The organism is uncultured Nostoc sp. (genome assembly GCF_937863485.1).
GTDB lineage: Bacteria > Cyanobacteriota > Cyanobacteriia > Cyanobacteriales > Nostocaceae > Nostoc.
Genome location: NZ_CALMFY010000005.1, coordinates 1 through 57,671 on the forward strand (window position 1 = coordinate 1; position 57,671 = coordinate 57,671).

General features: G+C 42.4%; 49 protein-coding genes (1 of these 49 running past the window's edge). 22 read left to right on the top strand and 27 right to left on the bottom strand.

The window, feature by feature from the left end:
* The 5 genes from Q0541_RS00570 to Q0541_RS00590 all read left to right on the top strand — a co-directional run.
* On the top strand, window positions 1–532 hold a 532-nt coding region (locus Q0541_RS00570; protein ID WP_298904161.1), incomplete at its 5' end, for a SpoIIE family protein phosphatase.
* Window positions 529–2,679 (top strand): ATP-binding protein, encoded by a 2,151-nt coding sequence (locus tag Q0541_RS00575; protein ID WP_298904163.1) that lies wholly within the window; start codon window positions 529–531, stop codon window positions 2,677–2,679. The genes Q0541_RS00570 and Q0541_RS00575, both read left to right, overlap by 4 nt.
* Window positions 2,672–4,678: a response regulator gene (locus Q0541_RS00580; RefSeq protein WP_298904165.1), complete on the top strand. Its 2,007-nt coding sequence runs from the start codon at window positions 2,672–2,674 to the stop codon at window positions 4,676–4,678. Before Q0541_RS00575 ends, Q0541_RS00580 begins: the two co-directional genes overlap by 8 nt.
* Before the next feature lie 1,000 nt (window positions 4,679–5,678).
* Window positions 5,679–6,266, top strand: a complete 588-nt coding sequence (locus Q0541_RS00585) for a thylakoid membrane photosystem I accumulation factor (protein WP_298904166.1) — start codon at window positions 5,679–5,681, stop codon at window positions 6,264–6,266.
* Window positions 6,267–6,406: 140 nt separating this feature from the next.
* On the top strand, window positions 6,407–7,015 hold the full coding sequence (locus Q0541_RS00590) for a hypothetical protein (RefSeq protein ID WP_298904168.1): 609 nt from the start codon (window positions 6,407–6,409) through the stop codon (window positions 7,013–7,015).
* 23 nt (window positions 7,016–7,038) lie between these two features.
* Here Q0541_RS00590 and Q0541_RS00595 read toward each other — a convergent pair whose 3' ends face one another.
* From Q0541_RS00595 to Q0541_RS00610, 4 genes are all read right to left on the bottom strand, one after another.
* Window positions 7,039–12,096, bottom strand: coding sequence for a PAS domain S-box protein (locus Q0541_RS00595; protein WP_298904170.1), 5,058 nt, complete (start codon window positions 12,094–12,096; stop codon window positions 7,039–7,041).
* A 368-nt stretch (window positions 12,097–12,464) separates the two neighbouring features.
* A complete protein-coding gene (gene bioF, locus Q0541_RS00600) occupies window positions 12,465–13,643 on the bottom strand; it encodes an 8-amino-7-oxononanoate synthase (protein WP_298904172.1) in 1,179 nt (392 codons plus the stop codon).
* Window positions 13,644–13,697: 54 nt separating this feature from the next.
* Complete coding sequence (ruvA, locus tag Q0541_RS00605; protein WP_100899594.1) at window positions 13,698–14,330, bottom strand: Holliday junction branch migration protein RuvA; 633 nt, start codon at window positions 14,328–14,330, stop codon at window positions 13,698–13,700.
* Window positions 14,330–15,088 carry a sucrose-phosphate phosphatase gene (locus Q0541_RS00610; protein WP_298904175.1) on the bottom strand — a complete coding sequence of 253 codons (759 nt, stop codon included), beginning with the start codon at window positions 15,086–15,088 and terminating at the stop codon, window positions 14,330–14,332. Before Q0541_RS00610 ends, ruvA begins: the two co-directional genes overlap by 1 nt.
* 962 nt (window positions 15,089–16,050) lie before the next feature.
* Between Q0541_RS00610 and Q0541_RS00615 the strand changes: the two genes are divergently transcribed.
* Window positions 16,051–17,076 (top strand): chemotaxis protein CheB, encoded by a 1,026-nt coding sequence (locus Q0541_RS00615; RefSeq protein WP_298904277.1) that lies wholly within the window; start codon window positions 16,051–16,053, stop codon window positions 17,074–17,076.
* 79 nt (window positions 17,077–17,155) lie between these two features.
* Here Q0541_RS00615 and Q0541_RS00620 read toward each other — a convergent pair whose 3' ends face one another.
* From Q0541_RS00620 to Q0541_RS00655, 8 genes are all read right to left on the bottom strand, one after another.
* Window positions 17,156–17,281, bottom strand: coding sequence for a hypothetical protein (locus tag Q0541_RS00620; protein WP_298904177.1), 126 nt, complete (start codon window positions 17,279–17,281; stop codon window positions 17,156–17,158).
* Between the two features lie 61 nt (window positions 17,282–17,342).
* Window positions 17,343–17,570, bottom strand: a complete 228-nt coding sequence (xseB, locus tag Q0541_RS00625; RefSeq protein ID WP_298904180.1) for an exodeoxyribonuclease VII small subunit — start codon at window positions 17,568–17,570, stop codon at window positions 17,343–17,345.
* Window positions 17,571–18,830 (bottom strand): exodeoxyribonuclease VII large subunit, encoded by a 1,260-nt coding sequence (gene xseA, locus Q0541_RS00630; RefSeq protein WP_298904182.1) that lies wholly within the window; start codon window positions 18,828–18,830, stop codon window positions 17,571–17,573.
* 60 nt (window positions 18,831–18,890) lie between these two features.
* A complete protein-coding gene (locus Q0541_RS00635; RefSeq protein ID WP_298904184.1) occupies window positions 18,891–19,169 on the bottom strand; it encodes a type II toxin-antitoxin system RelE/ParE family toxin in 279 nt (92 codons plus the stop codon).
* On the bottom strand, window positions 19,156–19,449 hold the full coding sequence (locus Q0541_RS00640) for a type II toxin-antitoxin system Phd/YefM family antitoxin (RefSeq protein ID WP_298904186.1): 294 nt from the start codon (window positions 19,447–19,449) through the stop codon (window positions 19,156–19,158). Before Q0541_RS00640 ends, Q0541_RS00635 begins: the two co-directional genes overlap by 14 nt.
* A 110-nt stretch (window positions 19,450–19,559) precedes the next feature.
* Window positions 19,560–20,012, bottom strand: coding sequence for an HNH endonuclease signature motif containing protein (locus tag Q0541_RS00645; RefSeq protein ID WP_298904188.1), 453 nt, complete (start codon window positions 20,010–20,012; stop codon window positions 19,560–19,562).
* Window positions 20,013–20,017: 5 nt separating this feature from the next.
* Window positions 20,018–20,461 carry a hypothetical protein gene (locus tag Q0541_RS00650; RefSeq protein ID WP_298904190.1) on the bottom strand — a complete coding sequence of 148 codons (444 nt, stop codon included), beginning with the start codon at window positions 20,459–20,461 and terminating at the stop codon, window positions 20,018–20,020.
* A gap of 12 nt (window positions 20,462–20,473) precedes the next feature.
* Entirely contained in the window at window positions 20,474–21,007 is a 534-nt protein-coding gene (locus Q0541_RS00655) for a hypothetical protein (protein ID WP_298904192.1), read from the bottom strand.
* Between the two features lie 496 nt (window positions 21,008–21,503).
* Here Q0541_RS00655 and recA point away from each other — a divergent pair, with 496 nt between their 5' ends.
* The gene (gene recA / locus Q0541_RS00660; protein ID WP_298904194.1) at window positions 21,504–22,583 is read left to right on the top strand and encodes a recombinase RecA; all 1,080 of its coding nucleotides are present in this window, start codon (window positions 21,504–21,506) and stop codon (window positions 22,581–22,583) included.
* A gap of 388 nt (window positions 22,584–22,971) precedes the next feature.
* On the opposite strand, the gene Q0541_RS00665 is transcribed toward recA, so the two are convergent.
* From Q0541_RS00665 to Q0541_RS00685, 5 genes are all read right to left on the bottom strand, one after another.
* Window positions 22,972–24,189, bottom strand: coding sequence for an HhoA/HhoB/HtrA family serine endopeptidase (locus Q0541_RS00665; protein ID WP_298904196.1), 1,218 nt, complete (start codon window positions 24,187–24,189; stop codon window positions 22,972–22,974).
* 330 nt (window positions 24,190–24,519) lie between these two features.
* Window positions 24,520–25,842 (bottom strand): D-alanyl-D-alanine carboxypeptidase, encoded by a 1,323-nt coding sequence (locus tag Q0541_RS00670; protein WP_298904198.1) that lies wholly within the window; start codon window positions 25,840–25,842, stop codon window positions 24,520–24,522.
* Between the two features lie 538 nt (window positions 25,843–26,380).
* A complete protein-coding gene (locus Q0541_RS00675) occupies window positions 26,381–27,451 on the bottom strand; it encodes an LOG family protein (protein WP_298904201.1) in 1,071 nt (356 codons plus the stop codon).
* A 471-nt stretch (window positions 27,452–27,922) separates the two neighbouring features.
* Window positions 27,923–30,061, bottom strand: a complete 2,139-nt coding sequence (locus Q0541_RS00680) for an NACHT domain-containing protein (RefSeq protein ID WP_298904203.1) — start codon at window positions 30,059–30,061, stop codon at window positions 27,923–27,925.
* Between the two features lie 36 nt (window positions 30,062–30,097).
* Window positions 30,098–30,532, bottom strand: a complete 435-nt coding sequence (locus Q0541_RS00685; RefSeq protein ID WP_298904205.1) for a hypothetical protein — start codon at window positions 30,530–30,532, stop codon at window positions 30,098–30,100.
* Here Q0541_RS00685 and Q0541_RS00690 point away from each other — a divergent pair.
* Window positions 30,518–31,009: an OsmC family protein gene (locus tag Q0541_RS00690; protein WP_298904207.1), complete on the top strand. Its 492-nt coding sequence runs from the start codon at window positions 30,518–30,520 to the stop codon at window positions 31,007–31,009. The two genes, Q0541_RS00685 and Q0541_RS00690, sit on opposite strands and share 15 nt — an antisense overlap.
* Before the next feature lie 316 nt (window positions 31,010–31,325).
* Window positions 31,326–31,745: a GNAT family N-acetyltransferase gene (locus Q0541_RS00695; protein WP_298904209.1), complete on the top strand. Its 420-nt coding sequence runs from the start codon at window positions 31,326–31,328 to the stop codon at window positions 31,743–31,745.
* On the opposite strand, the gene Q0541_RS00700 is transcribed toward Q0541_RS00695, so the two are convergent.
* Complete coding sequence (locus tag Q0541_RS00700) at window positions 31,737–32,039, bottom strand: hypothetical protein (protein WP_298904211.1); 303 nt, start codon at window positions 32,037–32,039, stop codon at window positions 31,737–31,739. The two genes, Q0541_RS00695 and Q0541_RS00700, sit on opposite strands and share 9 nt — an antisense overlap.
* Before the next feature lie 27 nt (window positions 32,040–32,066).
* Complete coding sequence (locus Q0541_RS00705) at window positions 32,067–33,833, bottom strand: pentapeptide repeat-containing protein (protein WP_298904213.1); 1,767 nt, start codon at window positions 33,831–33,833, stop codon at window positions 32,067–32,069.
* A 532-nt stretch (window positions 33,834–34,365) separates the two neighbouring features.
* Between Q0541_RS00705 and Q0541_RS00710 the strand changes: the two genes are divergently transcribed.
* From Q0541_RS00710 to Q0541_RS00720, 3 genes are all read left to right on the top strand, one after another.
* Window positions 34,366–37,386 (top strand): zinc-dependent metalloprotease, encoded by a 3,021-nt coding sequence (locus Q0541_RS00710; RefSeq protein ID WP_298904215.1) that lies wholly within the window; start codon window positions 34,366–34,368, stop codon window positions 37,384–37,386.
* Between the two features lie 103 nt (window positions 37,387–37,489).
* Window positions 37,490–37,663, top strand: a complete 174-nt coding sequence (locus Q0541_RS00715) for an element excision factor XisH family protein (protein WP_298904217.1) — start codon at window positions 37,490–37,492, stop codon at window positions 37,661–37,663.
* Window positions 37,629–37,775 (top strand): element excision factor XisI family protein, encoded by a 147-nt coding sequence (locus Q0541_RS00720; RefSeq protein WP_298904219.1) that lies wholly within the window; start codon window positions 37,629–37,631, stop codon window positions 37,773–37,775. Before Q0541_RS00715 ends, Q0541_RS00720 begins: the two co-directional genes overlap by 35 nt.
* A 362-nt stretch (window positions 37,776–38,137) precedes the next feature.
* Here the strand turns inward: Q0541_RS00720 and Q0541_RS00725 are convergent, their stop codons facing one another.
* Window positions 38,138–38,872 (bottom strand): DUF1995 family protein, encoded by a 735-nt coding sequence (locus tag Q0541_RS00725; protein ID WP_298904221.1) that lies wholly within the window; start codon window positions 38,870–38,872, stop codon window positions 38,138–38,140.
* A gap of 135 nt (window positions 38,873–39,007) precedes the next feature.
* Between Q0541_RS00725 and Q0541_RS00730 the strand changes: the two genes are divergently transcribed.
* Window positions 39,008–39,682: a cold shock and DUF1294 domain-containing protein gene (locus tag Q0541_RS00730; RefSeq protein ID WP_298904223.1), complete on the top strand. Its 675-nt coding sequence runs from the start codon at window positions 39,008–39,010 to the stop codon at window positions 39,680–39,682.
* Between the two features lie 611 nt (window positions 39,683–40,293).
* Here Q0541_RS00730 and Q0541_RS00735 read toward each other — a convergent pair.
* Window positions 40,294–40,695 carry a type II toxin-antitoxin system VapC family toxin gene (locus Q0541_RS00735; protein ID WP_298904225.1) on the bottom strand — a complete coding sequence of 134 codons (402 nt, stop codon included), beginning with the start codon at window positions 40,693–40,695 and terminating at the stop codon, window positions 40,294–40,296.
* The gene (gene vapB, locus Q0541_RS00740; protein WP_298904227.1) at window positions 40,696–40,923 is read right to left on the bottom strand and encodes an antitoxin; all 228 of its coding nucleotides are present in this window, start codon (window positions 40,921–40,923) and stop codon (window positions 40,696–40,698) included.
* 90 nt (window positions 40,924–41,013) lie between these two features.
* Between vapB and Q0541_RS00745 the strand changes: the two genes are divergently transcribed.
* A complete protein-coding gene (locus Q0541_RS00745; RefSeq protein WP_298904229.1) occupies window positions 41,014–41,208 on the top strand; it encodes a hypothetical protein in 195 nt (64 codons plus the stop codon).
* Between the two features lie 41 nt (window positions 41,209–41,249).
* Here Q0541_RS00745 and Q0541_RS00750 read toward each other — a convergent pair whose 3' ends face one another.
* A complete protein-coding gene (locus Q0541_RS00750) occupies window positions 41,250–41,648 on the bottom strand; it encodes a hypothetical protein (RefSeq protein WP_298904230.1) in 399 nt (132 codons plus the stop codon).
* A gap of 371 nt (window positions 41,649–42,019) precedes the next feature.
* Here Q0541_RS00750 and Q0541_RS00755 point away from each other — a divergent pair, with 371 nt between their 5' ends.
* On the top strand, window positions 42,020–42,547 hold the full coding sequence (locus tag Q0541_RS00755) for a hypothetical protein (RefSeq protein ID WP_298904231.1): 528 nt from the start codon (window positions 42,020–42,022) through the stop codon (window positions 42,545–42,547).
* A gap of 63 nt (window positions 42,548–42,610) precedes the next feature.
* On the opposite strand, the gene Q0541_RS00760 is transcribed toward Q0541_RS00755, so the two are convergent.
* The gene (locus tag Q0541_RS00760; RefSeq protein WP_298904233.1) at window positions 42,611–42,838 is read right to left on the bottom strand and encodes a hypothetical protein; all 228 of its coding nucleotides are present in this window, start codon (window positions 42,836–42,838) and stop codon (window positions 42,611–42,613) included.
* A gap of 46 nt (window positions 42,839–42,884) precedes the next feature.
* Window positions 42,885–44,054 (bottom strand): cysteine desulfurase family protein, encoded by a 1,170-nt coding sequence (locus tag Q0541_RS00765; protein ID WP_298904235.1) that lies wholly within the window; start codon window positions 44,052–44,054, stop codon window positions 42,885–42,887.
* Window positions 44,055–44,238: 184 nt separating this feature from the next.
* On the opposite strand from Q0541_RS00765, the gene Q0541_RS00770 reads away from it, so the two are divergent.
* Entirely contained in the window at window positions 44,239–45,900 is a 1,662-nt protein-coding gene (locus Q0541_RS00770; RefSeq protein WP_298904237.1) for a phospholipase D-like domain-containing protein, read from the top strand.
* A 278-nt stretch (window positions 45,901–46,178) separates the two neighbouring features.
* On the opposite strand, the gene Q0541_RS00775 is transcribed toward Q0541_RS00770, so the two are convergent.
* Window positions 46,179–47,264, bottom strand: coding sequence for a glycosyltransferase family 4 protein (locus Q0541_RS00775; protein ID WP_298904239.1), 1,086 nt, complete (start codon window positions 47,262–47,264; stop codon window positions 46,179–46,181).
* Between the two features lie 783 nt (window positions 47,265–48,047).
* Here Q0541_RS00775 and Q0541_RS00780 point away from each other — a divergent pair.
* The 6 genes from Q0541_RS00780 (at window position 48,048) to Q0541_RS00805 (ending at window position 57,121) form a co-directional block, all read left to right on the top strand.
* Entirely contained in the window at window positions 48,048–48,857 is an 810-nt protein-coding gene (locus Q0541_RS00780) for an ABC transporter permease (RefSeq protein WP_366941794.1), read from the top strand.
* Window positions 48,858–49,937: 1,080 nt separating this feature from the next.
* Window positions 49,938–52,337 carry a hypothetical protein gene (locus Q0541_RS00785; protein WP_298904241.1) on the top strand — a complete coding sequence of 800 codons (2,400 nt, stop codon included), beginning with the start codon at window positions 49,938–49,940 and terminating at the stop codon, window positions 52,335–52,337.
* A gap of 675 nt (window positions 52,338–53,012) precedes the next feature.
* Window positions 53,013–54,851 (top strand): bifunctional serine/threonine-protein kinase/formylglycine-generating enzyme family protein, encoded by a 1,839-nt coding sequence (locus Q0541_RS00790; protein WP_298904243.1) that lies wholly within the window; start codon window positions 53,013–53,015, stop codon window positions 54,849–54,851.
* A gap of 24 nt (window positions 54,852–54,875) precedes the next feature.
* Window positions 54,876–55,340, top strand: coding sequence for a hypothetical protein (locus Q0541_RS00795; RefSeq protein WP_298904245.1), 465 nt, complete (start codon window positions 54,876–54,878; stop codon window positions 55,338–55,340).
* Between the two features lie 440 nt (window positions 55,341–55,780).
* Window positions 55,781–55,948 carry a hypothetical protein gene (locus Q0541_RS00800; RefSeq protein WP_298904247.1) on the top strand — a complete coding sequence of 56 codons (168 nt, stop codon included), beginning with the start codon at window positions 55,781–55,783 and terminating at the stop codon, window positions 55,946–55,948.
* Between the two features lie 498 nt (window positions 55,949–56,446).
* Window positions 56,447–57,121 carry a hypothetical protein gene (locus tag Q0541_RS00805; protein ID WP_298904249.1) on the top strand — a complete coding sequence of 225 codons (675 nt, stop codon included), beginning with the start codon at window positions 56,447–56,449 and terminating at the stop codon, window positions 57,119–57,121.
* Here the strand turns inward: Q0541_RS00805 and Q0541_RS00810 are convergent.
* Window positions 57,108–57,671: the final stretch of an NAD(P)/FAD-dependent oxidoreductase gene (locus Q0541_RS00810; RefSeq protein ID WP_298904251.1), read on the bottom strand. The gene runs 978 nt beyond the window's last position; 564 of the gene's 1,542 nt are visible here — the last part of the coding sequence; its start codon lies off the right edge, out of view; the stop codon is at window positions 57,108–57,110. The genes Q0541_RS00805 and Q0541_RS00810 overlap by 14 nt on opposite strands.

The window sequence follows — 57,671 nt, forward strand, 5'->3', positions numbered from 1 at the left end:
TGATGCCTGGGCTTGTGTTGTCGATGGTCGCCGTAGCCTATTGCTAGTAGCCGATGGTTTAGGACATGGACCTGCGGCTGCCACTGCTGCTTCACAAGCCGTGAGAATCTTTCAAGACGATCATCATCGTTCTCCTGGTGCAATCCTGGAAGCTGCCCACACAGCCTTGCGAAGTACACGAGGAGCAGTACTCGCCATTGCCGAAATAGACTTTGAACAACAGTCTGTCTGCTTTGCCGGAATTGGCAATATCGCTGCCAGCATTTTCTCGTTTACTGAGCACCACAATCTGCTGTCTCATAACGGCACGGTCGGGCATGAAATCCGCAAAATTCAAGAGTTTAGCTACCCTTGGTATTCCAACGGACTTTTAATTATGCATTCTGACGGATTAGGCACTAAGTGGCAGCTTGATCGCTATCCAGGCTTGAGTCAAAAACATCCTAGTTTGATTGCAGGTGTGCTATACCGGGACTTTAACCGAGAACGGGACGATGTGACGGTGTTAGTGGTCAAAGGAATGGGCAGATGACAATCGTTTTCACGATCGAAATCCACTATGAACAGGATGTTGTGCAAGCTCGGCAACGAACTCGCGAGATCGCCGAGCAGTTGGGCTTGGATACTCAAGATCAGGCACGATTGGCAACGGCAGTTTCAGAAATTGCCCGCAACGCGTTTCAGTATGCCAAAGGCGGAAGGGTTGAATTTTGTGTGGAAAGAGAGCCTCAGGCGTTTCTGATTCGGATTCAAGATTGGGGTGGGGGCATTCCTGATCTGGCAGACGTTTTGGCAGGACGCTACACCTCTGGCACAGGAATGGGTCTCGGCATCGTGGGCACCCGCAGACTGATGGATTTCTTTGAGATTGAATCGCTGCCGGGACAGGGAACAACGGTGGTGATGAGCAAAAGGTTGTCGAAGCGCACACCTACTTTCACCGATTCGCAATTGCAGCAGATTCGAGAAACCGTGATCGGGCGATCGCCCCAGAATCCCTATGAAGAAATCCAGCGACAAAACCAGGAGTTACTGCGGGCAATGGCAGAGCTACGGAAGCGCGAGGAAGAACTGACCCATCTAAACCGGGAACTGGAAGATACCAATCGCGGTGTGATTGCCCTCTATGCAGAACTGGATGAGAAGGCAAGTTCTTTGCAACAGGCAAACGAGCTAAAAACCCGTTTTCTCTCGAACATGAGCCACGAGTTTCGCACGCCCCTGAACTCGATTTTGTCGCTCTCTCGGATCTTGCTGGCCCGGATGGATGGCGATTTGACTACCGAGCAAGAAAAGCAGGTGATATTTATCCAAAAGGCGGCGAGCGGATTATCAGAATTAGTCAATGATTTGCTGGATTTGGCAAAGGTGGAAGCTGGAAAAATTGAAGTGCGTCCCAGTTCCTTTGAAGTCAGCGACTTGTTTGCCACGCTGCGAGGAATGCTGCGCCCATTATTGGTTCAAGGCTCCTCTGTCGCCCTGATTGTGGAGGAACCCGATACCATACCTCCGCTCTATACCGATGAGGGCAAAGTCGCTCAAATTCTGAGAAACTTTGTCTCGAATGCGCTCAAATTTACCGAGCAGGGAGAGGTGCGCGTCAGTGCGATGCAAATAGGTTATACTGTAATCTTCTCCGTATTAGATACGGGCATCGGCATTGCTCCAGCCGATCAAGAGCGCATTTTTGAGGATTTTGTGCAAATTGAGTCCCCTTTGCAAAAGCAGGTGAAGGGAACCGGGTTAGGACTGCCGTTATCGCGCAAGCTGGCACAGCTACTGGGCGGCAGCGTTTCGCTTACAAGTGATCTGGGTCAAGGCTCCACCTTTACGGTATCAATTCCGATCGCCTACCCACATGCGACTGAATTTCCCACTCTACTGCAACCCATCACATCACTTGAGCCAACTCGCCTGCCGATTCTGGTGGTTGAAGATCATCCAGAAACACTATTTATTTACGAAAAGCACCTTCAGGAGTCAACCTATCAATTAATTGCGACCCGCACCTTAGCCCAGGCAAGGCTTGCCTTACAACAACTTCGACCGGCGGCGATTATGCTAGATATTATGCTAGAAGGAGAAAACGGCTGGACGTTCTTGCGAGAAATCAAAGGAGATGAAAGAACTCGCACCATCCCTGTACTGATTATTACCATCATTGATAACGAGAAGCAAGCATTGGCGCTAGGAGCTAACGGCTTTCTAATTAAGCCTGTGGACAAATTGCCGCTGTTGAATAAACTCAATGTGCTAATTAATCAGAATAGACCTCAAAAAATTTTATTAATTGACGATGACCCCGCTTATCGCTATCTTATAAAAAAACTGTTGGCAAATACACCGTTGAGTATTTTAGAAGCCGCGAACGGGCAAGAAGGATTAAATTTGGCACAATGCCAGCAGCCAAGTGTGATCGTGCTTGACTTGGAGATGCCAGAGATCAGCGGGTTTGATGTACTCAAGCAGCTTAAAAACAATTCCGTCACTCAGTCGATTCCTGTGATCATCCACTCATCTGTCCAACTGGATGCAGAAGTGCAGAAGCGTTTAGCTGAACAAAGCATCGCCATTCTTTCTAAAGAAACAGGCTCTCAAACGGCGGCGATTGCCCAACTCCAAGATGCGCTCGTCAAAGCCGGACTAGTTCTGGGTGCTTGGGAGGAAAGCAATGTCTGAGTCACAGGTGACGATTCTGCATGTTGATGATAATGAAGCCAACCGTTACATTGTGTCCCGTATTTTGCAAAATGCAGGCTTTACGGTCGTGGAGGCAGCAACTGGAGCAACAGGATTAGAGGCAGTTGGTGAGCATCAGCCTGCTCTGGTGATTTTGGATGTCCAACTACCAGATATCAGCGGCTTTGAAGTCTGTCGTCAAATTAAGGCAAACCCCAAAACGGCTTTTATTCCCGTACTACACCTTTCTGCAAGTTTTGTCCAAAGCCAGGATAAAGCAGAAGGTTTAGACAGTGGTGCCGATGCCTATCTAGCACAACCAGTTGAACCCATTGAACTGCTTGCCACGGTGCGATCGCTGCTGCGAATTCGGCAGGCGGAGGAAGCTGCTCTCTCCTCAGCACGAGAGTGGCAAACGACCTTTGACTCGATCAACAACGGCGTATGTCTGGTAGACCGAGAAGGTATAATTCTGCGCTGTAATCGAGCGATAATGCAGATTTTTTGCAAGCCCTCCCACGAAATTTTAGGTTGTGCTCACCATGAGTTGATGGACGCAGAATTGGGAATGGGCGACGGCACGTGTTTTCACCGTGCTAAAGAAACTCATCAACGGCAAATTCTAGAATTTCAGTTCAAAGGACAGTGGTTTGCCAAAACCATCGACCCGGTATTTGATCAGCAGGGGACTCTCACAGGCGCCGTTTTCATCCTGTCAAATATTACGGAGCGCAAACAAGCAGAAACCTTACTGCAAGATCAGAATGATCGCCTCAATCATCTGATGATTTCCTTGCAAGAACAAACTGAACAAGCACAGCAAGCCAACCGAATCAAAGATGAGTTTCTAGCAGTGCTGTCTCATGAATTGCGATCGCCCCTGAATCCAATCCTGGGTTGGGCAAGAATTCTGCAAACGAGCCAGCAGGACGCAGCCAAAACTCAGTACGCGCTCGAAACGATCGAACGCAATGCCAAACTACAAGCACAACTAATCGAGGATCTGCTCGATGTATCGCGTATTCTCCAAGGCAAATTGAGTTTGAATACACTGCCAATTGGTTTAACGTTCACCATCAAAGCTGCCCTTGAAACCGTGCGGCTTGCGGCTGAAGCTAAATCTATTCAAATTGAATCAATATTTGAATCGAACATTGCCCAAGTGTTGGGTGATTCCGGTCGCCTGCAACAGGTTGTTTGGAATTTACTTTCTAACGCGATTAAATTTACCCCACACGGTGGTCGAGTAAAGGTGCAGTTAAAAAGGATCAACGATGAAGGTGAAGAAATGAATGAAGTAGATACTCATCCTTTGGAATATGCTCAAATCATTGTCAGCGACACTGGCAAGGGTATCTCTGGTGACTTTCTGCCCTACGTCTTTGACTACTTCCGCCAAGCCGATGGGACAACGACCCGAAGATTTGGGGGGTTGGGGTTGGGGTTAGCGATCGTGCGTCATTTGGTTGAACTGCACGGAGGAACCGTTCAGGCGGCGAGTCCTGGAGAAGGACAAGGAGCAACATTTACAGTTAAGCTTCCATTCATCGCTGCGGTAAAACTGAATCCAGATAATACTGAGTTTGATAATCGCTCAGACTTCAATCTAAATAAATTGCAAGCGCTGCTTGTAGATGATGACAGAGATTCGCGGGAGTTTATCGCCTTCGTGCTAGAACAGTATGGGGCGCAAGTGACTGAAGCGGACTCAGCACATGATGCTCTGAGCAGTTTAAGGCAAGCAAAATTTGATTTGCTAATTAGTGATATTGGTATGCCTGATATGGATGGCTACACACTAATTCGTCAAATTAGAAAGCAGTCGCCTGACCAAGGCGGGGAAATTCCGGCGATCGCCCTTACTGCTTATGCTGGAGAAATTGATCAACAACTTGCACTAGCTGCCGGATTTCAACGCCATATTTCCAAACCAATTGAACCAGAGCTACTAATAGAGGCTATTTTGGCTATATTAGGCATTAAACCAAGATTTGTCTAATTTACTGCAAGATGGTCTAAAAAGTCATAATATATCTAAACTCCAGTAATTTTTAAATAAAATTGACATCAGAGGGCAAATATTGAGGATGTATCGCTATAAAAACCTGAGTATTTATTAAATTTATTTACAGTTTTTACGGCTTTTAACTCAATACGGTTCACTTAAGAAAATTGTAGGTTGGGTAGAAGGAAGTGAAACCCAACAAAGTCACGGAAGTGTTGGGTTACCCTGCGGGAAGCCCCTTTGGGTCTACGTTCCTCAAACGCCACTTGCTTCTCCTGTCGGAGACGCTGCGCGTAGCTTGCTTCCCCGTAGGGGTACAAGTCGGGAAACCGCAGACGCTCTCTACGAGACGCTGCGCGAACGCAGGCTCGCTACCGCTGCGCTATGCGCGGCATCGTCTCCCCTTCTCCCAAAGGGAGAGGCTAGCGCCAAGGGAGAAGGGCGCAGTGGCTCCCCAACCTACGCAGAAGTTGAGTTTTAGGCTTAACTGAACTGTATTGGCTTTTAACTCCCAGTTGCCTGAAGTCACTAGCTCCAGCCGAATAGTATGACCGCTATTAGCAAACGCTTTGGAGATTCCCAACTGCCTAGAACGCTTCAGAATGTCACAGTCTTAAACCCTTTAATTGACGAGAAATGTAAAATTGGAAACACCCTAAGCCAAGGTTTAAGTAAATTAAAGAATTGATATCACTTCTAGAAATAGCCTTTTGTAGCATTCATACTAATCGTCAACAAATTTTATAGTTTCGGCAGGCTCTTTTGCCTAAAACCTATATCAGCAAGGGGTTTGCGACATTTAACTCTATTATTATCTCATGAGACTGATGAAAAAGCGTTAACTCTCCTTTCATCCGCCACTTCCCACTTCCGAGAGATAATCTCAGTAGGCGTTATCTTAAAAAATAGTGCGTGGGCGTAATTACATATCCAGCCCAGTTTGCCGAATTCAGCACAAACTCACGACAAGTAGTAGCTTGCAAGGTTGCTTTTGATGTATAGCACAAAATTTCTTTTTTTACATAAACAAATTACTGGCTGGCGAAGGTTGCTGTCCAAATGCTTGTTGTTGTTTGCAAGTCTTTTCATTATAAGTATGCAACCTGCATATGCTAGTCTCAATAATGATTTATATGATGGCAACATCTTTGTCGTTTATGCTGGCAATGGTTCATTGGTTCCTCCCAGACAGACACTTGCACAGACTTTAGCGGAACATAAACCCATATTTTTGGCCTTTTATGTGGATGACAGCAGCGATTCCAAAAGATATGCTATTTCCATTTCACGGGTACAGGAATTCTATGGTCGGGTAGCAGAGATTATGCCTATTAATGTAGATAGTATCCCACCTAAACAGACCTACGACCCTACAGAACCTGGATATTACTATTCTGGGACTGTTCCTCAAGTCTTGGTGTTTAATAAATCAGGTCAAGTAGTTTTGAATAAAAAGGGTCAAGTACCTTTTGAAGACATAGACGATGAATTTCGCAAAATATTTGATTTGTTACCACGCATGGAAACAGCACAGCTAAAGCGGCGAGCTTTCAATGAGTTCAGTAGTGAGTTAGCTAGGTAACTTATGGGGTAGACCAAATAGGTCTGCCTTAACTTTTGGTGCTTATTACTACATTTATGCTGATGTAAAAGCATAATATTAGAATATCTGTGTTAACCATTTAGGAAGTTAATCTATAGTCCCGTATAAAGTGTATTCTGATGTCAAAGGTTTACACCACCCAGGAGCTAATTCAAATTTTGGCAGCCGAACGCCAAGCTTGCCTCAACGGAAAACGCCTAAAATTAGAAATCACAGTCTCTGGCAATCCTGTAATTGACCAGTTTATCAGAACTGATGGGCTGCAACAATTCACAGCCTATCAAGATTTCAAAGCTGCAATTCACGAGTATCAAAAAGAAAATCAAGTTTCAGGTATTATCTGGCGGGAGGTAACAGTCAAAGGTAAAAATTTGAACTATCCCCAAGTAAATACTGAGCTAATAGCCCTCACCAGTGACTTAGAGATATTAAAAGCTGCTAAAAATTCTATCGTAGAATTTTGGCATGAAGTCTCTATGGGGATGGATTTATACTTGAGTTTCAATAATAGTAAACAATACCAACAAATTCTCACATTTGATGTAGAGAGAATTGTTCAAAGAACAGAATGGGCAAGTTTGTGCAAGTGGGAAAACTCTAACTTTTTGGAAATGATTTTGCAGCTAGGATGGGGTAAACCAGAAGAAGCTTATTATAAACGAGGAAGACCGCGATCGGGTAGTGAATATATTCATGCAGTCAATCCTGGTAATCGCCCCATTGGTTGATCAAACCTTTCCCCTTGTCTCCTTCAAGGTTGATTTTGCCCGATGAGACTGACGATCGCTGTAGCTAAATCCCCTACTTCGACAGGTTTAGGTAGGTGTTTTTGAAACCCTGCTGCCATTGCTTGGTTGTAGTTAATTTCTCCAGCATAAGCAGTCAAAGCGATCGCAGGAATTTGCCCCCCTAGCTCTGGCGGTAATTTTCTCACCTCGCGCAGTAACATATAACCATCCATCAAGGGCATTCCAATATCACTTAACAGGATATCTGGCTTTGATTGGGCTAATGTTTCCAGCGCTTGGGCGGCTGATTCAACTGCTGTTACAGTTGCTCCATATTGTTCTAGCGCAAAGCTAAAAAACTCTCGCACATCAGCTTGATCGTCCACCAGCAGGATTTGCACTCCAGCAAGTAATGTGTCCTCAGTACTGAGTTCTGGTTGAGAAGCCTCAGTACTGCTGACTCGCAACTCAGAATTTTTGAGTAAAGGCAGCCTGATTGTAAAGGTAGCCCCTTGTCCTTCTCCCAGACTCTCTGCCTGAACTGTACCACCGTGAAGTTCTACTATGTGACGCACAATTGCCAGTCCCAATCCTAGTCCGCCAAATATCCTGGTTGTCTTGGCATCTGCTTGTCGGAAGTAGTCAAATACGTAAGGCAAAAATTCTACGATGATTCCCTTACCTGTATCAATCACCTGAATTTGAGCATCTGACCCAACTTGCTCTAAACGCACTTCTACTCGTCCTTCTGTGGGTGTGAATTTAACGGCATTGGAGAGGAGATTCCACATCACTTGTTGCAAGCGATCGCTATCGCCCAGAACTTTGCCGATATCATTACTCAGCACTGTTTGAATTTCAATTGACTTAGCTTCTGCTGCTAAACGCACCGTTTCTAGTGCAGCTGCGATCGGCACTCTCAAATCCACTGCATAGAGATTTAGATTGACTTTACCTTGTAAAATCCGCGAAACATCAAGTAAATCTCCAATTAATTGGGTTTGTAACTGGGCATTGCGCTCGATTGTTTCCAATGCCCGGATTGTACTGGCTTCGTCAAACTTGCGGGTTCTGAGTAACTTTGCCCACCCTAAAATAGGATTCAGAGGAGTTCGGAGTTCATGGGAAAGGACAGCGAGGAATTCATCCTTAATTCGGTTGGCTGTCTCGGCTTGTGCCCTTGCAGTCTTTTCAGCTTCGTAAAGTTGAGCGCGAGCGATCGCTTGGGCACACTGCTGTCCCAATGTCAACATAAATCCCCGGTCTTCTTGATTAAATATTTGGTCATTGGTAAAGCTTAATCCTAGTCCCCCAATTACTTTGCCTTCTGCTATCAAAGGAATGGAAGCGCAGGCATTATTCCCTGTCAGAGCCACAGCATCTGCTAAGTTGGGATATTTAGCAATCATGGCTGCTAAATTTTCTAAAAAAATCGGCTGCCTAGTTCTGACTGTTTCCGCTATTTGGTTAGGTGTAGTGATCGGAAAATTTGTCCAGGCATCTATGAGTGATTGTGGATAGCCAATTGCTTGGACAACTTTTAGGGTAGTACCTCCCTGAGTAAGTAAGACAACAGAACCAGCAGTGGCTTCCAAGGCAGCAATCCCTTGGTTTACGATCACATCAGCCACCTGTTGGGGAGTTAGCGCTTCCGAGAGGGCAGCAGTTATTCTTTGTAAAAGTAGCGTGCGATTGACAGACCGTTCAGCTGCCTGTTTTGCCTGTTGAGTTTCCTGGTAGAGTCTGGCGTTGTCGATGGCTGTCGCCGCCCGACGAGCTATATCCTCTGCTAAAGCCAAGTCTGTCTGTTTGTAGTGCCGACCTGACTCGGCTGTAAAAAAAGAGATTGCTCCAAATAATTGCCCACGGGAACGAACTGGAATCACCATTAGAGAATGAATACCCAGACTTCGCAGCAATTGCAGATGTTCATCGTCTTCAGCCATCTGCACAAGATGAGACTGAGATAATTCCGGATAAAAAACAGATATTCCCAACTGTAGGCGCTGCACAAGCTGTTTTGCTCTGGTTTGGGGTGGATAACGCCGTTGGATTTCGTTTAAAGTATTTTGTTTTGTGGGATCGGCAATTGCGATCGCAATTTGTTTACTTGACCAATCTTCCTGGAAAACATCTACAATACACCAGTCAGCTAGGGTAGGAACTGCTAGATTAGCCACACTTTCCAAAGTGATTTCATAATCCAATGAGGCAGCTAGTAAGGTGCTGGCTTCAACTAAAAAGTTTTGTGTAATTTCAACTCGTTTGCGTTTACTAATATCTTCAATAATGCCTAATGCATACTTTGGAAGTCCATTAGCATCCCAAACTGCTGATGAAGTTAGGTTTACCCAAACAATGGAACCATCTTTGCGGATGTAGCGCTTCTCTAAGGAATAATCACTAATTTCTTGTGCCAAAACTCGCCGAGCATTCTCCGAATCAACTTCTAAGTCGTCAGGGTGGGTAATTTCCTGAAAGTTCATTTGAATTAACTCTTCATGACTATACCCAGTAATTTCGCACACAGCAGAATTAATTTGCAGAAATCGTCCATCCAATCCTATTAGAGTAATGCCCACAGCTGCCTGGTTAAACATTGCCCGGAACCTTTCTTCGCTTTCCCGCAAAGCAACTTCTGTTTGCTTTGCTGCTGTCACTTCTGCCAGAATAATTCCAATTCCTACCGTTTGGCCGATTGTGTTGTTGACCGGGTAATAGTTGCCCAGCCAGTAGCCGTAACGTTTGGGTTGCCCCCTTGTCTCACCACTAATTTCTACATTCAGCAGAGGTTCTCCACTATCCAACACCCGCTGTAAGAGTGGCTCCAACTCAGCCGCCATCTTTGGCAACACTTCCCCAAATTTGCGTCCTAGATGTTCTTCTATGGTCAAACCGTTAATCTCAGCAAAAACTTGATTGATTCGGATATATCGCAGTTCCCGATCCAAAAAGCATACTGCAACAGGAGCAGCTCCTAAGAGCGCATCTAGAAGAGATAGAGATTCGGCATAATGGACTAAAGCCTGGTGGATATCTCGATAAAGTCGCGCATTTTCTATTGCTAAGGCAGCACGATGGGTAATATCTGTTGCTAAAGTTAAATCAGAGCGATCGTAGCGACGGTCTGATTGAGCGATGATAAAGCTGATGCAGCCCAGGACTCGCCCTTGTGCGATTAACGGCACAATCATCACAGACTTCATCCCCAATTGCCGAACAAGTTCTAAGTGTTCCTGATTCTGAGTAGTTGCGACTAATAGCGAGTCAGATACCTCTGAGATTAATTCGCTTTGCCCGGTTTGCAGTACTCTAGTAATTGCACTTGCAACCTGATAATTTGTCACATACTCTTGAAGTTTACGCGCCAACTCCGCTTTAGATGGGTCTGCATGAGCAATAGGTAGGCGGCGAATCGAACCATCTTCATTTAAAATGTCGACGCTACACCAATCAGCTAGCTGGGGAACTGAAATTTTGGCGATCTGTTGTAATGTTTGTTCATAATCTAGCGAAGTAGAGAGTACACTACTAATTTGGGCGATATAGCGGAGTGTTTCCTCAGCCTGCTTGCGCTCTGTAGTATCGAGAATAAAAAAAGCTCCTCGATCTACAGTCCCTTCAAAATGGCTACCACCCGCCAAAATCGGGAAGCGTGAGCCGTCTTTACGGATATATTCTTTTTCATAGGGTGTGCAAAAGGGGCTGTCTTGAAATTGAGTCAGTGCTTCCTTATCAAGTGGCACGTACTCTGTAGGAGTCAAGTCTTGCCAGCGAAGTGTTCCGGCAAGTAATTCTTCACGAGTATAACCCACCATATTCAGCAAGGCATCGTTCGCGTCTGTAATCCTACCGTCTCTATTCCAGAAGCCAATACCAATCATGTTTGACTCAACCACACTGCGAAACTTCGCTTCGCTTTCCCGCAGTGCTTGCTCAGTTTGTTTGAGTTGAGTAATATCAATTGAACTAATGCCTACTCCTAATAACTGCCCATCCGGCAAACAGACTGGATAGTAGCTGATAAGAGCATAACGATACACCCCAGGCGGATAAGTTTCACCGCTCATTTCCTGGTTAAGCAAGGATTGCCTAGTTCTCATCACTTGCTCAAAAACAGGCTCAATTTGCGCTGCCCATTCCGGTAGTACTTCCCTAAAGGTACGACCAATATGTTGACTTTGCGGTACACCGTTAATCGCGGCTAGCGCTTCATTAGCATGAACATAGCGAAGTTCAGTATCCAGAAAAGCCAGCGCCACTGGTGAACTAGTAACCCAAGCATTAAGCAACGCCAGAGATTCATCTTTTTGCTGAATAGCTTGCTGAAGTTCCTGATGCAACCTGGCGGTTTCTAGTTCTGCCTGCTTACGCCCAGTAATATTCACACCTACACAGGTAATACCCTGAATCCTATTGTCTGTATCCCTTAGCGGTTCAACCAGCAAATCATAGTAGCAGTCTTCTCCACCAATCGTCAGATAAACCTCTTTACGGGTTGCAACACCAGTCTCTAGTACCTTCAGCTTAATAGCCCTCAATTTCTCTGCTACTAAAGCTGGAAATAATTCATCATCAGACTTTCCTAAGATTTCTTCAGCAGTGTTTAAACCTTGAGGATTATGAATCCACTGATATCGCAAATCGCGATCCTGCTGAAAGACCACGATATCTGAACTGCTTAACGCTAATCGAAATCGCTCCTCACTAACTTTCAGCTTTTGGAGATTTCCATCAGCCCATTTTTTAGCAGTCTTTAATACCTCACATAAGATGCTAAAGAGTAATCCTTGTAATCCAAACAACCCAATTCGCACAAAATTGGATAAGTCCAAACTCAATTCATAAACTGGAGGGAGAAAGAAGTAATCGCTCAGTAACACAGACAAGGAAGTTGCTAACAGCCCTGACTTTAAACCACCATACCAAGCACTCACCATTACAGCGCTAAAAAACAGCAAGAAAGGAGTTCCACTCATGCTGAACCAGAGGTCTAGTATCAACATTGGCACTAATGTAAATGCAACAATTAATACAACAATGCCATAACGCAGTAACTGAGAATAATGAATATGGGGCATGAAAATGTCTTGGATAAACCAATACTTATTGCAGCGGCTGTACATACCCTAAGCTAGTTTGTATATTTTAGTAACTTATCCACAGATAGATTTTTATTTAGTTTTAATAACCTCTTTTGTTAGAAGCTAATTCCTCAAGAATATAGTATTAAAAGTAAAAATTTATCGTTAATTATATATAGCAATCCTGTTTGATTTGTAAAAATTCAAAGCCATAGAATCCCTGACTTCTCAAATAAGTCAGAGATGCTGTTTAGGATTGCTATAAGTAAGTGGGCGTGAATAATTAAATTGGAGTCGCTGACTACGCTCCAATTTAATTAATTTTACATTGCGTAATATAGTTTGATTTATTTTTGCCCACTTACTTAGAACCTCACAAGTGAAGAGATATCCTTCAGCACTGCTACCAATTTGTCAATATGTGCTGCTTCATGAGTTGCCATTAAAGATATTCTGATCCGACTTGTGGGCACTGTGGGAGGACGAATTGCTGGAGCAAAAATGCCAGCATCTCTTAGCTGTTTTCCAGCTTTGAGAGCATCTGTCGCACTGGGCAATTGAAAACATAATATAGGTGATTCTGAAGGCAGTAATTTTAAATTAGGTAATTGTTGCAGCAAATTTTTCAAGTAATGTACATTTTGCCACAATTGGGCACGGCGTTGCGGTTCTTGTTGCACTATCTTGATTGCTGCTAAGGCCGCAGCTGTATCAGCAGGTGAAAGCCCAGTGGTATAAATCCAAGTGGGTGCGCGGTTTTGCAAGAAGTCAATTAGGGCGCTACTTCCTGCCACATACCCGCCTAAACTACCCAAAGCTTTACTCAAAGTTCCAACTTGAATTAATTGCTTTCCTGTACACCCAAAATGTTCCACACACCCTGCACCAGTTTTTCCTAGTACCCCAGTGGCATGAGCTTCATCAACTAGCAGCATACAGCTAAACTCATCAGCGAGATCCAACAATGCTGGCAACGGGCATAAATCGCCATCCATGCTGAAGACAGTATCAGTAAGAATCAAACAACGTCGGTAGTTTTGTCGCTGTTGACTCAACTGAGTTTTTAATACTGCGATATCACAGTGCGGATATTCCAAAACTACTGCACCGCTGAGAATCGCCCCATTTTTCAGACTGGAATGATTGTACTGGTCAGATAAAATTAAATCACGCTTGCCAACAAGGGCAGTAATTGTACCCAAATTGGCTAGATACCCGGAACTAAATACCAAGGCATCTTCTGTTTGTTTGGTAAATGCGATCGCCTCCTCTAAATCCCTGTGCAATTCTCGATGTCCACTGAGTAATCTAGAACCAGTACTACCAGTGCCAAATTCTGCGATCGCAGCAGTTGCGGCTGCCATCAACCGCTGATCTCCCGCCAGCCCCAAATAGTCATTACTGGCAAAATTAATTACCTCTTGCCCAGCTAAAACCACCGTTGCACCCGGACGACCGTGGATTGTTTGTACTGAACGATACCAGTCTGCCCGATGAATTGTTGCTAAGGAATGTTCTAGCCAGGCATAAGGGTCAGTGGGCATAGGGGGAGTAAAGAGGCAGGGGAAGAATAACAAAAGACAAAGGACAAATGACTATTAAACTTGTTCGCTACTGAGATGAGCGATGGCTTGTTTAATCCAATCTTCGACATAGGCGTCTTTGGGTAAGCCGATATCTTCACTCACCACATGCAGGGCGTGACTGACCTCATGGGCAGTATATCCCAAGGCGAAGAGGGTCATTTGCACCTCTTCAAGAATTCCGGGTGCTGGCCCACCTGTGGCGACGAAGAACCCGGCTGACTTGCGCCATTCGACTAATTTGCTTTTCAGTTCCAAACAGATGCGTTCGGCGATTTTCTTACCGACACCTGGGGCCTGAATTAAGATTTGTGTATTGCCAGCGATAATTGCTTGGACTAAATCTGGTAGTTCTAGAGTGTCCAAGAGTGCGATCGCTAAGGCTGCACCAATACCGGTGACAGTCAGCAAGTGGCGAAATAAATCGCGTTCGGATGGCGAAGCAAAGCCATATAGGAAGGGCACTTCTTCACGAATTTGGAAATGGGTAAAAATTTGCGTCACCCCTCCCGACTCAGGTAACTGGTTTGCTAGCCGTTGAGGAACTTGCAAATCATACCCCAAGCCATTCACTTCCAGAGTCAGGATTACGCGATTAGCGCCAATTGTTTGGATACCAGCAACTATACCTTTTAGATAACTAATCATTACAAGAGACCAAAATATTTTAATCCTTCGATAATTCCACCTGCACAGAAACATGAAGCCAGGTAGCGGTAGTCAGCGGGATACTCATTGTGCCATTGGAGTAACTCTTTTCGGGCATTCCCCACAATGATTCCCCGTTCGTTGCCTACAGCAAATAAAGCAATATCATTACCTGAATCACCACAGACAACTGTTTGTTCTGCTGCAAATTTCCACTTTTGGCGTAAAAACTGCATTGCCTGACCTTTATCGCTGCTATGGGGTACAATGTCAAGGTCTATTCCGCTACTGTAGATTAACTTTACATTTAATTTATTTTTCTGCAACTCTGCCTCAAGTTGTGGTATCACACTTGCAGATGCCTCTTGTTGTAAGAAAAAACTCACTTTGAAGGGACGCTGTTCTGAATCTGGTTGGATAACTAACTCAGGATATTTTCTAGTAATAGATAATACTGTTTCCCGTTCCCATCCCGGAGAGAGGATTTCTGACCAACCTGAGTCTGGTGTATCAGTACCATCAAAGTAAATCTCAGTACCCACAGAAAGAACGAGGGCATCCGGTTGCAAAAGATTTTTTTGAGCTTGGAGTTCTTTGTAAAGCACAGGCGATCGCCCAGTAGCATAAACGATTTTCGTACCGTATTCTTGGCGATGTCTCTTCAGCAGTTGATTTAATTCTGGTAAGGCGCTGTCATCGCCCACGGTGCGATACACGAGGGTATCATCCAAGTCTGTTACAAAAAGAAATTTAACCATAGCTACCTCTTTTCTCAGCTTTACCATCAAAAAGTTTATGTCCTTTTTGCACTTATCTCATTTAAAGAAAATAGGTGTTGCATAATGGCGGGATGAAAATAATTTTGCGTGATTTTAAAATCCTTCTCAGGCTCCACCTGGGAACGAGTCAAGCCTCATCAAGCTAGGTTTTTAGGACTTGTGTGTACACCGCAGCCTAAAAAAAGAGAGGTCAGCCCCTTCCCTACGGGACGCTGCGCGAACGGGGAAGTCAAAAGTCAAAAGTTAAAAGTCAAAAGTAACAACCCCATAAATAAATTTAGGGGCTTGTAACAAGGAGCGGAGGCGGAGTGTCTCCGCCTCCGCGCCGTATTTCTTGCGTTGCACGTCTCGAAATACATTTTTTATTTTTCCATAAATAAATTTAGGGGCTTGTACCTTTTTGTTTCTGGTCAAAGTGTATTGCATACATAGACCCGTAGCGGCTACTCTGCGAGAACGCTAAGAGCGAACCCGCAGGGTACGAAAAGCGCTATAGTACAGTTTTGCGTAAAAGCATAGCGTTTTTAATGCAGGGGAACGCATTAACATTGCATTGGGATGCATTGGCATTGTAAGGGAACGCATTAACATTGTATTGGGATGCATTGGCATTGTAAGGGCACGCATTAACATTGTATTGGGATGCATTGGCATTGTAAGGGCACGCATTAATAATGCAGCCAACGCATTGGCATTGTAAGGAGACGCATTAACAATGCAGCCAACGCATTGGCATTGTAAGGTATTGCCTTTTATTAATTCGCTAGGAATTAATGAAATGCTGTACTTAATGCTATTCGTCTAAAGTTTTATTCCTTAAAGAAGAATAAATCCTCTCAAAACTAGGTGAGCAAATTTTTTTGGCTGTGTTAGTCTTAATACTGGTAATGAATCTGCTTTTGTTGCCACGCTACTATATTGGTGGAATCATTACATTATTAATGCTTGGATACAATATTATCGTCGTTGGAACATCAGCAGGTGGGGTTGAGGCGCTGACTTATCTAGTCAAGCAATTGCCGCCCGATCTGAATGCTGCTGTGCTTATAGTTCTTCATGTATCAAGTCATGGCAAAAGTGTTCTGCCAGATATATTAAGTCGCGCTGGCAACTTGCCAGTGTCTCACGCTCAGGACGGGGAAGCTATTGTTCATGGTCGGATTTATGTCGCTTTGCCTGACCACCACTTACTGGTAGAACCGGGATATTTGCGTTTGACGCGGGGAGCAACAGAAAACCGTTGTCGTCCCGCTATTGATCCATTATTTCGCAGTGCAGCGCGAACTTATGGGCAGCGAGTGATTGCTGTGCTATTAACAGGAATGCTTGACGATGGCACGGCGGGACTAATGGCTGTAAAAATACGCGGCGGTGTGGCAATTGTCCAAAATCCCGACGATGCTATGTATTCAGAGATGCCACGTAATGCGATCGAGAACCTAGACAATATTGACCATATCCTGCCACTTTCAGATATTCCTTCTATTTTGGTAGCTTTAGTTAACAGGCCAATGGAAGTAGAACCAGAAAACCCGGTATCTAACAAGATGGAGTTTGAAACTCAAATAGCACAATTGAATTTGGAAGCAGTAGAAAACCAAGGCGACCGACCCGGTAAACCATCAACCTTTGGCTGTCCTGACTGCGGCGGTGTCCTCTGGGAACTCGAAGAGGGAAATTTCTTGGGCTTCCGATGCCGCACGGGTCATGCTTATTCAGCAAAAAGTTTGCTAGCCACGCAGTCTGATGCCTTGGATGATGCACTATGGATCGCTTTTAGGGCATTGGAAGAGAAAGCTGCTTTATCACATCGCATGGCTTTAAGGATGGAGGCTCGTAACCTATCATCGGCAGCAAAAAGATTGAAAGAGGAGGCGCACAATGCTCTTGAGCGCTCCGCCATTATTCGAGAAGTGCTCTTAAAGGACAATGCAAACACAGGTGTTGATCGACCAACTAGGGGCTAGGGGTTTGAAAATAGATAGCCCCTCTTAAATTCATTGCATACTCCTTTGGAGAACCCGGAGGGTACGAAATGTTCGCGCTTTAGTCTGGTAGAGTTGCAACCTCCAAACCGCAAGCGAATTGCAATTCTACCAGACGCACTCGCGTTCGTTCCACTTCTCTACCAGACCAAGGCATAACTTGCTTATTTGCAGGAGTACGTTGCACTCGCAATTAAATATCACAAGCAATTTGCCGGACATGATATGACACCAGCAGGCTCTAACTTCTACTCATCGCTCAAAGTTTCAATCAACAAATCCACCTGCTGCTGTCGCTGCTGCAAAAAACTTTCGCACTGACGCAAATACTCCACAGCACTTGCAAATTGCTCAAACACCGCTTCCAATTCCAACTCACCTGATTCAATCCGAGCGATGATTCCCTCTATTTCAATAACCTTCGCCTCATAATTCCAACCTTCCTCAGAACTAGAAGCACCCTTACGTTTAACCATTCAACTCTCTGTGTCCTCTGCGCCTCTGCGCTTCGTTAATTCCATAACTTTCACTTTAACCCCACCTTGCCCCAACTGAATCAACAAATCTTCTCCCACAGCTAAGTTTGCCGCAGAACGCGCGATCGCCCCATCTTCCCGCCTCACCACCGCATAACCACGCTGTAACACCGCTTTCGGGTCAAGACTGACCAACTTTTGCCGCAACAACTCTAGATGCTGCGTTGCTTGCTGCGATCGCCCCGTCACAATTTGCACCAATTGCTGACGTTTCCAAGCTAGCTTACGCGCCTCTTGCTCTACTTGTCGATCTAACCGCAAACGTCGCAAACGGTTTCGCAATACTTGCAATTTATTCTCAGCATTTTCTCTAAAGTCATGCACCGCCTCATGTAAAGCGACAACTCGCTGCCGATGCTCAGTATACAACTCTGAAAGTGCTGGTACAACTCTTTCCGCCGCCGCAGTGGGTGTATGCACACAGACATCTGCGACTAAATCTGCTAAAGATTCATCGCGTTGATGACCGATACCAGTAATTACGGGTATAGAACAACTAGCAAGCGATCGCACCACTCGTTCATCATTAAAACAAGCCAATTCCTCAACCGCGCCACCACCCCGCGATAAAATTAGCACTTCGGCACGACCATCATTTTCCACCCGCTCAATTGCTTTGACGATAGATTCCGGCGCTTGCTCACCCTGTACTGTAGCTGGGGAAAATAAAACCTGTAAACCTGGATACCTTTGCTTGAGGGTTTTTTGAATATCGCCCCAAGCAGCAGCAGTGGGTGAAGTGACGACAGCGATCGTTTGGGGGTGGATTGGGAGCGATCGCTTTCTTTGCGCGTCGAACAACCCCTCAGCCAGCAAGCGATTTTTTAGTTGTTGAAAGCGTAACGCCTGTAAACCAACACCAGCAGGTAGAGTCTGCCAAACTGATAACTGATACTCTCCCCGTTGCGGATACAGGCGAATACTGCCCAAAATGATTATCTGCTCACCGGGAACTGGTATCTGGGCGAGTTTTGGCAATTGGCTATTCCATACCACACACTTAATTCCGGCGGTGCGATCGGTATCTTGCAGCGTGAAAAATAAACCACTGCGATGATGGTTAGCACTGGAAACTTCGCCAGTTACCCAAACTTGTCGTAATTGTTCATCTTGCTCTAACAGCAAGCGGATATAGTCAGTTAATCCAGATACTGAAAGCGCTGTATCGAGAATCAGAGAGTCGGGAAGGTCGAAAGTCATCAAAGATGCCTGAAAGCATTTGTGCTGGAGCGATTTTAGCATTTTAATGAAAACAGAAGTTTATGCTAGTAAACGCTTTAATCTTTTGTAGACATCATCATTGCGCTTACCAACTAAAATCACTTCTAGTAAATCTTGATCAAGAAAATACCTGTAAACAATTCGATATTCACCACTATCAACTCGATATAAACCCTGATAACCAGATAGCTGCTCACTATCAGCGGGTAAAGGCTCAACATTCAAAGCCAAAACCTTTTTTGCAATCTGTGCTGCTATTTTAGGCTGCAAACCGTTCAGAAAATCAAGAACAGTTGCTAGACCATCAAGCTTCGCCATTAGCTAAATGCTCTAATGCAGATGTAAAAGTTTCTGTACCAATCATTTTGGACTGATTCAGAGCAACTTCAGCTGCTTGACCGAAAACCATATCCTCTAATTCTTCCAGCCGATTAATTAATTTTTGGTAGCTTTCGGCTGAAATAATCACATGACTAGGCCGTGATTGCTTAGTTAGTAGAACTGGCTCAGTAGCAGCCTTATCAAAAACCTCACCGTGTTTGTTACGAGCATCTGTAAGAGTATAGGTCTGCATAGCAATTTTGACTATTTTAGACATTTTGACTATATTTTAGCAGATAAATTTTCTCATCTGAATTCTGGTTCAAGATAATACAGTGTTCATTATTGAATGTTAGATTTTCCAGTGCGTTTTAAAGCAATAGGTGATTAATCCTTTTGAGACTGGAGTAACTGGCTAGGACGTGCCATCTTCACAGCAAGATAAAGATCCGGATAGTGAACAAATATATAGTGTTCATACTTGTACCAATGCATTTCACCCTTTTCTTTGTTACAAACCTGGCAAATAACCCATAAATTCTTGAATTCCATTGATAACCAAGGATACTGTGACCGAGGTAGCTTGTGATCTATTGTCTTACCACCTTTGTCAGAGTAGTGAGATGCACAAATTGGACAATACCAGTCTGAATTTTCTCTCACCCAATCTTTACTCTCTTGAGTTGTACCACACTCATAATCACCATTAATATAGCGCCAGTAATCGAATTCTCTATAATTTTCAAAATCTTGATAAGTTAATCTGTGATATCGCTTGTTACCAATTTTGTCCGCAAGCTCAAATAATTCTTTAAGTTCTTTACCTTCAAGATTAACCATATTTTTTACTGAAACTTGACAGTTCTATATGTCTTGATATTTTGTCTATTTTGAGATTTAATATTATTATTTTGACTGAAATCAATAAATTCCATTTCAGTATCAGGAAACTGCTTATCTATTTCTTCTGCTACCTCATTAACTTCTCTAGATAAGCTCTGGTTATACTCTTTTATTTCTTGATGAGTGAGATATTTATTACCAATACGATCAGCCTCGATAAATAATTCCTCAAGTGTTAATTCTTCAAGCTGGTAATTATCTATAAACTCCTCTATTTTCTGATAAAGGTTAATAACATTCTCCCAGCCAATATTCTTATAAAATTCTTCTTTTAGCCAAGTTTGATCTTTTTTATGAAGCTTAGTTCTATTCTTGGAGTTAGCAAGTTGAACAACCCGATAACTCATTCCTCTAAAATTCCTTTTTTTACTTTTTTGATTATTCATATAGTCAGTACTTTATCCTAAAGTCCATTTAAAAAAAGTAATTACTGCTTTCCGAATTTCACTGTCTTCATATTGGAGAATTGTTTTAGTATTAATAGCTAATTTAAGTCTAATTTGATCCACTAAATTTTTTAGAGATTTATTGTCTTTTTTGAGTTGTTCATTAACCTCGGTTAAATTTTTGTTTTGAGAATATATTGTCTTTAGTTCAACTGCTAAAATATTATTTCTCTGAAACAAGCTTTTAATTTCAGCTTCATATTTTTCTCTTTCCTGTTTTGGATACTTTTTAACTTGGTCAATTTTGGCAGCATATTCCTGCTCCTTCAACTCAATCTCTCTAGTTTTCTTCGTTACCAGACCTTTCTGGGCAGCTTGAAGACGCTGACGCTTAATTAGTTCAGAACCAGCAAAAGGCGAAATAGCCCTGCGAATGGTAATCTCATCAGGATTGGCACTAAAGTCAATTACTTCCAAAGCACGCATAGCATCTGCTTTTGTCCATCCCTCACTTTCAAGTAGCTTAATAGAGTGTGACTTATTCACGTTTGCTGAAGATAATTTATGTAATTTATATCACTATTATATCAGTACAATATCTCCATGCCAACAAGCCGGATTCAAGCATGACAGTAACTTTACTAAACTTATTGATGCCGGAGACTACTTAGGTTTTTGTTGTGGGTGATCGGGATTCGACGAACGCATTGCACTGCAATAGAGGTTTTCTCTCTCCAAAACAAAGCAGTCTCATTATGTACAGTGCATAAGGTCTGTTGTTTAGATAATTTTTTATTGAAAATCCCTTGCTTACCTAGCTAAAAAAAGCTATCTCTGAATGCAAGTTGGTGAATGCAAGTTGGTATCATTGTGCAAGACTACCCTAATCTGGTAGCGATCGAGTTACGATCTTGTCACACCCTTTTTTTGATTTGAGAAGTCCTATTCCAGAATTTTCTGGTTAAAATAGTATATCTGTTCTACTCAAACTCCCAGAGCAACACTCCTTAAAACCATATATTTAGAGGCATTAGAGGCAGGAATGGCTATCAACACCGATACTTCTGGCAAGCAAAAAGCGCTGACTATGGTGCTCAACCAGATTGAGCGCAGCTTTGGTAAAGGAGCAATCATGCGGCTGGGCGATGCCACCCGGATGCGGGTGGAGACGATTTCCAGCGGAGCGCTCACCCTAGATTTAGCATTGGGTGGTGGTTTACCCAAGGGGCGGGTAATTGAAATTTATGGCCCCGAAAGTTCCGGGAAGACTACAGTGGCGCTACATGCACTCGCCGAAGTGCAAAGAAATGGCGGTATTGCTGCCTTTGTTGATGCTGAACACGCCCTTGACCCTACATACGCTGCGGCATTGGGTGTAGATATTGACAATTTACTGATTTCCCAACCTGACACTGGCGAATCAGCTTTGGAAATTGTCGATCAGCTTGTTCGCTCTGCTGCGGTTGATATTGTAGTCATTGACTCAGTAGCAGCACTGGTTCCCCGCGCTGAAATTGAAGGGGATATGGGTGATATTCACGTTGGTCTGCAAGCGCGGTTGATGAGCCAAGCCCTACGTAAGATTACGGGTAATATTGGTAAATCTGGTTGTACAGTAATTTTCATTAACCAGTTGCGGCAAAAAATCGGTGTTACCTACGGTAGCCCAGAAACCACGACTGGAGGTAATGCATTGAAGTTTTACGCTTCGGTGCGCTTGGATATTCGCCGGATTCAAACCTTGAAAAAAGGTACAGATGAATTTGGTAACCGCGTCAAAGTTAAAGTTGCTAAAAATAAAGTAGCTCCGCCCTTCAGAATAGCGGAATTTGACATTATTTTTGGCAAAGGTATTTCTACCTTGGGTTGTATTGTAGACTTGGCAGAAGAAACTGGCGTGCTTGTCCGCAAAGGAGCTTGGTATAGTTACAACGGCGATAATATCTCCCAAGGACGAGACAATGCCATTAAGTATCTAGAAGAAAAGCCTGAATTTGCTGAACAAATTAAGCAACTGGTGCGTGAAAAGCTAGATAAAGGCGCTGTTGTTTCTGCTAACTCTGTAGCTAAAGCTAGTGAAGGAGAGGAAGAGGAAGAAGTCGATTTAGAGCCAGAAGAATAACGAGTGGAGATTTATTAATCTGCAACTGCTAATGGATAGTGCGTTATGAAGACAGCTAACGCACCTTTTCCAAGGTATTGATGAGTTACAACAAGCCTAAGGAAATGATTGCTACTATATGACGAGCAATCATTTTTATGGCGTTTCTCGTTGGAATCAGGTAAAAGTAGGGGTGTACATCTGTATATTGATGTCAACTTAAACAAAAAGTCAGCATAATATGTAATCTAGGTACATCTGGTTTGATGTTCTTAGATTCCACGCTTACAGCTATTTTCAGGTAAATAGACCACGCTCTACGGGCACAGCAATGCTGTGCCCCTACGACAGATGTGGTTCAAATATATGAAAACTGCTGTAAGTTAACACCAATAACAGGTATGCCCCCCTACGAAGCATTTTGCAACTCAGCTGTGCGGACTGAAAGCTGCTGTGTCTGATTACCTCGTTGCACTTTCACCTGTAATATTTGACCAAGCCGACTGTCTTCCACAAAGTTCTGCAATTGTTCAGCACTGGTAATAGCTTTACCATCAACTTGAAGAATTACATCGCCGCGCCGGATACCCGCAGATGCGGCTGGAGAATTGGGGACAACTCGCATTACAAAAACACCATTAACTTCTGGTATCTGAATAGGAGAGTTGGGATCGGTGTTATTTTCCTTGGCAAGATCGGGTGTTAAAGTTAGCATTTGCACACCTAGATAGGGATGAGCAACTTTGCCATCACGTTGCAGTTGGGCTGCGATCGCTTTGGCTTTATCGATGGGAATCGCAAACCCAATACCCATCGCGTCAGGACGAATGGCTGTGTTAATGCCAATCACTTCACCTTGGCCATTCAATAGTGGCCCTCCAGAGTTACCAGGGTTAATCGCGGCGTCTGTCTGAATAAAGTCCAACCGTTTATCACTAATGCCGACTTGGGCACTGGAACGTTTCAGGGTACTGACAATTCCCAAGGTAACGGTGTTATCAAATCCCAAAGGATTACCAACTGCGATCGCCCAGTCTCCTACCTGTACATTATTAGAAGAACCCAAGGGTGCCACTGGTAAATCGTTACCAGCATTTATCTTGACTACTGCTAAATCTGTGACTTCATCAATGCCTTGAACTTTCCCTTCAAAGGTGCGGCCATCTTTGAGCCGGACTGTTACTTTATCAGCCTTATCGACCACATGAGCATTAGTCATAACTAACCCGCTCTTGTCAAGAATGAAACCTGAGCCTAAACCGCGCAACTGCTGCTCAGAAGGCATCTGTTGGGAGAAACCGTCACCAAAAAACCGACGGAAAAAGGGGTCTTCAAAAGATGGATCAACGCGACGAGTAATTGTGCGCTCAGTATCAATCCGAACAACTGCTGTGCCCACACGATTCACTGCTGCTGTGACAAAGCTAGTGCTACTGATCGCAGCAGTGGTTGGTGATTGCCGTTGGGCAATCACTTTTGAAGTATCTCCAGCAGTCATAGGGGGTGCTGGTTCGGCTTGGGAGGGCAACACTTGCAGGGTGCTAACAGTTAGCACAACTCCTAGCGCGATCGCTAACACATGAGAACTGAGTTGACGTAAAGACCGGAATAATTTGGGAATTCGCATAATCACAACCTAATTTATTAAGCCTAATTGTTGCTTAGTCGTGACAAATCTATTTACAGTTATTTTTACTTCAGGTTTCGCCTGCTTTTCCCAATACTGGGGTTAAGGCATTTTGCGAACTACCTTTAATCAACTTAATGGAAAATTTAACCCAAAAGCTATTATGGACATTTACACTTTACAAGTTCGGTTTTTACCCATGAATAAAACTTTTGGATTCCTAATAAGATTAGACTTTTCAAGGTAGTCACACTGATGAAAAACGGACAGGGGATAGCCATGCTCACTTTTGGTTCAAAACTTTGTCAGATGATGACTCTGGACGATAAACTAACTTTTGGATAATATTTCATTTCGACTGGTTGCACCTAGCTGGGGTAAAGAGTTGATAACTGAGTGGGGAGTGAGGGCAGCAGGAACGGCCAAAGGTAGTTGTAATTGTTTTACAACACTTTGCAAGAGTTGGTCTTGTCCAGTCCGGAAACCCCCGACATTTGTCCCCCGGTTGATAATCGCAAACCAAACCAAACCGCGATCGCGTGTGGGCATCACTCCTGCTAAAGCGCTAACATCGCGGAGAGTGCCAGTTTTGATCACAGTAGCAAGGGGAATGTGTCTGGTGTGTAGTGTACCTCGGTGATCAAACCCAGACATGGGGAACAAGTCAGCCAGATTCAGCTGATGGGCAGATGCCTCAACTTGAATAGCCATCAGCATGGCACAGACAGCCCTGGGGGAAATGCGATTTTGCGGGCCCAGTCCTGAACCATTGATTAACTGAATTTCCACTTGTGGCACCCTAGCAAGGCTAGCAGCAGTGGATTGGACTACAGTTGCTCCTCCCAGTGAGTCTGCCAGCATCTGTGCCATATCGTTGTTACTATAAACGTTCATCTCCTTAAGCAGTTGCTTCAAGGGCAATGAGCGATGACGCATTAACAAAGTTTGTTGAGGGTTTGGTTGCGCCTCAACTTTCACCCCACCTGCAATCACAACTTGAGGCTTGGGCGTTCCCTTGGGCATAATTGAGTACCTGAAAATAGCGGGGCGGCCCCAAGTCGCACGATTTAGTATTTGCTTGAGCATGAGACCTGCTAGCATCGGCTGACGTTGGAAATTCATGGCAAAATTGCCAGTAATGATCAAATTTCCCTTTACCTGCTTGATGCCCATTTTATTGAGAGTATTACCAAGTGCGATCGCTTCTTCCCAAACAAACATCGGATCGCCACGGCCTGTAATCACCAAATCGCCCTGCACAACCCCATTTACCACTGGGCCAGTCACACTCACCAAAGTATCAAATTGGTAATCTGGCCCCCAAGTTTTCAAAGCAACTAGTGAAGTGGCAATTTTGGTTAAAGAGGCAGCCGGCAGAGGTGTTGTACCTTGGTGATTTGCCATCAGCATCGGCCCCGACTGCATCCAAATTCCCTGACTCTCAGCCAGATTTGGCGCCACCACTTTTGATGTTATGAGCTTTTTCAGATATTCCTGCACCGTCGTAGCCCCAGATGGATTGGGATCAGGGGCAAGAACCAAGCCAGGGCTACTTTGCCAAGTCAATGCATCTAAGGCATCTAGAGGCTTGATTTGTACCCCGGCCATTTCCAGCCAGAGCGACACCAAACCTGAACCCAATAATTCCAGCATCTTTTATTCCTCTATTAGGATTTGATATATTGTTTCCTGTGCTAATATACAAGCTTTTTTACCAGAATCAGTCTTGAGTCATAATAACTGGTGTTTTTCTCATCTGTTAAGTGGGGTGAATCATATTGTTTTCCTGGCTGCTTTGACAATGCCAAAATGCCCATTGCTGATGAAGATAGCCGCATGAGTAATTGAACTACACCACTTTCTCCTCCCTATTCCCCATTTCCCGGCTCAGTCGTAGTGTAAATAGCTGAGAAATGCTCTATACAGACATTTTTGATATGTGGAGAGACTACTACCGCAAGGCGGAAGTCAAAAGTCAAAAGTCAAAAGTCAAAAGAAATACAGCGTAAACGTTTCGTTGATTTGAAATGGGTTGTTTATTTCCGCCGCGCTGTACTACGCCGTTAGCCTGATTCAGGAACTGGCGATGTCTACGACGGGCTATTGGGCGTCGCAATTCTATAATCTTGAAACAATAAAAAGGGAAGGGATTCAAAAAAATTATTTCCTTTACCCTTCCCTTTATTAATACCTACTTTCTTTCTGGATGTGCTGCATCCTCTGGTGAAGGAGTACCCATCTGGTTAATTGTGGCAATCATCTGATACAAGCGCCCCAAGTCGCGTTGATTGAAGTACAAAATGAGCCGGGGTAGTCCAACAGTTTCATCTTGTGCTTCTTGAGGTAATGCTTGACTTTTTTCAATCCGTCCTTGAACAATAATCTGGCTAAAATTAGCATTGAGTTGCTCTACCTGAGTGTCTGATATATCTGTCTTGAGGCGGATGACTAATTTATTGCCAACATATCGACAGGAGTGATAAACCTGGTAAAAACGAGTAATCACATCACAAGCCACATCTAAGTCGTCTGTCACCGTGTAAAGGCTGGGGTCTTCAGGACTGACAAGACCATTTTGTACTAGTTGCTTATCAATATATTCGCTCCAAGACCACCAGTAATCGCCACCAGGGCGATCAATTAAAACTAGAGGTACTGGGCCAAATTTACCATTTTGGGTTAATGTCATGCATTCAAAAGCTTCATCTTGAGTGCCAAAGCCTCCAGGAAACAAGGCTATAGCATCACTTTCTTTGAGGAGAAACAGCTTGCGGGTAAAGAAATATTTGAAGTTAATTAGCTTAGGATCGCCTTCTATAAACGGGTTCGCTAGCTGTTCAAAAGGTAACTGAATGTTTAACCCAAAAGAATTTTCTCGCCCAGCACCTTCGTGACCCGCCTGCATAATCCCACCGCCACCGCCTGTCATCACCATAAATCCTAATTGAGAAACAGCACGAGCAAACTTAAGGGCCATTTGGTACTCTGGCGTATCTTGCGCTAGACGAGCAGAACCGAAGACGGTGATTTTGCGAACGTGTCGATAATTATAAAAAAGCTGGAAACCACGCTCCATATCTGTTAAAGCGGCGGACAATATTTTCCAATCGAGACGCTCAATTTCGGTATCAGCTAGACGAACAATAGTAGCAAGTGCTTGCTGAATAAGTTGCCGATTTTTTAATGTCGGTAAACGAGCGATCAATTCAGCGATATCCGCCTGTAAAGACTCTGATGTGTCAAACGACGCAGATGAGGTCATGAGAACTGCTGCAACAATGGCATTATATTTTACGTGAACTACTCACACTCTCGCAAGCGGGAATAAGCCCTCTGATGTACAGTTAACACACTCACAACTGGCTTTGAGGTAGTATTGCTCATTACTCAAGCCCAGATGCCCATCTTTTGAGATTGGAAGTAGGAAGTTGGTGTTCGGAACTCGGAAGTTGGTGTTCAGAACTCAGAAGTTGGTGTTCGGAACTCGGAAGATGATGTTCACCGTGAGTTCGACGAACCTCTCCCTGTCTTGAACTTTAGTTCAAGTCTGTCCCTCTCCGACTCGGAGAGGGACGGTTTTGCGTAGTAAAACCAGGGAGAGGTTTTTTCTTTCATTGAGTTAATTAGGCGGACACTATATGAGCCGTCGAATTCACGTTCAATTACAGTTATATAGTGATTCTCCCCTGCTCCTTTGCTCCCACCTCTTCTCAACTCAGCCCTAACTGTTGCTTTAAGGCTTCTGGCACATTCCTCGTTTAAATAACTGCTCCCAAGGGAAATCTTGATTTTCAGTCAGCAACCCCATCAAGTATTCCACAATTTCTGGTGTGAGTTTACCAAAACCCAGCAAATCATAAATTTCCCAATTCATTTGGGCTTCGGCAGTAACTAGTTGTCTTCCGTCTTCTGCTTCGTAGTATTGTGTCCAAGCTTTCAGGCGTGCTTTCAGGCGTTCAGCAAAGAGAAATTCGCCAAAACTCTTATGAAAAAACTCAACTCCACCCTCTTGTTTATCAGCAGGACGAATGTAAAAAGCAGCTAAAGCTGTTTTGAGAGCTTCGTTACCTAATTTTTCTTTAGCTTTTTCAATAAAGATTTTTGCTGTTTCATCATCTTGTAAACGTGCCTCTAACATTGACATTGAAGCAAATTCTCCTCCCGACTGCACAACACAAACAGCCGCTTCTGTGAGAATACGTTTTAAATCTTCGGGTTTTTGTTGGGTTAACTCAATATTTAAATTAGTCCCATCTGTTTGAGAACGCTGTTTTGTCAGTACCCAGTTTAAAGCCTCCTGGTAAATTACAATTTTGGCTGTGCTATGGCTTGCTTGCTCTAATTTATAAATTGCCAATTTCCCATCTCGATACATTGCCGCTAACAAATAAAGTAAGAGCGGCTCTTGGGCTAATTTTTTCACCTCAGATGGACATTTATCACTTTGTAAAAACTGCCCAAAGGCTGCGGTTTTTCCTTTATTAGCTGGTAATTCTTCCCACTTATCTAACCATTTTTGTTGGAGTTGTCCCTCCATTTCGACAATTTCCATCCGCTCTAAATTGCGGGGCAAGTAAGGGATACCTTGTAAAGACATCGACCTACCAGTAATTAACACCCGATGTCCCATTTCACGGTAATTTTTGCATTCATCCTGAAATCCAGAGACTTGTTTGATAAATGCTTCTAGATTGACGTCGGTTCTAGCCTCAATATGCAATTCATCAAACCCATCAAGGATAAACAAGAAACGGGTGTTTTTATTCGTCAACCAGTTTTTATCGTTTTGAATAAAGCTAATTTTCAGTTCTGCTTCTAAAGTATTTTCTAAACGTGATTCAAAAGAGTCAAGATCCCGTAATCGAATCAAAATTGGTGTCCAAATGGGATGCAAATGCTGCCGCACCCAATCAGAAAACATGCGACAGAAGACACTTTTACCCCTTCCTGGGCCTCCTTGAACAAACATCACTTGTTCTAGATTATTTGGATTGAGGAGAATTTCCTTAGCCCATGTTTCTAAATCTAAGGAGTCTGGTTTTTTATCTATCTTCCCATTGTTATCTACAGGTTTGGCTTTTAAAGGTACGTAAATATCTTTAAATGAGAAACTTTCGTCAAAAACTAAGTCTAAAGGCTTGCTAGCAATATGAGTTTTTAGGTATTCATCAATGCTAGAGAACTTTTGCTGTTCTTTCTGCCACTCTCCAAAGGAAGGTTGAATTATATTTTTGATGGCATCGCCTGACTCTATCCAGGCTTTAATGATATAGCGGTGAGTATTCCAAGCTACTCGTTGCGTCAAAATATGAGCATCAGCATTGGGGATGTTTGTTGCTGCTAACCGCGCCAAGAATACTTGATTAAATGCTTTCGCTAATTCTGATTCGTGGAAACAGGCTACAGCATTGCTGGCACTTTGATAATCTAATTCAATATCATTGAGTTTTTCTAGTTGTTTGGTTAGTGCTTTATTAATATTGGGGTCAGCATCCCAGTTAATAGATGGGTATAAGGATAAAATTTCTTTGACACTTTCCAAATAAGCAGCTTGAGTAACTATAAATACATAGTCTTCTAGAGAAGGATCTTGCTTAGTTATGTCGCGGGAAAACTTCAGCAAGGCTATTCCAAGTGGCACGAATGGCAAACCCGCACCCACTACCTGCGCTAAGGGTGAACACAACACATCTAGCAGTGAAGATGAATTTTGTAACAGAGGTTTCAAGAGTTCTACCTTGTCACTTTGTTCTTGAAAGGTTTTTGCGGCTTCTAAAACTGCTTTACCAGTCTCAACTGTGGTGTTCAGACTCTCTCCTACTGAAAAGGATTGCCGAAACTTCTGCCAGGTTTGCGATAAACGCTTGTTCATTCGCTGGGACTCGTCTAATTACTGGTTATTTAGAGTTTAGTGTAAAATTTGGGGTTGATGGGTGTAGGAAGAATGACGAACCGCAGAGGCGCAGAGGACACGGAGGAAGAGAAGAGGCGATCGCATCGAGTTAGTAATTAGACGTTTGCTGTTTCTGAGTTGATCATTCAAGCTAATATGCTCGTCTTTTGAGATTGAAACTCGGAAGATGGTGTTGGGAACTCCGAAGGTGGTGTTGGGAACTCGGAAGATGGTGTTGGGAACTCGGAAGGTGGTGTTGGGAACTCGGAAGTTGGTGTTGGGAACTCGGAAGTTGGTGTTGGGAACTCGGAAGGTGGTGTTCGGAACTTGAAAGATGGTGTTCAGAACTCGGAAGTTGATGTTCGGAACTTGAAAGTTTGATTTGTAGTTGCTGTATGTACGATGGAAACTGTCACCCACCAAAGGAGAAAAATCTTGGCCACAGAACACAAAACACACCTTTACCAAGTTGAAGTAACGTGGACTGGAAATACTGGACAGGGAACTGTTGGTTATAAAGCTTATGAGCGATCGCATGAGATTTCAGTTGTAGGTAAACCCCTAATTTTCGGTTCCTCTGATTCTGCTTTTCGTGGAGACAGAACTAAATACAATCCAGAAGAATTGCTAGTTGCATCGCTGTCTACTTGTCATATGCTTTGGTATTTACATTTGTGTGCTGAGGTGCAGCTTGTTGTCACTAGCTATGTTGATCACCCAGTTGGCAAAATGATTGAGACTGACGATAGAGGCGGAAAATTCGCTGAAGTGATTCTTAAGCCAGTTGTAACAGTGAAAGACTGTAAAGATCCAGCGATCGCCAAACAGTTACATGAAAAAGCGCATCACCTGTGTTTTATTGCCAATTCAATGAATTTCCCTGTACGTTGTGAACCATCATTTGAGGCTGGCACACAACTTAACTGAATTATTAAACAAAAAGCTAGTAGAACACGGCGTAAATAAGCAGACCATTGAAAAGCTCTTTAGAGCTTATTCCATAATACTTTTGACTTTTGACTTTTGACTTTTGACTTCCGCCTTGCGGTACTAGGGCTTGAAAATGACCGAGACAATTTTAGATTTTAGATAATAGAATTTGGATTAAATTAAAATCTAGAATCTAAAAAAAGGTTCCACAAGCGACAAGAGTCGTGGAGAAATGAAAAAATTTCATCATCCAGAGCAAGTGCATTAATGCATGGGGTCAATCCAAAATCCAAAATCCAAAATCCAAAATCGAATGACGATTATCCGTGTGGCACAAGCAAGAGATGCTGAAGCGTTACTGGTTCTAGCCAAAACCTTGGCGACATCGTTTGTCGTTGACCCGAAGGCTTTTCGTGTCGCATTTTCAGAACTCTTGTCTTCGCCGTCAGGTTACCTCGCTGTAGCTGAGGTAGACGAAGATATTGTGGGTTATATTCTTGGCTTTGACCATTACACGTTCTATGCAAACGGGCGGGTGGCTTGGGTAGAGGAAATTATGGTTGACGCGGACTACCGAAAAATGGGGATTGGCAGATCACTGATGCAAAGCTTTGAAAGTTGGGCTACTGATCGAGATGCCAAGCTTGTGGCATTGGCTACACGTCGGGCAGGGAACTTCTACAAGGCATTGGGCTATGAAGAGTCTGCAACCTACTGGCGAAAGCTACTTTGAACGCACGCGCAGCGGTTTGCCGCAGGCTACTGCGGAGGCGCAAAGGATATAGAGGAAGAGAAAAGGCGATCGCATCGTGTTAATAATTAGACATTTGCTATTTCTGAGTTGATCATTCAAGCTGAGATATCCATAGATGGTGTTCGGAACTCGGAAGTTGGTGTTCGGAACTCGGTAGTTGTAGTTAATAACTCTTATTTTGGTGTTCCGAAGTCGTAATGTGGTGTTCAGAACTCGAAAGTTGGTGTTGGGAACTCGAAAGGTGGTGTTCAGAACTCGGAAGGTGGTGTTCAAAGCTTGGGTTTTACCTTTCCTCTCATCTCAATTCAATCCCAGTTCTTCTTTCAACGCCTCCGGCACATTAACTGCTGTCTCTAATCCCCGCACATCTTCCCACTGCTGCTTTTTACCCCAGGTCATTTTTTCCATATTGGCGTCGCTGAGGTCAGCACCGCCGAGAATGGCATAACTGAGGTTACTGTGGCTGAGATCCGCGCCGTTGAGGATAGCACCACTGAGGTTACTGCCACTGAGGTTAGCACTGTTAAGGTTGGCATAGCTGAAGTCTGTGCCGAAAAGGATAGCGTCGGTGAGGTCGGCACCACTGAGGTCAGCGTCGCTGAGAATCACCCCACTGAGGTCGGCGTCGTTGAGAGTTACCCGACTCAGGTCTACACCGCTGAGGTCTGCGCCTAAGAACATTGCACCGTTGAGTCTGGCGTTGTTAAGCTTGGCACCGTTAAGTTTAGCGTAGCTAAGGTCTGCGGCAACAAGGATGGCGTCGCTGAGGTTGGTACTGAAAAGAATTGTGTCACTGAGGTTAGTGCCGTTGAGGATGGCGTGACTCAAATCAGCACCACTGAGGTCGGCGCGACAGAGGTCGGCATGGTTAAGGTTGGTGCTGCTAAGGTTGGCTTCACTTAGATTCGCACCGAAAAGGATGGCGTTGCTGAGGTCAGCATGGCTAAGGTTGGTGCTGCTGAGGTTTGTGTGTCTTAGGTTGGCGCGGTTGAGGTTTGCGTGTCTTAGGTTGGCTCGTCTGAGGTTGGCGCGGGTGAGGTCGGCTCGGCTAAGGTTGGCTGAGCTAAGGTTAGCACCGCTGAGGTTGGTGCTGCTGAGGTCGGTACCACTGAGGTTAGCACCAGTGAGGTTGGCACTGCTGAGATTGGCATCACCGAGGTTAGCACCGCTAAGGTTGGCACCGCTGAAGTTTACCCCAGTTAAGTTGGCATCGCCCAGGTAAGCATGGCTGAGGTCAGCACCCCTAAAGTCTGCCCCAGTGAGGTTGGCATCGCCCAGGTAAGCACTGCGAAAGTTGCCGCCTTTGAGGAATTGCCCAACTATACTGCTAAAATTACCAATTTCCAGGGCATCGCTATAGTTGATGATCCGCAGCAGTTGGGATGTGAAAAAATTGTCTGTGTCTGGTTGAGCAGATGGATAGAAGGTGATTTTTTGTTTGAGTTCATCTCGCTCTTGGGCGTAGCGATGTAACTCTAACAGTAAAATCAGTACGTTCAGCCCTGTATATATATCTACCTGTCTTAGCCCGATCGCAATATTTTGTGCCGCCAACTTTAATCTTGTTTTCTGAGGCAGGTTATCATCTAGTGTCCCATCGATAAATTCTCCCTGACACCAGCGACGATAAAAATCTTCTAGCCGCCAGAAAAGTAGTTCTAGGCGAATTTTTTTACCTGTCACCAGTAATTCCATGAGTTCGTTGACTATTTCTGGTTTCAGCGCTCCATTGCCCAGTAAATCATAAATCTCTTCATGCATCTGGCGATCGCCTACTCTCAAACATAACTCTGATGGTAGCGGGCCCGATGTCTGATCACCTATCTTAGAAGTCAAACTACTCTTTGATATTGTCCATTTTTTTAAGCTTTCTTGCAGTCTTTGAAAGCATAAATCTGACTGCAAATTATCTTGAGCAAATTTAACGCTTTTGTCTGCTTTAATGCTTTTTCCTAGAGGTAAAACTGCTTCGGTTTCCACAGATGTGGTCTTTGGCATCTCTTCTAAACTTATATCCCTCACATAATTTCTCAGCAGTTGCCAGACTTGAGATAAATATGTTGACATTTCTGTGTCCGTTGTTACATTTAAATTACTGTTTTGATAATCCTGAACTAAAAATTTTTCTGTGATAGTTTGCTTTTCATTGTCAAAAATTAATAGTATCAATAAATACTACACTAAAAATCTCATGCGTTGGCGATATCTACGATGGGCTACACTGACAGCGTTCCTGGAGGGCGGCTGATCGCTAACCCGAAGTAACCTCAAGCTTCTTCTCCTGATGCAAATAAAGGATCATCGGAAAAATTCTTTCAAAAATCAAGTAATTTCCCAAATTTGGTTAATTTGTTAGATTTATTTTCCCAATATTTACTAGTCTGATGTAAAAATAATACTTCCTGTTTGTGAGAGATGCAATTGTTAGGAAAAATCCTCCAGTATAACAGTGTAACAAAGCTGAAAAATTGCAACTAAAATTGAAGTCTAAAGTTTACTGCTTGATATAAAGCAACTGAGAGAATCGGTAAAAAGCTGGCTACATAGCTTTGGAAAAGTTAAAAATTAACTACAGTATAGTTATCGGGGGATTGATGCAATGAACAGATTAACCTTTTATATGATTTTGTTACATGGTTTGTTTTTAGGAATAGTAACGGCTAGCGCCAAGTCACCATCTGTGAATGTTGATACAGAATTGTCAGCCAACCATAAGACTGTGCGGGTTTTAGAAGCCGTCGTTACAGGCAGAAGTGGAGAGAAATCTAATAGTCAGTTAACCACAGAAACTTCTTCAACTAAAATCTCAACCTTATCACCAAAGAATATCAAGATTTCCCATAAACAGAGGCTACCGTCAGGGCAAGTTTGGGTAGTTAATCAAAATAAACACGTACAGCCTCAACCGTTTATTTGGGTAGTAAAAGACCTTAAAAAAGCAGCACAGCAACCATTTTTGCAAGTTGCAAAACCCCCAGACAAACCGAATTCAAAGCCGAATCCTAGTGCCAAACCACCAGCAAAGGATGATTTAGAGGCGTTTGCTGAAGTAATCAAAGGCACCCAAAAGTCTGGGGGACTGTTTACCCTTTATCGGAATAAAGAAAAGAATAAAATTTATCTAGAAATTAAGCCAGAGCAACTTAATAAAAATTACCTAGCTACAGCAACCCTGGAATCAGGGATTGGCGAACGGGGTATTTACAGCGGTATGCCTTTGCAAGATTTTTTGTTTTATTTCCAACGGGTGGATGATAAATTAAACTTTGTCATCCGCAATGTCAATTTTCGCACTCGTGAAGGAGATCCTCAAGTGCGATCGCTGGTGCGATCGTTTAGTGACTCTGTTCTTTACACCGTTTCCATTAAAAGCATTCATCCACAACGCAAAACTCTTCTCATCGACTTGGGCGATTTATTACTGACAGATTTAGGTGGATTATCTGCAAGTTTAGGAGTCCCAGCAACCACAGACCAGTCCTATTTTGGTACTGCTAAAGCTTTTCCCCAAAACTTAGAAATTGAGTCAGTTTTGAATTTTTCTGGTGGCGCTGGCCACGAGAGTGAAGTACCAAGCTTTGCGTCACTACCTGACAACCGTGGCTTTACCCTGCGCGTCCACTATAGTCTCTCCCTACTACCTGATAAAGATTATCGACCGCGCCTTGCTGATGATCGCATCGGCTATTTTATCACCGCCTACCAAGATTTATCCAAAGACGATCGCGGTGATTCTTTTGTGCGCTACATCAATCGCTGGGACTTAGAAAAACAAGACCCAAAAGCAGTAATTTCTCGCCCCAAAAAACCGATTGTCTTCTGGATTGATAATGCTGTGCCTTTAGAGTACCGCGATGCGATGAAAGAAGGCGTCCTGATGTGGAACAAAGCCTTTCTCAAAGTGGGATTCAAAGATGCAATTGAAGTCCGCCAAATGCCCGATGATGCCACATGGGACCCAGCAGATATTCGTTACAACACGATTCGCTGGATTAACACAGTCGATGGTTATTTTGCAATGGGGCCATCCCGCGTTAACCCATTGACTGGGGAAATTTTGGATGCAGACATTCTCGTAGATGCCAGCTTTGTGCGGGTACTCAAGAATGAGTATCGCAAAATCGTCCAACCTAGCCAAACACAAAATCAGACTACTCTATCAGCTTTGATGCAAAATCGTTTACTTTGCGCCAATGGTTTAGATGCTAAAAACAATGGCGTCCCTCAGCAGATGCAAGGGCAACAGGGGTTATTGAGTAGTTTATCGAAAATGGCAGGCGAATACGATTTATGCTACGGGATGGAAGCTGCTAACCAGTTTGCCTTTGGCTCACTGGCGATGTCACTACTGCCAGATACCATGGCCACTCCAGACCAGGTGAAAGAATATATCAATCAATATTTACGTTTAATCATCGCTCACGAAGTTGGACATACTCTTGGTTTACGCCATAACTTCCGTGGTAGTACCCTGCTAGCACCACAGGAGATGAATAATACGGAAATTACCAAAACTAAAGGTCTGACAAGTTCTGTAATGGACTACATTCCCCCAAATATTGCTCCTCAAGGTACAAAACAGGGAGATTATTTTCCCAGTATGGTGGGGCCTTATGATGAATGGGCGATTAAGTACGGCTACATACCAATTCAAACATCAACTCCCATAGCCCAAAAGCCAATTTTGGAGCAAATTGCTGCACAATCCTACAAGCCAGAGTTGAGTTATTCCACAGATGAAGATGTGTATGACCTTGACCCAACTGCCGATGCTTGGGATAACAGCAGCAATGTACTGCTTTATTCTCAGTGGCAGTTGAATAATTCGCGGGTGATGTGGCAACGTCTCGATCAGCGTTACCCAATGGATGGTGATAGTTATAGCGATGTGAGCGAACGTTTTAGCACAGTATTGGGTAACTATTTTCAGCAAATATTTTATACGACAAAATATATCGGGGGACAGTCTTTCTATCGCATTCACCCTAGCGAAATCCCCTCGGGAGTTAGCCAACACCGATTACCATTTGAACCAATACCAGTTGAAGAACAACGGCAGGCTTTAGAAACGCTACAAAAGTACGTGTTTGCAGAAGATGCCCTGAGTTTTTCACCAGAACTACTGAATAAATTAGCACCTTCCCGTTGGCGACATTGGGGTGCTTCTCCCCAAGTTGGTCGTTTAGATTTTCCAATTCATGACTTGGTGCAACTCATTCAGGGTTCTGTGTTGCGAGATTTACTCTCAGGCGATCGCCTCTCTCGCCTCAAGGATATTGAACTCAAAACGAAGCCAGAAAATGCACTAACTCTGCCAGAACTATTTGAAACTTTGCAGTCAGGTATCTGGACAGAAGTAATCAAACCAAAAGATAAACCAATGAAGATTTCTAGTTTGCGGCGAGGCTTGCAGCGGCAATATCTGGATATTTTGACTGGTATGGTGTTGCGAAAAGAATCTGTTCCAGAAGATGCTCGGACTCTGGCTTGGTATAAACTCAAACAGCTTGATGAGAAACTCAAGGGGGTTAATTCAGATGATGAATACACCAAAGCGCACTTACTAGAAACACGCGATCGCATTGAGAAAGTCTTGAATGCGCCGTTGCAAGGAAATTAAAAAAGTTAGGAGTTAGGAGTTAATAGTAAAACTCCTAACTCCTCTTCTTCTTTGATGATTTTGGCAAAATTTATAATGCCCATACAGACTGAGAAAACAGTTTATGTCAACTAGAGATAAATTTCACAAGATTGTGAAATCGGCATTACAAAAGGACGGGTGGCGAATTACTCATAACCCTTTGCTAATTCGCATAGAAAATATTACCAATATGTACATTGATTTGGGGGCAGAGAGAATTATTGCGGCAGAAAGAGAGGGACAAAACAATTTTTGACAGAGAACAAAACCATTACCAACTGATATATATTGATTGGCAAAATAGACGTAGGGTTTTTGTCCCTGTGATGCATTTTGATACTCCGATGGTTGGGAGTCCAGAGAGGTAATCCCCTTTGGCGAGGCGTGTCGGACCGCTTTCCATAATTAAAATCCCCTCCAAATAGAAAAAACAGAGGGGAATATGCTAAACTCCCCCTCTCTTGTTTCTTGATCACAAAACTCTCCTTCCTACCCGTCACTAACCTTAAGAGTATTAATAGCATTAAGGTTAGTGACCATTCATCCGGTTTAGTTCTTATGTACTAATTTATCGACATTTTCTTCATGTATGACACCACTGGGTGCGGAATGTGGGTTATATGGAAATGTTACGTATTTTACTTGAAATAGGGTATATCAATAAAAAACTCAAAATGAGGCAGCAGATGATCAACTTTCCTCCTGCTACCTCTGCTCTATTTGCTTTCTCCTAACTACTCAACGCCTTTAAAAACCGTTGCAAACTTTTAAACACACTGGGCTTTCTCGCAGGTGCCGCATCTGTTGTTGTTTGCGGTTGTCCCTTCAAGAGGATGAGATCCAACTCATCACCCGATGGTTTTGTGGGTAATTCGGCAATTCTTTGATATTCGCCGCCGGTTTCCAGCCAAACTTCCCACTGTCCTGGGTAGCAGCGACGTAGGGCGCTTTCATCGTCTACAGGGCGGAGGTAATAGGCGGATTCAATGGTACTGATAAAACGATCGCGGATTTTTCTAGCTGTATAACCAATGCCCACAGTTCCAGAATCTTCTAGGCGGGGATTTAACAATACTAAAGGGCGATCGCCTATTACTTCAGATAACTTTTCCAACTGCGGCACTTCTACGGAAGTGGGGGCAATGAATAAGAAAATTTCATCCTCTGGTTGAATTTTTGTCTGCAAAGAAGCAGCCCTACCTGTACCAATATCCAAAATTTGAAATGGTGCATCAGCCCAATTGCGGCGGGCTAGGGCCGCAGCACCAGCGTCAGCAAAGAAAATCTTCAAACGGGAATCATATTCTGTAAACACGGGCAGAAATTGTTCCGCCACGGGCATAAACTTCAGTTCTGGGAACAGGAACTCAACTTGTATGCGAGTACAACCATCTGCAAGGGCAGCTTGGACGGCTGTCTGAGATTGGGCGATCGCATCTTCAAGAGTATTTGGAAGTTCACTCATAGTTTATATGTCACTCTAGCATTACTTCCATTGTTTCAGTATTAGCTCTGATTTTGGCGTTGCTAAATTTGAATATGAATCATTTGATCTTGATATGGGAAGCATAAAAATGAAGTATTGATATCAAGGTCTTTGATGAAACCTGTTTTGCGTAAAGGTAAATTAACAACATGGAAGGATGACAAGGGTTTTGGCTTCATCCGCTCCAGTGATGGCACTCAAAACGTTTTTCTTCATATCACTGCACTCAAAGAAACAAATCATCGTCCACAAGTTGGTGATCTGATTTGCTATCAGCTAACGGTTGGTAAAGACGGCAGAATTCATGCTTGCAACGCCTTCATTGAGGGAGTTGTATCTAAACCTATACCGAGAGTCTCATCGTCTGCAAGCAAGAAAGAAACATTCCAGCTTAAAGCAAAATCTTCTTTAATGTTCGAGGTATTGCTCTTATCTTTATTACCAGGTTTAGGAGCAATGCATTTTACATTGACGACTTTCAACCCAATTCCTCTGATTCTCTATCCTGTAATGAGTTTTCTTACTTTTGCACTGTATGCGGATGATAAATCTCGTGCAAACCAGGGGCGTTGGAGAGTACCAGAAAAGACATTACATTTGTGTGAATTCATGGGTGGATGGTTGGGGGGATTCATCGCCCAACGAAGATTACGTCACAAAAGTAGCAAGGTTTCATACCAAGTCGTATTTTGGGTAATAGTAGCTATTCATATTATATTTTGGTTGGATTGGCTTTTCTTTGGGAAAAGACTGGTGGGTTTATTTCTGGGCAGTGTTTTTAGAGGATAGCAGAGATCCCTTGCAAAACAAACTGCTCAGTGGAGATTCGCTGACTTTGCCCATTTTTATATCTGCTGTTAAAGTTGAGGAGGAAAGTTCATAGGAGTAAACACAAAGGTGCTTCACATCCCAATTGCAGAAGTGTGTAGGCGTAGCCCGTCGTAGACATCGTATAGAAGATACACTCAAATTTTACCTGTTGGTAAAAGACTCGTTTAAGGCTTTCAGCGACAGTGAGATAGAGCGCAAATCAGATAAAATCTAGATATTTTGATACGCGATACCCAAGCCAAATCCCCACAAGGCCACCAATGACGCCCAAAAGGATCGAGGTGAACGATAGCAAACTTCCACCCCACAATGCAGGGATGTAGCTGCCAATCGTAGAGCCAAGAAACATCCCAATTCCAATAATGGTTTTACTCATTCAAGAAAAGCCTTAATCAAAAGTAATCAAAATAAGTCATGCTTGAACTCCTTTATGACTCAAAATATTATCTTTTGGGAAAAAACTTTTTTAACCCTTTCGGCAGCGTGCTGATTAGATGTATGAATCTTGTTGGAGAGACGCAAAATCATTGTGGTGAAAACGTAAATGCTCACACATAGCCTATTCACAACTACTCAACCCAGTTTTCTAGTAGGAGCGTAGGAATACGAGAAAACTCTCGCACATTATTGGTGACGAGGGTAACTCCTAAACTCAGCGCATGAGAAGCAATGAGCATATCCATTGCACCAATAATAAGTCCTCTACTTTCTAGATTGCTTCTGATGCTGCCGTAAATCGTTGCAGATGCTTGATTGAATTCGACAATTTCTAGAGGTAGTAGAAATTGCATCAGGGCGATGCGGTTTTTCTCTTGCTGTTGGCTTTTGCCAACTCCGTATTCGAGTTCGGCAACGGTGATGGAGGAGATACCGACATCAGAAATGCTAAGGGTTTGGAATTTATCCAGTACTTTTTGGGGTTTTTGCTTGATGAGGTAAATGCAGATATTGGTATCAAGCAGGTATCGCATTTAGAAGTTCTCTCTGGTATCAAGGAGTGGTTGATCTCTAGAATTCATGAAGTCATCGGAGAAATTGTCTAGACTATCGATGAGGGATTGCCAGGGGTTATCTTTGGCAATGAGGACAATGGCGTTACCAATTTTTTTGATATAAACTTCAGTACCAGTGAGTTGAAAGTCTTCGGGCAAAATGACCATTTGGTGAGTGCCATCAGTGGTAAGTTTAGCAGTATTCATGGTGTTATTGTCCTGAAATTAGCTAATATTTCTGGTCTGGTTAGCATGAAATTTGATAAATGCAACTCTAAAATTTGCTTGAGTAGCTCATTGTTAAACCGAATCTATAGAAATCCTAGCAGTCCTGCCGAGGAATATGATGTTTACGAAAGGATCAATATGGTAAAGGCGATCGCCTATGACCAGTTATTTCTTGCAAAAAGCGATCGGAAACTGCATAAATATCGCACTTACTCAGGAACTTGCACGAGATTGGCGATCGCATTTCCTAAACGAGTGAAGTGATTCGGATGCAGCAACCAAAACAGAGGTATCAAACAAGACTTTCATAAAGCCATTTGATCCGGAATGCGTTCTTCTCTCAATTCATCTATAAAGGTATTTAAATCAAAGTTTTCTGGTAATTGGGCATCTACAACCAAAATCCCTTCTTTTCGATATACTTTTGGTTGGTTAGAAGACACTACATTGGTTGCTTCTGCCGTTTGCTGAGTGAGCGCATCAATTTTTTCAGCGATCGCTTGCAAAATAAACTGCTTAGTCAATATTCCCTGACTGCTTGCCCATTTTTCGATCTTCTGTTGGAGTTGGGGAGGAAAGTTCATAGGAGTAAATATAAAGGGCTTCACATCCCAATTGAAGAAGTGCGTAGGCGTAGCCCGTCGTAGGCATCGCATAGCAGACACGCTCAAAATTTGGGATGATGCTTTCGGCGGCAGTGACATATCGTTTTAGCAGTTCTGTTGATAAATATGACGGTGATGAAAGAATCAACATGGTAAAATTTAAACAATGAGAGGATGTGAGTATGGTTAAGACAGCGATAGAGTCGAGAAAGAATAAAAACTATAAAGGGTTCACTTTTGAATAGCACAAATATTTTGGGCAATATATTAAGCATCGGAGAGATGAAGCTCTAAATCTTAGTACTGTTTCTAGCTGGTGTTATGGCAAAACTGCAAAAATTTCCAGGCTAGCTTGTAAAGTTGAGAGTACTCTTTCAGAGCTTAAGAGCGAACTAGATAATGCAGTATGTGCTGAAACTTTACCCAATCACATCCTGTTTAAGGATGGTTACGATCCTGAACTTGAACCAGTGAATTGTTATTACGGAAAAAGCGAGTTCCGGGAACAGTGGAATCGTGAGTTTATCAATGGGTTTAGGCCAGAATTTCAAGAACAATCATCAGAAGGGCTTCACCCACCGTCTAATCTCTCTAAACGACGTGATGGGTTTACCTTAAATGAACATCGCCATGTAGCTCGAATCTTACGCTGTCAGATTCGACAGGCATCAATTACAACAATTCTAATCTGGAATGCTTATGGAACGAAGTCGCAAATCACCAAGTTCGCTTACCGTTGGTGGAAAGCAGCAACAGCTTTGTTTTGGGAACTAAATGAAACGTCAGGTGATATTCCCGATCTATATTGCATAAGTAATTCTTTTAATAGAGTTGAAGCCGAAATTATTGCCGATCAGAGTTTTGCTGAACCACTTATAGTTCCATTACCAAAATCTAGATTGGAGAAATCTCTAATTAGTATTGGAGAGGTTGTGCAAGACAAATACAATCTAAATATGAAATCAGATAAGCTATATACAAATATTATTTACCCATAGCTTCACATGAGTAAGAGTTATTAGATTTATCGCTCTAAATGATATTGGCATCAATCAAAATCACTAAAGATATTTCTTTACCCGACGTTCTTCTAGCATGGACTCCACCCGTTCATCAGTCGGCGCTGGCTGGTCGGTCTTCAATAAACCTTTCATCTGCTTGATAATACGTGATCGCTCAGATGGTTGGGTTGGAACATCTTGCAAGGATTCAATAATCGCACGGACAAGTTCAAGGCGATCGCTCACTGGCAGTTGACGGGCTTGCTCTTTAAGCTCTTGCAGGGACATAGAAAACACTCCGACAAATGCTGTATCTAAATTTTAGTATGAGGGGTCAACGTTTAACTAAAGAGAAATCCGGTGTCAACCTTTGCAAAACTTGCTTCAACACCATTACCGTCCAATCTATATCAGCTTCGCTAGTATCACGTCCCAATGTGATGCGAATTCCCCCCAAAGCAGCTTTTTCTGAATAACCCATCGCTAACAATATCGGGCTAGGGCTAAGTTTACCACTGTGACAGGCAGCACCAGCACTGATGCCAATACCAGCAAGGTTTAGCTGTCGTACCAAGGTTTTACCACTGAGTTTTTCCCCATCGGCGTTTTCTAGGCACATACTGACATGGTGAGGTAAACGATCGCAGGCATCCCCTGTAGCAATTAAACCAGGAATCTCAGCTAATTGGGCAAAGGCGCGATCGCGTAACTCAATCAACCGTGGTGTTTCTGTAGCTAATTCTTCTGCTGCTAATTCTGCTGCTACACCAAACCCCGCAATTATCGGTACTGCTTGCGTACCAGAACGTAGTCCCATTTCTTGCCCACCACCACCCAGTAGAGGCATCAATTCCACACCAGGACGCACATATAGCGCCCCTGCACCTTGGGGGCCATATATTTTATGACTGGAAAGACTAACTAAGTCTACTGGGACTTGTTGCACATCTATGGGTAAGCGTCCCGCAGCTTGCACCGCATCTGTATGGAACAAAGCACCATGCAATCGCACAATCTTTCCTAGTTCCTCAATTGGTTGCACAGTCCCTACTTCACTTTGACCATAAATCACTGAAACTAAAACTGTGTTATGTCGCAAGGCTGCCTTTAAATCTAGGGGATTGACTCTACCTTTAATATCTACAGACAAGCGCGTAACTTCCCAACCCCACATCTCTAGCGATCGCACTGTCTCAGAAATTGCTGAATGCTCGACGCTGGAGATAATTATATGTTGAGGAACAGCATACAACCGAGCCACGCCCATAATTGCTAGATTATTTGCCTCAGTGCCGCCAGAGGTAAAGATTATGGATGCCGGATCGACAGCGTTAATTAAACCAGCAACTTGGACTCTGGCTTGTTCCACAACCGTTGCAGCCCGTTGTCCCCACTCGTGTAAGCTGGAAGGATTGCCCCACTGTTGGGTGAGGACTGTTTGCATAACTGCGATCGCTTCTTTTCGAGTGGGAGTGGTGGCGCTGTAATCTAGATAAATTTGCATATAACTGAATAATCGTGAGAACACACGTTGGTAGTAGGCTGCTGATATTTTCAGAATATACAGTTTTAGTGGACAAATCCTGAAAAAATCTTTGTAATTCTGCCTCTAGCAGTGGATTTTTCCCTTTGCTTGAAAAGCTATTTATCTACTTAATTCAAAACACAAAATTTGGGGAATGATAAATATGTCCACCTCAATTCATTTTTACCAGATTACAGTGCAACTTATCTCTAGACAAAGATATTTTTTATATATCTTTTTACTGATATTTCCCCTCGCTGGTTGTCAACGAGTCGAGTCCTACAATCAGCATCCAGCACCCTTACCACAAGACCCATTAGTTCAAGTTTACTTTAACCATTCTGAGTCTTCAGAATACAAAGAACCTTACCGTCAGCAAACTCGCCTGGGAGATGATTTAGAAAAACAAATTGTCAATGCTATTACGCACGCTAAATTTACAGTAGATGTGGCGGTGCAAGAATTACGTTTACCCAAAGTTGCCCAAGCACTGGTTGATAGACAGAAAGCTGGGGTAAAAGTCAGGATAATTTTAGAAAATACTTATAGCCGACCTTGGAGTAGTTTAACATCTGCTGAAGTAGGTAAGTTAAATAAAAGAGAACAGGAACGCTATCACGAATTTCGCAAATTTATTGATATTAACCAAGATAATCAACTTAGTTTAACAGAGATTAATCAAAGAGATGCTTTGATAATTTTGCAAAATGCCAAAATCCCCTGGATAGATGATCAAGCGGATGGTTCAGCAGGTAGCAGTTTGATGCATCACAAATTTGTGATTGTGGACAATCGCTTTGTAATTATTACTTCAGCGAATTTTACTTTAAGTGATACTTATGGTGATTTCACAAATTCTAACTCTTTAGGCAATGCTAATAACTTGTTGCAGATTGACAGCCCAGAATTAGCATCTTTATTTACAGAAGAGTTTAACGTTATGTGGGGAGATGGGCCAGGAGGTAAACCAGATAGTCGATTCGGTTTGCAAAAACCGATGCGCTCGCCTAAACAAATTACATTAAATCAAACCATAATTACTGTGCAATTTTCGCCTACTTCTCCAACTCAACCCTGGAATAACAGTAGTAATGGTTTAATTGGTAAAACTTTAGATTCAGCAACAAAATCTGTTGATATGGCGTTATTTGTCCTTTCCGATCAACGTCTTGCCAATATCTTAGAAAATCGCCATCAACAAAGTGTCCAAATTCGCACTTTAATTGAACCACAATTTGCCTATCGTCCTTATAGCGAAGCATTAGATATGATGGGGGTTGCTCTCAGTAATAAATGTAAATATGAAGTTGATAACCAACCTTGGCAAAATCCAATTACCACCGTAGGCGTACCTGTATTACCCAAAGGCGATTTATTGCATCACAAATTTGGTGTGATTGATAGCCAAACAGTAATTACAGGTTCTCATAATTGGTCAGACGCTGCCAATAATGGTAACGATGAGACACTTGTAGTAATTGAAAGTCCCATAGTTGCTGCTCATTATGTGCGAGAATTTGCTCGTCTTTATGCCAAAGTTAAACCCGGCTTACCACCAGCAATTCAAGAAAAAATTAAATTAGAACAAACACGGTGTCCCCAGATAAAAACTTCTTCATCAAGTGAACTACAAGTAATTAAACAAATAAATATCAACACTGCAAGTCTGGAAGAATTAGCAACTCTCCCTGGCGTGGGTAAGAAGTTAGGACAGCGGATAATTCTTAGCCGTCAACAGCAAAAATTTACATCTTTACAAGACTTAAAAAGAGTTCCAGTTAGTGCTAAGACATTGGAAAAATGGCGTGAACGAGTTACTTGGTAGCAGTCTTTATTTAACTAGGACTTACGCAATAACTCTCTGAAACCTTATTCCTTCGTGTCCTTTGCGTACTTTGCGGTTCGTTTTTTCATGATTTTGCGTAAGTCCTGTTTAACGTGAGTTCGATAAACCTCTTCCTGCCTTGAACTTTAGTTCAAGTCTGTGCCTCTGAGACTCCCAGAGGGACAGATTTTGCGTAGTAAAACCTCTTAGAGGTCTTTTGATTTGACTAACAAGATCCGCGACAACTTTTACGAAGTCGGGGATCTGGGGCAGACAATTTAAATGCGATCGCTACTTAAACTAAGCAAACTGCGGGAATGCCCATTCTGAGAAAATCGTTCTGCTATTACTTGTTGATAAACCGCCTCATAGCCATCAGTCATATGCTTAACGCTGAAAATGTTTTCGACATGCTGGCGACAGGCATAGCGGTCTAACTCTGTTACTTGGTCAATAGCACTGATGCACTCTTGAATATTATTGCAGAGGAAACCCGTCTTGCCGTGGGAAATTACCTCTTCAGTAGACCCCAATTTTATCGCAATCACTGGCGTACCCGAAGCCATTGACTCAACCATTACCAACCCAAACGGTTCTCGCCAAGTGATCGGAAACAGAGTTGCGACTGCACCTCCCATAAGGGCATTTTTTTGAATATGGTTAGCTTCACCTAGATACTCAATTTGCTTCCCGTCAATGTGCGGTTTAATTTCCTTCTCAAAGTATTCCACATCAACGACATCCACCTTACCTGCCATTTTCAAATGCCAACCAGTTTCTTTGGCAATTTCTATTGCTAAATGCGCTCCCTTTTCAGGAGACATCCGACCCAAAAACGCTAGGTAGGGCGGATTTTCTGGTTGGGCGTGAAACTCATAACTGCTGACATCAATTCCGTTGTAGACCGTTGCTAGATAGTTTAACCCTAACCTTGGTTCTCGTTGTGCATCGGAAATATTCACATAGGGTTGTTTTTTCCCAAAACTAAATATCTTTTCGTTGTCAGGGGTAAAAATACCGTGCAACGTATGAACTGTAGGGGTTGTGACGAGATTTGCGTAGGCCAGTGTCCCATGCCCCACATGAGAGTGAATAATATCAAACTCTTCTGCACGTTCATACACCGAAGCTAGATTCAGCATTTCGTAAACGCTGTAATCTTTGATAGTGCGATCAAGTCTGAGGGCACGGGGATGAACTGACGTTAGTTTTGCCAGACTAATAGAATCTCCCGATGCAAATAAAGTTACTTCGTGTCCGCGTCGAACTAATTCATCGGTCAGTAACCCCACTACTAACTCTACACCACCATAAGCTGGAGGCGGAACTCTTTCCCATAATGGAGCTACTTGAGCAATTCGCATCACAAACCTCCTAAAAAATAAAAATTGAATTATGAAGTTTTTTCTTTTTGTTGCTCTAGTGCTTGTAATTCATTCACTCTGCATCAGAAAGTAACTTCAGATACTAAACTTATTAACAATTCCCTTCAAATATTAAGCTCATTTTTATTCATTTTTTATCTATCCTAGTACGGAAATTACCCACTCCTAAAGAGGTAAATACATCCAATTTATTAATTTTTGGTGATTTGGTGCAATTTTAAATATAGTTTTTTGATAAAGATAAATTTTATTTAATCGTCAAAAATTCAGCTAAATGGTGATAATGGACGAAAAATCTCTATTCTCGCCTGTTAATTATCTGATTTTCAAATGTTAATTAAAGAATAAATTGTGTAGTCACTCTTTGGGCGGCTTTCCGTACTCTAAAGGACAATCCGTAGCCGCCCAAAGGGTAAATTTTTGTGAAGTAGGTAGTTTTAAATCAGAAGTGCCAAAGTTTGATTAGGAGTTCTATCCAAATTCTTACCGATAACAATTAATTAGTACAGAATCTCACCCGTCACTGTGACTCGGATAGTATTGGCATCAAGACAACAGATGTGGTTCAAATAAATGAAAACTGCTGTAAATAGAGGAATCCTCACAGATTATATTATTTGTCATTGCAAACAAAATGAAGCGATGTCTACGACGGGCTATTCGGCGTCGCACACAAGGATAGATTTTTTATTATTCAAAATATTGACTTATTACCTAAAATATGATATTTTAGGTTGCTATCAATAAAAATCAAATATAAACGTGAATATCTCTCCATCTCTCAAAAAACCGCGTGTCTCATGGCAGGCGGTTTTCTCACTGCTGATATTTGTATTCATGTATCTGCCCATACTGGTACTTGGCTTTTATAGCTTCAATCAGTCGCCCTACAGTGCAACTTGGCAAGGATTCACTCTCGATTGGTATGGCAAGTTGTTCAATGACGATCGCATCTTATCAGCTTTGCAAAACAGTATGATAGTTGCTGTTTGTGCTGTGGGGATTTCAGCAGTGCTGGGAACCTTGATGGCGGTTGGGTTGGCGCGTTACCAATTTCCTGGTAAAAAATTGTATCGTGGTATTGCTTACCTACCATTGATTATTCCCGATATTGCGATCGCAGTGGCTACCTTAGTATGCCTAGCGGCGTTTGCAATACCTTTAAGTTTGTGGACAATAGTTGCAGCCCATGTGGTGTTTTGTCTCGCCTACGTCGGACTTGTAGTTGCTTCACGACTGACTAATTTAGATCCTCACTTAGAAGAAGCAGCACTAGATTTAGGCGCTACACCCACACAAGCTTTCCTGAAAGTATTGTTACCTCAATTGATGCCTGGTATTGTAGCTGGTTGTCTCTTGGCCTTTGTCCTTAGCTTAGATGACTTTCTCATTGCCAGTTTTACTGCTGGTAGCGGTTCTAACACCCTACCAATGGAAATTTTTAGCCGCATTAGAACAGGAGTCAAGCCTGATATTAACGCTTTGAGTGTGATGTTGATTTCAATATCTGCGATCGTTGCTCTTGTAGCTGAATCAATTCGCGCTTCTGAAGAGAATAAAAGTTTCAAATAACAGTTAAATCAATCTTTACAATCTTCGCCTACTTTAGCTTCAACGATCTCGCCTGTTCAATGGGATTAAATGGCATCGCAGTTTCTAAGGCTTTGAGTACTATACCTGATTTAATTACAGGTGAAAACAGTAAGAATTCCTTAAGTTGCATTCAATCTCATTCCACTTGGGTGATAACCCTCAGTCTGTCATGGTTTTTATCTTAACCTAACCCGATTGAGAGTTAAGGGTCAAGGGTCAATAATTCAATATTTATAACAATTGCTTTAAATCCCGGAATATTTCAATTTAAGTAAGTTTACAGTGTTAATTATTGTGCTTTATAAACACAATAGAGTATGTAAAGTTCAGTGCCAATTCAGCCCAGCAGTGTTGGTTTTTTATAAAAATACAGATGAAGTTACTTTCAATCAAGGTTATCAGTAATAAGGCTTTGAAAGTACAAGTTTAATGTTGAATTTGTTTTCATCCACTTGATTTTTTAAATTGTCGATTAATTATATGTAATAGATAAACAGACCATAAGAGATTATGGTATTCTGTTATAAACTTTTACATAAATATCCAAAACAAATTCAGACATTTGTGGTTTGATTTTGCAGGGGTTTTTGCATCATACCTTATCCCTGAAACTACTACAGTTCGGTGTTAAAAAGCCGTCCTTATAAAATGTCTAAAGCTCTTGATTAACAGTAAATACGAATTACGTTAGTAAGTTTGGGAACGTCATTAAAAATTATGCGTTCCCCCAGCGTCTCGTAGAGAAGCGGAATTAGGAACATTTACAACTCATGTCTTGCACCATTATCAATATTTGTAGAGTGAGTAGCACTTACAACTTAAAAATTGTGGCTTGAGCGAACAGAAAGAAGTTTGACTTTTCACAGTATGTGAATTCATATCATTTTGAGGGTTTCCCAAGCCCTAATTTTTCCGTTAGCTATTTTCATCAACTCAGGGCTTGAGGACTTCTTGTGAAAAGTCAGAAAGAAGTGTCTGAGCTACAAAAAGTGTTTTAAATGAACTGGTGCAAGATGTTAGACAACAAAAACTAAATGACTGAAAAGCAGTTTATAAATCATGAAACCATCACGCAACTTTTTTGCTCATAAATTGCATCAATACCGTTTTTTATTAGCAGCAGCAATTTCTTTAGGAGGGTCATTTACACTAGTAATGCCTTCTCTAGCAGATGGTACAACTGCTGGTACTGTTATCGACAACACCGCAACTGCTGAATATAATTACGTGAATAATTTGGGAGTAAATGTTCTTAATAAAACTACTTCCAATACTGTAACAATTACTGTAGCAGAGATAGCAGGAATTATGGTGACTTCTCAAGGCATGACAGATACAACAGGTGGTAGTGTTGTTTCTAATGATTTGCTGTACTACGATTTTTTGATTACTAATGTGGGGAATGATCCCACCCGTTTCTTTATTCCAGGTAAAGCTACTATTACAGGGCCAGCAACAGCTGGCACAATTACCGCAGATTTAGATGGCAACGGTACATTTGAAACTACTATTCCCAACGCTGGTTTTACCACTGGTTCCATTCCTGTTAGTGGATTTGTCAAAGTGCGTGTTCCTGTCACAGTTAATTTGTTGGCAACGCCGGGTTCTAATATTTCAGTTTTACTAGGTGATACAGGTCCTAACGATAACAGTAATACTACTCAAAACCAACCTGATAGTCCTGATGGCTCAAATGCTACGGAAGTCCGCACCGTTGATAATTTAGATACAACAGCAGGAGAAACGACAGGGGTACCTCTGAATGGAGAACGAGAAGCTAGCGCTATACAAACAACTATTATCGCTGCGACTCCACAGGCCTTTGCTAAAGTCTTAAAAGTTCGTTCTGGGTATTCAGATTCCAGTACACCCAACAATCTGAGTGATGATAAGTTGACCTACGATTTGAGTCTAAAAATTGATTCCACAAGTCCCGCAGGTAGTACAGGATTAACTCCCACAAATTTGGTAGGTACGAATATTAATGTAGATGCGCTGATTGGTGCCAAAATTTTGGTATCTGATGCCATTCCCGTAAATACTCACTTAGCGAGTGTAGTTACCCCTCCTACAGGTTGGAGTGTTGTTTACACTGTGACGCCTACAGTAGTGACAGCAAACAATGCCCTTTGGACTAGTATTGTACCCGTTGATTTAACATTGGTAACTCGTGTTGGATTTGTTAAATCTGGCACTCTCACTGCCGGGACAATAGTAAATGGATTATCCTTCCAAGTGGTGACAAATGCAGTTCTGACTTCCACAGCCACGATTTCTAATATTGCTCAGAGCTTTGGTCAAACTCAAGGTGATACACTCAATCAGCTAGTTTATGATGAGTCAGGCGACCAAAACCCTAGCAACTTTAATGATGATGGTACTGTTGGTTCAAATATTCCTAATAGTGGGGTAGCAAATGTTGCTAGTCAAGGGGCAGATAGCAGTAATAACAACACAGGTCAAGGGCCTGGAGGTGAAGTTAACACCTTCACGATGACTGCCCAAACTTCGATTTTGAATGGGCCGCATTTGCACCCTGACGCTGTGGGAGCGACTGATAATAATAATGATTTTTCAAACCAATCAGCGATCGTTCCACTCTATCTGCCGCCAGGATCTACCATCGATCCTGGTGCTGTCAGCTTCTTCAATACTATACTAAACCCCAATCCAACCCTGTTAAGTAATGTCTTACTAGTACCAGTTACCCCAACCAATAATAGTGACCTACCATCAGGTACAACTGTAACGTTGACTTCTGGAGCCAGTGTTGCCACTTACACATACAATGGTACTGTCTTCACCTTGACTTCTGGCTTAGGAATTGTCCTACCAACCCTCAATAATCTCCCAGTTGATTACACCGTAACTGTAGATTTACCTGGAGGAACGCCTCTATCAACAGATACAGGTAAAGCTTTTCCTGTGACAATTCGAGCTTTTGTGGATAGCAATAATGATGGAGCGTTTAATTCTGGAGAATCTTACAATAATACTATTGACCAAGTTTACACAGGTTTCTTGAAACTTGTGAAAGAATCTCGAATTATACAAGGAAGTGGATCTGCTGTTGCTACTAATGATAGCACTTTTAGCACAACACCGAAAAAGCCTGGTGTAGGCAACATTATTGAGTATCGGATTACTTACACCAATATTTCATCAGTTCCCATCGGCTCAAATAACGCTACTATAAGTGCAACTGGAATCATTATTACTGAAAATGGTAATTCCACTAATAATAACTGGGCGAAAGACAATGATGGTAATGGAACTGTGGATACCAGTCATGTGTTTAATACTGCAATTGATCCTGCCGGAATTGTAACTTATCTAAATTTAGGAGCAGCAGTAACGGATGCGATTGGCGTTAATATCACCATTTATCTAGACACAATTCCTGGGCCACTTCAACCTGGACAGTCTGGAACATTTAGTTTCCAACGTAAGGTCAACTAAGTTATCTGATATCTAGAGTTAGGAGTTAAGAGTTATTATTTTCTTCCTTGACTCTTCCACTCCTCCACGGTTCGGTTAAAGGGAAAAGAGTAATTTTAAACCTTTACCTTTTTACCAATTGAGAGGATAGGTCAAGAGTGCTTATCTGAAATGTATTGAGAGTCAAACTCGCAATAAAAACTATGGGTTTTCTTCAAATAAAACATATCTTCAGAAATTAATTATACTTTACCCAAAATTTTTTTAGAGATGTTGCAATGCAACGTATCTACATTCTTTCTTGAAGATGTATAAAGAATTTTATACCCCTACTTATACAAGTAGCTAAAGTTTCACTGGGGTTGAAATACCCTTATATAACTATTTGAAACTTTGAGTTTTTAATTCTTTAATTGGTTCTTGATGAACTTTTTTGGATAGTGAACAACAGCTATATTAAAATGTAGGGTGCGTTCCGGCAAGCCGAAAGCACTAATATCAGTTTCATTCGGGCTTTCAATTCCCTATGTAACTCTCTTGAGTTTAGAGTTTTGAATTGTTAATCATCCATCTCTCCTCGTGTAAAAGATATTTTTAAGCACATAAATAAACTTCCGTGTTCGCTTATCTACATAACTGTTTTCAATTAGATAATATTGGGGCTAACTTTGGAGAAGATGCTATTTCCTCCTGATTATGCAAATCTGCCAAAATCCCAATTGCTCAAATCCATTCAACTCTGATGGCAATAGATTTTGCGTGAGTTGCGGACAAAGCAACTTTGGCAAACTTCTGAGAAACCGTTACCGCGTATTGAGACTCTTAGGTGAAGGTGGGTTTAGCAGAACCTATGCAACAGAAGATGTAGATAGACTAAATGCGCCTTGTGTCATCAAGCAATTTTTCCCACAATTTCAGGGAACAGGACAACGCACCAAAGCAGCGGAATTTTTCAAAGAAGAAGCTTTTCGGTTGTATGAACTGGGAGAAAATCATACGCAAATTCCCAGATTACTAGCTTATTTTGAACAAGGTACTAGCTTGTATCTCGTACAAGAATTTATTCAAGGAAAAACTCTCTTACAAGAAGTTCAGCAAAAAACCTATGGTGAAAAACAAATTTGGGAACTTTTAACTGATTTATTGCCAGTTCTGGAATTCGTTCATACCCATAATGTTATTCATCGGGATATAAAACCAGAAAATATTATCCGCCGTGCAAGTGATGAAAAACCCGTATTAATTGACTTTGGTGGTGCTAAACAGCTAACACAAACCAGTTTAGGAAGACAAGCTACAGTAATCTATACCCTTGGTTATGCCCCAACAGAACAAATGGCTGGATTTGCTTGTCACGCCAGTGATTTGTATGCTTTGGGTGTAACTTGCGTGCGTCTTTTAACTCGATGTTTGCCTTTACAGGATGCTTCTGGACAGATTAATGACCCTATTTATGATGCTATGAATGCTAAGTGGTTGTGGCGTCAACGGTTACAAGAAAAAGGTATTACTATCAGCGACGACTTAGGGAAAATTTTAGATAAATTACTAAAACATCTACCGAGCGAAAGATATCAAACAGCAGTTGAAGTTCTCAATGATTTAAAGTTTACAACATCGAACATTGAACCTGTTGCCCTAAAAATTGTTTCGATGTCCCAATCTATATTACCGCTGCTACCGCAAAAAGTAATAATACCATTACTCTCCTTAGAAAGCTTTGAATTTGATGTAGTGACAGTAGACACAGGTGGTAGAGAAGTAAACCGCGTGAACAGCAATGCAAACTTCTTTGCTGAAAAATTGGGTAAGTCTGTCACATTAGAAATGGTATCAATTCCTGGTGGTACTTACATGATGGGTTCACCAGAGTTTGAAGGGGATGCTGACGAACGTCCTCAACACGAAGTTAGCGTCGAACCATTTTTTATGGGGAAATTTCCTGTAACTCAAGCACAGTGGAGAGTAGTAGCAGCTTTACCCAAAGTCAAACAAGCTTTAAATCCCCATCCATCGAAATTCAAAGGTCTAGATAGACCAGTGGAAAATGTATCTTGGTATGAGGCTGTAGAATTCTGTCTCAGACTATCAGAAAAAACCGGACACGACTATCGTTTACCGAGTGAAGCTGAATGGGAATATGCTTGTCGGGCTGGAACTACAACATCCTTCCATTTTGGTGAAACGATTACCTCTGAGTTAGTCAGTTGTGCTATCGAACCAAAAAGCAAATTCCGTAAAGAAACAACAAACGTCGGTAGTTTTGAAGTAGCTAACGCCTTTGGATTGTACGATATGCACGGGCTAGTTTGGGAATGGTGCGCTGATTCTTGGCACAACAATTATAACGACGCACCCTTAGATGGAACAGCTTGGGAAGTTAACGGTGATATTAATCGCCGAGTCTTACGCGGTGGTTCTTGGAGTTTCAATGCAGAACTTTGTCGCAGCGCCAGTCGTAGCTGGAATGAGTCAGACGGTGGACTGAGGGTTTGTGGTTTTAGAGTAGTATTTTCTGTAGAGGAGATTATTTAGTAATTTAATTTAGAGGTTGTAGAAATGATGAAGGAAAGAATTGAGAAAGGTGACATAGTATTTATAAATAAAAGTGGAAAATATTATCAACAAGTGGGTGAAGTTAGTGAGGTTGATTACAATATTTTCTTTGTCAAAATAGTGATGGTAAAGTTAGGTGATCAAGAAGAAACATTTGAAGAAAAAGATTTACAATTAAAAACTAAAAAGCCAAAGATTGAAGAAGTAATTGCATCAATAGATAAAATTATAGAACAAGTTGATCAGATTCCCAACTTGCCGACAAGAGAGAAAGTAGAGTTACCCAACCGTCTGAAATATCTTAAATTAGATATTCCTAAACTAGATAAGCAGTTGATTCAAAAAAACTTTGACAGTATAGAAAAAATCTTCACAACAGCAAGAGAAGCAGACTCATCAGCAAACTTTTGGCAGGAAATAGATCCTAATTTGCAGAAAATAAGCTGGTGGATTAGAACAAGCCTATGAATCAACAAGTAAGTCCGGTGAGAGTAAATTCAACTATGTCTTTTGCAAGAGTCAATGCGTTTCTTGGTGTCAACGTAATATGAAAACCATATACAATCCAATCCGCTTGGGTTAAGGCTAAAACTCTTTGTCAAAGTCAATTTTTTAAACGTAGATGCGAATGCAATAGTGTATTGTAGAGTTGCGGCTGACCGCAGGATAACGCATTTGTATAGCGTCTCCCTGAGAAGAAAGAAACAAAGAAATACTTATACGAATTCTTTGTGAAACTGCACAAAATCAGGCTTGGTAAGACTTTGGGCAAAATCCCCTTGTTCTATGCAACCTTATAGGTAATCGCTGTTAACTGTATTGATACAAAATCGTGCTAAGGGAGAAGACTCGCTCTAAGCGTACCCCTACCGGGAAGCAAGCTACGCGTAGCGTCTCTAAGAGTTGCCATGCCGCAGGCTTTACGCTGCGCTATGCGCGGTATCGTCTCCCCTTCTCCCAAAGGGAGAGTAGCGCCTGCCGATGCCCAAAGGGCTGTATGGAGAAGACTGCGCTACCTCCCCTTTGCAGTTCGTTTCTCATATAGTTTGGTGCATCTTCATACAGAATTGGTATAACCAAAAAAATAACATGAGCGTCTAACGCACCGCCATAGAACATGGTGCATTACGGCTTTAACCTAATGCACCTTACTTAAGATTTACTTTCTAAATAGCTTTTAAGACAGTGCTTTGCTTCTTAACCTAATCTTAGCAATAATTAGAGGAAAAATTTATATTTTACCGCATCATCATTGTTAGGTTTAAGGCTAAATAATTGACATTGGACATAATTAAACGTAACTATATTTTTTTCGTTTTTTATGTTTAATGTCTTATACCTTATACTTTTTCCTTCATCCTCAGCAAGGATATTTATTTTTACCCACTTATCTAACTTTGTATTGATAACTGTATGATTAGAATTTTGTTATCAACTTGATAATTAATTCATATCAAATTATCAAAAGTATTTTTTATCTTTTAAGACCAGCTTATTATCGGTAATCCCTAAGTTTTTAGATTAATAAAGAGCGTTTTTTTAGATAGAATAAACTACGAAGATAAGGAGTATCTATGCGTTTTTCTCAATTTGCAGGGATTCTTGGTTGTACTACAGCAGCTTTTATATCAATTACACCCATACAGGTAGAAGCTGCAACTTTTAAAGTGATATCTGGAGTCACCAGCATTGATCATGATCACGAGGAGATTCTTAAAAGTATCGGGCTACTCATAACAGACACTAATAATACAGTTGCACCAATTCCCAGCAATTATTTAGTTGGCTTCAATATCGACCCAGCCACCAACTTCACGTTTAGTGACGAGGGCGGTTTTACTCCGCTCTCAGGTACAATCGAGGGTACTGGTACTGTTACCTTCAATGATCAAATTACTGTTGGTGACTTATCAATTGGTCTGGCTCCGGGACGTACTGTCACAGGTGGCAGCGGATTTGTTTTAAGAGATACATTTTCTTTAAATACAATTTTGTTTGATTTGAGTATTACAGAACCTGTGGCATTTGATGGTCAAAATTTAACCATCCCTGATGTTAAATTGTTGGTTTCTCCAGAGTTTGCTAATATATTGCAAAAACCTGAATTGACAGGTTTGTTTGCTGGAACTGCACGAATTGACGCTGAAGTTGCTGCCGTACCCGAACCTGACAGTGTACTAGCAGTTTTGGCAGCAGGTGCGGCTCTGTTGGCAACTAGATTTTATACTCAAAAAATTAAATGCACTTGATATCTTGAAGCATTTCTAAATGTTTACTAACAGGTGCAAGGGTATTCGCAGCAATCATCCCACTAGCGGCGACTGCTGGTAAACCAATGCCGGGAAATGTCGAGTCGCCACAGCACATCAGTCCTGGTAAAGGTGTGCTGGGGCCAGGAAACATACCAGATCCAGCCGGAATTGCTGGGCCGTAGGAACCTTGGTGACGACGGAGATAACGCTCGTGGGTTAGAGGTGTACCAACAAGTGTGACTTCGCAACGAGAGCGAATATCTGGAATGATCCGCTGTAGCGCTTGCCACATTATTTCTGCACGCGATCGCTTTTGTTCGGCGTATTCTTGGTTCCTTCTATCCATTCCCTGCCACAAAGCATATGGCTCATTACCAGGAGTATACACATGAATCACATGCTTACCTGCTGGTGCTAGGGATGGATCGAGAGTTGAAGGGATTGATATCACCACAACATTCTGAGGTGCTGTAACGCCCAATTCCCAGTTATTGACTACGATGTAATGACACCGCAAATCTGACTGTAATCCTTGAGCATCAATACC

Excerpts from the sequence above, each read along its gene's own strand:
- Q0541_RS00575 (WP_298904163.1), top strand. The coding sequence starts at position 529 with ATGACAATCGTTTTCACGATCGAAATCCACTATGAACAGGATGTTGTG.
- Q0541_RS00580 (WP_298904165.1), top strand. The coding sequence starts at position 2,672 with ATGTCTGAGTCACAGGTGACGATTCTGCATGTTGATGATAATGAAGCC.
- Q0541_RS00585 (WP_298904166.1), top strand. The coding sequence starts at position 5,679 with ATGTATAGCACAAAATTTCTTTTTTTACATAAACAAATTACTGGCTGG.
- Q0541_RS00590 (WP_298904168.1), top strand. The coding sequence starts at position 6,407 with ATGTCAAAGGTTTACACCACCCAGGAGCTAATTCAAATTTTGGCAGCC.
- Q0541_RS00595 (WP_298904170.1), bottom strand. The coding sequence starts at position 12,096 with ATGCCCCATATTCATTATTCTCAGTTACTGCGTTATGGCATTGTTGTA.
- bioF (WP_298904172.1), bottom strand. The coding sequence starts at position 13,643 with ATGCCCACTGACCCTTATGCCTGGCTAGAACATTCCTTAGCAACAATT.
- ruvA (WP_100899594.1), bottom strand. The coding sequence starts at position 14,330 with ATGATTAGTTATCTAAAAGGTATAGTTGCTGGTATCCAAACAATTGGC.
- Q0541_RS00610 (WP_298904175.1), bottom strand. The coding sequence starts at position 15,088 with ATGGTTAAATTTCTTTTTGTAACAGACTTGGATGATACCCTCGTGTAT.
- Q0541_RS00615 (WP_298904277.1), top strand. The coding sequence starts at position 16,051 with ATGCTTGGATACAATATTATCGTCGTTGGAACATCAGCAGGTGGGGTT.
- xseB (WP_298904180.1), bottom strand. The coding sequence starts at position 17,570 with ATGGTTAAACGTAAGGGTGCTTCTAGTTCTGAGGAAGGTTGGAATTAT.
- xseA (WP_298904182.1), bottom strand. The coding sequence starts at position 18,830 with ATGACTTTCGACCTTCCCGACTCTCTGATTCTCGATACAGCGCTTTCA.
- Q0541_RS00635 (WP_298904184.1), bottom strand. The coding sequence starts at position 19,169 with ATGGCGAAGCTTGATGGTCTAGCAACTGTTCTTGATTTTCTGAACGGT.
- Q0541_RS00640 (WP_298904186.1), bottom strand. The coding sequence starts at position 19,449 with ATGTCTAAAATAGTCAAAATTGCTATGCAGACCTATACTCTTACAGAT.
- Q0541_RS00645 (WP_298904188.1), bottom strand. The coding sequence starts at position 20,012 with ATGGTTAATCTTGAAGGTAAAGAACTTAAAGAATTATTTGAGCTTGCG.
- Q0541_RS00650 (WP_298904190.1), bottom strand. The coding sequence starts at position 20,461 with ATGAATAATCAAAAAAGTAAAAAAAGGAATTTTAGAGGAATGAGTTAT.
- recA (WP_298904194.1), top strand. The coding sequence starts at position 21,504 with ATGGCTATCAACACCGATACTTCTGGCAAGCAAAAAGCGCTGACTATG.
- Q0541_RS00665 (WP_298904196.1), bottom strand. The coding sequence starts at position 24,189 with ATGCGAATTCCCAAATTATTCCGGTCTTTACGTCAACTCAGTTCTCAT.
- Q0541_RS00670 (WP_298904198.1), bottom strand. The coding sequence starts at position 25,842 with ATGCTGGAATTATTGGGTTCAGGTTTGGTGTCGCTCTGGCTGGAAATG.
- Q0541_RS00675 (WP_298904201.1), bottom strand. The coding sequence starts at position 27,451 with ATGACCTCATCTGCGTCGTTTGACACATCAGAGTCTTTACAGGCGGAT.
- Q0541_RS00680 (WP_298904203.1), bottom strand. The coding sequence starts at position 30,061 with ATGAACAAGCGTTTATCGCAAACCTGGCAGAAGTTTCGGCAATCCTTT.
- Q0541_RS00695 (WP_298904209.1), top strand. The coding sequence starts at position 31,326 with ATGACGATTATCCGTGTGGCACAAGCAAGAGATGCTGAAGCGTTACTG.
- Q0541_RS00705 (WP_298904213.1), bottom strand. The coding sequence starts at position 33,833 with ATGTCAACATATTTATCTCAAGTCTGGCAACTGCTGAGAAATTATGTG.
- Q0541_RS00710 (WP_298904215.1), top strand. The coding sequence starts at position 34,366 with ATGAACAGATTAACCTTTTATATGATTTTGTTACATGGTTTGTTTTTA.
- Q0541_RS00715 (WP_298904217.1), top strand. The coding sequence starts at position 37,490 with ATGTCAACTAGAGATAAATTTCACAAGATTGTGAAATCGGCATTACAA.
- Q0541_RS00725 (WP_298904221.1), bottom strand. The coding sequence starts at position 38,872 with ATGAGTGAACTTCCAAATACTCTTGAAGATGCGATCGCCCAATCTCAG.
- Q0541_RS00730 (WP_298904223.1), top strand. The coding sequence starts at position 39,008 with ATGAAACCTGTTTTGCGTAAAGGTAAATTAACAACATGGAAGGATGAC.
- Q0541_RS00735 (WP_298904225.1), bottom strand. The coding sequence starts at position 40,695 with ATGCGATACCTGCTTGATACCAATATCTGCATTTACCTCATCAAGCAA.
- vapB (WP_298904227.1), bottom strand. The coding sequence starts at position 40,923 with ATGAATACTGCTAAACTTACCACTGATGGCACTCACCAAATGGTCATT.
- Q0541_RS00750 (WP_298904230.1), bottom strand. The coding sequence starts at position 41,648 with ATGTCACTGCCGCCGAAAGCATCATCCCAAATTTTGAGCGTGTCTGCT.
- Q0541_RS00760 (WP_298904233.1), bottom strand. The coding sequence starts at position 42,838 with ATGTCCCTGCAAGAGCTTAAAGAGCAAGCCCGTCAACTGCCAGTGAGC.
- Q0541_RS00765 (WP_298904235.1), bottom strand. The coding sequence starts at position 44,054 with ATGCAAATTTATCTAGATTACAGCGCCACCACTCCCACTCGAAAAGAA.
- Q0541_RS00770 (WP_298904237.1), top strand. The coding sequence starts at position 44,239 with ATGTCCACCTCAATTCATTTTTACCAGATTACAGTGCAACTTATCTCT.
- Q0541_RS00775 (WP_298904239.1), bottom strand. The coding sequence starts at position 47,264 with ATGCGAATTGCTCAAGTAGCTCCATTATGGGAAAGAGTTCCGCCTCCA.
- Q0541_RS00785 (WP_298904241.1), top strand. The coding sequence starts at position 49,938 with ATGAAACCATCACGCAACTTTTTTGCTCATAAATTGCATCAATACCGT.
- Q0541_RS00790 (WP_298904243.1), top strand. The coding sequence starts at position 53,013 with ATGCAAATCTGCCAAAATCCCAATTGCTCAAATCCATTCAACTCTGAT.
- Q0541_RS00795 (WP_298904245.1), top strand. The coding sequence starts at position 54,876 with ATGATGAAGGAAAGAATTGAGAAAGGTGACATAGTATTTATAAATAAA.
- Q0541_RS00800 (WP_298904247.1), top strand. The coding sequence starts at position 55,781 with ATGCCGCAGGCTTTACGCTGCGCTATGCGCGGTATCGTCTCCCCTTCT.
- Q0541_RS00805 (WP_298904249.1), top strand. The coding sequence starts at position 56,447 with ATGCGTTTTTCTCAATTTGCAGGGATTCTTGGTTGTACTACAGCAGCT.